Origin of the sequence: Halpernia sp. (assembly GCF_048269545.1) — a bacterium.
GTDB lineage: Bacteria > Bacteroidota > Bacteroidia > Flavobacteriales > Weeksellaceae > Halpernia.
Map to the genome: position 1 here is coordinate 57,672 of NZ_JBLXIJ010000006.1, position 56,540 is coordinate 114,211.

Genomic DNA, 56,540 nt, shown 5'->3' on the forward strand with positions numbered 1-56,540 from the left:
TATTCCAGATCGAAATGTGGAAGGTTATGGAATCTCAATTGATGGAATAAATTATGCGAAAGAAAATGGCTTTTCACTAATTATCGCTTTAGATTGTGGCATAAAATCTTTAGATAAAATAGAGTATGCAAATACTTTGGGCGTAGATTTTATTATTTGCGACCATCATTTACCGGGAGAAGTAATTCCAAAAGCAGTCGCTGTTTTAGATCCAAAAAGAAAAGATTGCAGATATCCATTTAAAGAACTTTCTGGTTGTGGTGTGGGTTTTAAACTTTGTCAAGGTTTAAATACTATTTATAAAATTCCAGAACATGAACTTTTTGAATTAACTGATTTGCTCGCAGTTTCCATCGCTGCAGATATTGTTTCTATGACAGGTGAAAATAGAGTGTTTGCAAAACAAGGATTAAAAATTTTAAGAAAAACTAGAAATATTGGTTTGCGACTTTTAATTCCCGAAGATAAACTTTCAACTTTTGAAATTTCGAATATTGTTTTTGAAATTGCGCCGAAAATAAACGCTGCAGGAAGAATCTCGCACGGAAAAGCAGCTGTAGAATTAATGGTTTCCGATAATCTAAAAAATGCACACGAAATTGTAAATAACATTTTAGATTTGAATAATTCACGTCGAGAATTAGACGGTTTCAGTACAGTTGAAGCTTTAGAGCAAATAACAGAATCAAAACAAATCAATAATTTTTCAACCATAGTTTACGGCTCAAATTGGAATAAAGGCGTCATTGGAATTGTGGCTTCAAGATTAATTGAGACTTATTATAAACCCACTTTAGTTTTCACCGATGGAAATAATGGTGAACTCGTCGCTTCTGCAAGATCTGTTGCGGATTTTGATATCCATTCTGCATTAGACAAATGTTCAGATTTATTTTTAAGATTTGGCGGTCATCATGCAGCAGCAGGACTTTCTATGGAAAAAGAAAAATTTGAAGCATTTAAAATTAAATTTGAGAAAACAATTTCAGAGCAAATACAAGAACATCAGAAATCTCCTACTTTAATGATAGATGCGGAAGTAAAAATAGAAGATTTAGATAAAGAATTTTTTAATTTCCATCGCAGATTAGCGCCTTTCGGTCCCGGAAATATGAAGCCGATTTTAGTCTTAAAAGATTTAAAAATTAATGGTTATTTAAAATTAATTGGTAAAGACAGTTCACATTTAAAGTTTCATATTTTAAATAAAGAAACAGGTAAAAATATAGAATGCTTAGGTTTTAAATTGGGAAAATTTGAGCAAGATTTTCGTACTAAAACTTTTGATCTCGCCTTTACTTTAGATGAAAATCATTGGCGGGGAAATGTGACGTATTTTTTAAATATTCGTGATGTGAAGTTTCATTAATGAAATCGTTGAGTTTTAAAGTTGTAAAGAAAAAAATTAATTAAAATTTGTGCATTCGTGGCTTTAATTAAGCAAAAATTTAATGAAAAAAATCGGTTTATTTTTCGGTTCCTTTAATCCAATTCATATCGGACATTTGATTTTGGCAAATTATATCTTGGAAAATACAGATATGGATGAACTTTGGTTTGTAGTTTCGCCACAAAATCCTTTTAAAGAAAAAAAATCTTTATTAAAAGATTATCACCGTTTAGATATGGTGCAAATTGCCCTGAAAAATTACCCAAAAATGCGTGCTTCAAATGTGGAATTTTCACTACCAACACCGGCTTACACAATAGATACTTTAACTTATTTAAAAGAAAAATATCCGAAAAACTCTTTCTCATTAATTATGGGAGAAGACAATCTAAAATCTTTACCGAAATGGAAAAATTTTGAAATTTTAATTAAAAATTATCAAATCCTAATTTATCCCAGAATTTCAGAAAATAAAACAGAAGAAATCACGTGGAATCAAGAAAATATTCATAAAATCTCCGCTCCAATTATTGAACTTTCTGCCACAGAAATACGTTCTATGATTAAAGAAGGGAAAAATGTAAGACCAATGTTGCCTCCTGAAGTTTTCGATTTTTTAGACGGAAGTAATTTTTATAAATAGATTTTGAGATTTGAGATTTGAGACAATAAAAACAAGCCTAAATTATGGATTTTATTGATAAATTTTTTGCAAAATATTCTGACGAAAAACTGGTTCGCTACTTCAAATTTGTGGCGGTTGCAGAAGCAATTACTTGTTTTTTTCTTTATGTTATTGCTATTCCATTAAAAAGATATTTTCCTGAAGAAAATTTCGCACTTATTTTCATCATTATTGTAGGAAATATTCACGGCTTATTTTTCACACTTTACCTCATTTTATGTTTACCCATAAGGAAAATTTTTAAATGGGATGATGAAGATTTTGTTTTCGCATTACTCGCTGCTTTTTTTCCGTTTGCAACGATTTGGATTGAGAAAAAATTCACGAAAATGGATCGGGAATAATTATGATTTCACCAAACTGTTAATCATGCCATTAAAAATAAAATAATGAAACGGTAAAACGCTGTACCAATATAATCTTCCAGATAAACCTAAAGGTCTGTAACTCGCAGTTTGATACAAAATACCATCTACAATTTTAAACTCAAGCCAAGCTTCTCCAGGTAATTTCATTTCCGCGAAAAGAAGTAATTTCTTTTCTTTTTTATTTGCATAAAGTACACGCCAAAAATCCAAACTGTCGCCTGCTTCCAGATAATTTAAATTTTTTCTTCCGCGTCGCAATCCAACTCCACCAAAAAGTTTATCTATAAAACCGCGCACAGACCAAAGAAAATCTCCATAATACCATCCATTTTTTCCACCTATAGAGAAAATCCGATCTAACGTTTTTTTCTCATCTATCACTTTTCGTTCTTTAATATCTCTGAAACAACCAAATTTTGGCACTTCCATATATTGCCACACATTCATTTCGTGGAAATTTTCTGTAAAAGAATCATACCAACTGGAAAGAACATCGTTTTGGCGAATTTTATCAAAAGCCAATTCTATTGCTTCTTTGTAACCCAAAAGTTTAATATCTAAAACTTCTGCTAAATCATTTTTTTTTGCAATAACGTCAATCTTCATACTTTTTACTAAATTTTTAGCTAAAGGATATGAAGTGGAAGTCACAAAATAAAGCCAATAAGAAGATAGTTTTGGAGTCATTACTGGAACTGTAATTATTCGTCTTTTTAACTTCCGCACTTCAGCAAATTTTAACATCATTTCTTTGTAAGTCAAAACTTCAGTTCCTGCAATATCAAAGGATTTATTAAAAGTATAAGGATTTAAAAGAGATTTTACTAAAAACTGAATCACATTTCTAATGGCAATGGGTTGACATTTTGTTTTTACCCAAATTGGCGTAATCATTATTGGTAATTTTTCTACCAAATCCCGAATGATTTCAAAAGATGCACTTCCAGATCCGACAATTATTCCCGCACGCAAAGCGGTTAAAGCATATTTTTCACTTGCTAAAGTTTCTTCTACTTTTTTCCTAGAATTAAGATGTTTTGAAAGATGATCATTATTAATAATTCCGGTAAGATAAATGACTTGTTTGGCGTTAGTTTTCTCAATATATTTTTTAAAATTAATGGCAGATTCCTTTTCCATTTTTTCAAAATCTCCCGTCGTAGTGGACATTGAGTGAATTAAATAATAAGCCGCATCAATATCTGAAGGAATATTTTCTAAACTTTCAGGTTTTAGGAAATCGGTGTAAATCACCTCAATTGTCCCTTTTCGTAAATCTAATTTATCATTGAATCTTTGCACATCTCGAACTGCACAAATAATATGATGTCCTTCATCTAAAAGCTGAATAAGTAATCTTTTCCCAATATATCCTGTAACACCAGTTAATAAAATTCGCATACTAATTTTTAATAAATGTACGGATTTCTTACTTTAAAAAATAATTGAAATAAAAATTAGTTATTAAAAATTTAAAACTCTTGAAACAAATACCGATTCGGATAATTTAATTTTGAAGATTTTCTCACGCCATTTACAACGATATGAATAATATTTAGTTGGTCATCAAAATAATTATATAAAAAACTGACTGCAGTTTCCACTTTTTTAGGATTTTCTACTGGCGCTGATTCTAAATAAATATCCACAGATTCTTGATCTTCTTCAAAACCCAAATAATTTAGTTTAATGAACTGATTATTGACTTTTAATTTTAAATATTCCTCACAATAATTTTTCAATAATTGATTGATTTCTTCTTTAAAATTTTTATCATTAAAATGAACTGCTTTTCCATATTTTTCATTCAAAGCATTTTCTAAATCATCCAGAAAAAATTTAGCAGAAACTTCAAAAGTTTTAATTTTTTGGTTGTATTTAAACTCAACTGAACCAACGTGATAAGGATGTTTTTCTTTAGCAAAAGCAGAAATTGTAAATAATAAAGTGAGTAATAAAAATATTTTTTTCATTTTAATAAGTCGATAATTTTTTGTGGATCTTATCGCATTTCAAAGAAAAGCAAAACTCGGATTATATTTTTATTTTCTTGCCTGAAATACATTTTAACGTGTTTTTTTCCAATTAATACGCTTCTTGTATTTTTGGAAGATTTATGAAACTGCAGATATTTTCCGTTTTCTAAATCATTAATAGTGCGCTTCACATCTATAAGAAAGTTAATTATTTCTTTATCTTTCCAATTAAACTCAAGAAAATCGATATTATCTTGAAGTGATTTTTTTTGCTATTTTCGAGAGTTTAACCTGCATATTTCACTATCAACAAATTGAAAAAATTCTTCTTTAGAAATGCAATCTTCATCTTTTAAATTATCCGCATAATTTTCCAAGGCTTCTTGAACATTTAGCGGAAGTTCATCAGAAATGTTTTCATCATAAGGTCTATTTACAATTTTCACCCCTTTTAAGTTTTCCATTAATTTTTTAATGAAAGGAAAATCTTCTTTATTTTCTATCTCAATGGTTAAATTCATCTCTTTTGATTTTATACAAAGTTAAAATAAAATTCGTATAATCGCTTTTCAAAAATTTTAATGGAATGCAGGATTTTTTATTTTATTTAAACCTCGGTTGGTCGCATATTATTTCATGGGATGCATTAGATCATCAATTATTTATTTTGGCTTTGGTCGCCGTTTATACTTTAAAAGATTTAAAAAAAGTATTGATTTTAGTAACAGCATTTACAATCGGACATTCTTTTACTTTGGTTTTAAGTATTTTAGATGTTGTGAGATTTCCGAGTAATTGGGTGGAATTTCTAATTCCTATAACAATCGTGTTAACTTCTATAGGAAATATTTTAATGTTCAAAAACACCCAAAAATTAATGAAACTTAATTATTTATTGGCTTTAATTTTTGGTCTCATTCACGGAATGGGTTTTGCAAATTCTGCAAGAATGATGATTGCGAGCGAACAAAACATCGCCGCTCCACTTTTTGGATTTAATATTGGTTTAGAATTTGGGCAAATTGCAGTTGTGATTCTAATCTTAGTTTTAGAATTTTTACTAATGAAATATTTCAAATTAGATAAAAAATATTGGTTAATTATTGCTTCTGCAATCGCTTTTTTAATTTCACTTTCAATGGCGATTGAGAGAATTCCTTTTGCACAATCATAAAAATTTCTTAAAATTCAATTATTTTATTTAATTTTGAACTCATTGATTATCATCTACAAAAACCTTTAAAAACATGAATTTAAAATCGCTTCTAATTTCTTTATTAATTCCGATAAGCTTTTTTGCTCAGGATATTAAAAACAATCCAACAAGTAATCACGGTAATAAATTTGAAGCTTTAGGTACGATTTTGCCTTCGCCAAATATTTACAGAACAGCGTCTGGCGCACCGGGACATGGATATTGGGCGAATCGTGCGGATTATGATATTTCCGCTTATTTAGATGAAGATAAAAGAAATTTAAAAGGTTCAGAAACCATAACTTATTATAATAATTCACCAGATGATTTGGATTATCTTTGGTTGCAATTAGATGAAAATGAGCAATCTTCTGTTAAAAACGCTGCGTATGATAGTAATTCTACGTTGCCAAAAATAACAACAACTGAACGATTAGAAATCTCCAATTTGCCAGAAAAAGATAATGGTTATGGTGTGAATCTAGAAAAAGTAACTCTTGCGGATGGAACTCCGCTTTCTTATACCGTAAACAAAACCATGATGCGAATTGATTTACCAAAGATATTGAAAAAAGGAGAGAAATTAGTTTTTAAAATAGATTGGAATTATAACATCCCAAACCGAATAGAAAAAGGCGGACGCGGTGGTTATGAATATTTTCCAGAAGATGGGAATGATCTTTATACAATGACACAATGGTACCCAAGAATGTGCGTTTACAGTGATTTTAAAGGATGGCAAAATAATCAGTTCACAGGTCGTGGTGAATTTGCACTGGAATTTGGGAATTTTAAAGTTTCAATGAATGTTCCTGCAGATCATATTGTAGCGGGAACTGGACAAGGAAAAAATTACAAAGATGTTCTTTCAAGCGCACAATTTGCAAGATGGGAAAAAGCGCAAAATGCTTCAGAACCTGTGGAAATTGTAACTTTAGCAGAAGCTAAAAATGCAGAAAAACATAAATCTAAAGAACGAAAAATTTGGAAATTTGAAGCAAACGATGTAAGAGATTTTGCTTGGACTTCTTCTAGAAAATTTATTTGGGACGGAATGAAAGTAATGATTCCCGAAAATAAAAATGAAGTAATGGCAATGAGTTTATATCCAAAAGAAGCTTACGGATTATACAGAAAATATTCTACGAAATTAGTCGCACATACAATTAAAACTTATTCAGAATTTACAATTCCATATCCATATCCAGTTGCACAATCAATTGAAGCAGCAAATGGAATGGAATATCCGATGATCTGTTTTAATTATGGACGTACCGAAAAAGATGGAACTTATTCTGAAGGAATTAAAAATGGAATGATCGGCGTAATTATTCATGAAGTGGGACATAATTTTTTCCCAATGATTGTGAATTCAGACGAAAGACAATGGACTTGGATGGACGAAGGTTTGAATACTTTTGTAGAATATTTAACTGAAGAAAAATGGGATAATAAATTTCCTTCAAAACGTGGTCCTGCTCATACAATTGTAGATTACATGAAATTGCCAAAAGATCAGTTGGAACCGATTATGACAAACTCAGAAAATATTGTTCAGTTTGGTCCAAATGCATATTCTAAACCCGCAACTGGTTTAAATATTTTAAGAGAAACCATTATGGGAAGAGATTTGTTTGATAAAGCTTTTAAAACTTATGCAAAAAGATGGGCTTTTAAACATCCAGAACCGGCAGATTTTTTTAGAACAATGAATGATGCAAGTGCAGAAAACCTAGATTGGTTTTGGCGCGGTTGGTTTTATGGAATAGATCCTGTTGATATTTCTATTGATAAAGTAACTGTTGCAACTCCTGATTTTAGTGAAGAACCGAAAGCTAGAAAAATGTCTTACTCTGTTGATAAAGCAATGACTCCAAGTTTTGATGACATTTCAAAAGTGAGAAACCGAAACGATAAAAACATAAAATTTGCAGCAGATCAAGATAAAGATGTACAAGATTTTTACTATCGTTATGACCGCGGAATGGAAAAAGTAGATACAGACAAAAAATATGATTTTGAAGTTGATTATTTTGCTAAAGCAGACGCAAAAGATCAAGCAAAATTAAAAAATATCTACGGCTATCAAATTGATTTTAGCAACAAAGGAGGTTTGGTAATGCCTATAATTTTAGAATTTACTTTTGAAGATGGTTCAAAATTAAACGATAAATCTTCTGCTCAAATTTGGCGTAAAAACGAAAATAAAGTTTCTAAAACTTATTATTTCGATAAAAAATTAAAATCAATACAGTTGGATCCAATGAAAGAAACTGCAGATATTGATACTTCAAATAATTATTGGGGAGAAATTCCTGCTCCAACTTCTAAATTTGAAGTGTTTAAACAAAAAATTGCAAATGCAAGTAGAGGCGCTTCTGGTGGAAAAGTTAACCCAATGCAAGCGGCGGGGAAAAAGTAATTTCTAAAAACTTTTTTAAATATTTAAAATGCTGAATTAATTTTCAGCATTTTTTTGTTTAAAATAAAAGAAATTAAAGGAAAATTTTTTGATCATGTAATAATTTTATGAGTTGAATTGTCTATTCATTAGAAACTAATTTAAGTCTAAGCTAAATTTTTTCCGTTGAAAATCAATGACTTAAATAGATACAATAAATAATTTTACTACTTTGTATTGCATAATACTAATTTATTTATATATCTTTGCAGTATCAATTAGTAAGAAAACAAAACAACTCAAAATAAAAGTCGCAAAAAACTGATAACCAAAATCACAAAAACTAATAACGGCGACTTTTATTTTTTTAAAACAATTACCTATGAAAATTTTAATTACTTCTCTCGCTGTTCTTGCAAGCTCAATTTTATTCGCACAAGAAAGCGCAAAAAAAGATTCAACTCAATCTAAAAAGATAGATGAAGTTGTCATGACAAAACGTGTATTTGAGAAAAAAGCAGACCGTATGATTTTTGATGTGGCACATTCTCCCATCGCAAAAGGAACGACTGCTTTTGATTTGTTAAAAGAAACACCTTTGGTTTCTTCAACTGATAATACCACTTTAAAAATTTTAGGAAAAAACAATGCGATTATTTACATCAACGGAAAAAAAACTAATATGGATGCAGAATCTGTAGTGGAAATGTTGAAAAATATGCCTTCCGAAAATTTATCAAAAATAGAAATTATTACTGTTCCTTCTTCGGAATTTCAAGTGGAAAGTAATGACGGAATTATTAATATTATTCTAAAGAAAAAACAAACCGATGGTTTGAACGGAACTTTGAAAATGAGTGATCAACAATCTTATTTCAATAATCCATATGCGGCTTTGAGTTTAAATTACCGAAAAGGAAAATTTGGAGCAAATGGAAATATTTATTCCAGTCTCTCAAAACAACAACAATTTTACACGCTTAGTAACGGAAATAATACCTATAAAAATGAAACTGTAGGTTCTATAACAGATCCGAATATAAATTTAGGAGGCTACATCAATTTAGATTATGAGCTTACTCCAATGCAAAGTATAGGACTTTCTTATAATACAAGATTTAATTGGAGCAATAATTCCCGCTCAAATTTGAATAATACTTCACAAGATTTCACGACAAAAACTATCAAAAAAACGAATACTTCAAACGTTGAAGATGCACATTCTAGAAGTCATTCTTTAAATTTAAATTACGAAATAAAGACCGACGAAGAAGGAAGCAAACTCACTATGAATGGATCTTATTTAAATTTTAAACGTTTACAACAAAACATAAACATTACAACCAATTTATATAATCAAAATATTAATGCTAAATTTTTGCAGAAAACACCCCAAAAAGTAGATAATTTAGGCTTTCAAGCAGATTATATTCAGAAATTAAATAAAGAAACAACGCTTTCTTTTGGTGGAAATTACAACCATACCAAAACTGATAATGACACTTATTTTGAAAATTTAATTCCACCTTCTGGGAAAGATGATAATCAATCTAATCATTTCATCTATTTAGAAAATATTTCTGCTCTTTACGCAACGTTCGAAAAAACATTTAGCGAGAAGTTTTCTGGGAAAATTGGTACAAGAGTAGAATTGACTCATAATGAAGGAAATGTTATTAATAAATCTGATCCTTATTATCATTTTAAAAATAATTACACTGATTTTTTACCTTACGCTTCTGCAAATTATAATTTTAATAAAGACAATACGCTTTCTTACACTTTTTCTAGTAGAATTAGAAGACCTTCTTTTTGGGAACTAAATCCTACAAGAATATATATGACTGAAACTAATTATATCCAAAATAATCCTTTCATGAAAGCTTCAACTTATTATACACAAGAGTTGAATTATATGTATAAAAGTTCCTACTTTTTAGTATTAAACCACAGTTATGTGAAAGATGTAAGTGAGCAAATTCCATTACAAAAAACCAATGGAAATGGGGATACAGAATTACGTTACATACGAACTAACTACGGAGATAAGCAAGAAATGAGCGCTTCAATTGGAATGCAAAAAACATTCTTTAAAGGAATTTGGTCTGCAAATAATAGTGTGAATTTAAATTATAATATCTTCAAAGGTTCTGTTTCAAAAGATCCAATTACAAATGAAGATTTTCCAACTTACGAAGTCAATAAAAACACCTTCTTTTATAGTTTAGAGCTCAATAACAACATTAGATTATCTGCGAAAAAAGATTGGTTTCTAGGAGTGAATTATTTTTTCCTTTCTCCTCAAGAAATAGAATTAGGTAAATTAAACACCATTCAAAGTTTAAATTTATCCGTTAAAAAAATCTATAAAGATTGGACGTTTCTCTTTGAAGTAAATGATATTTTTAACACCAATGAAGTTAAATTTAAAGAAGTTCAAAGTTCAGGTTATTTCAATAGTGTAGATCAAAACCGTTACAATCAAAGTTTGAGTTTAAAGGTAACTTACAATTTCGGAAATAAAAAAGTGCAAAAAGTAAGAAAAACAGAAAACGCAAATGATGCCATAAAAGATAGAACTTAAACTAAAATTAAATTTTCATTATTAATTTTTTCAAAAAACCACCGAAATTTTTCGGTGGTTTTGTTTCTTTTTAAATTTATACGAATTGAAAAAACAATTTAAATCTTTGCCACTTTACATTAAATTTTATTCTTAAATTTTCGGTAAAAAAACTTCAGCCAACATACATCTCGCGCTTCCGCCGCCGTTGGTTTCGATGGTTTCTAAATCTGCATAAATAATTTCACAATAGTTTTCAATAGCTTCAATTTGTTGTTTCGTCAAAGATTTAAAAGCTGTTTCAGACATTATTAAAAACTTTTCACCTTCAGAATTATGCAGTTGTAGCATATTTCCCGCAAACTGATGCATTTGGTTTTCAGAAATTTCAATTAATTCTTTTCCTGAATTTTTAATGACTTCAACTACTTTTTCTCGTTCAATTTTCACATCAATACAATCTAAGCAAATCACTACAAAATCTTCTGCGACACACATCATCACATTGGTGTGATAAATTGGCAATCTTTCTCCATTTGCAGTTTGAAAAGAATGAAAAACTACAGGTTCATAACCAATTTTTTTACACAAATCTCTAAATAAATTTTCATCTAATCTCAATGAAACTGAACCATAAGCTAATTTTTTATCGTGGTCAAAAATAATACTTCCAGTTCCTTCCAAAAATATATTTTCATTTTCAGATTTTGATAAATCTACAATATCACTAATCTCGAAACCCGCATTTTTAACAACTTCCAAAATTTCTGGTCTTCTTTCTAATCTTCTATTTTTAGCAAACATTGGATATAAAAAAGCTTTTCCATTTGTATCGAAACTCACCCAATTATTCGGGAAAATAGAATCTGGCGTGTAAGTATCGGAACTGTCTTTTACGGTAATTACATTTATTTTTTTCGCACGAAGTTTTGCTACAAATTGGTTGAATTCTTCCAAGGCTTTTTCTTGCGTATTTCCATTTTCTGCATTGGTTTGAAAATAATTGTTTTTTGCTGTTTCTGCGTTAAAGCCAAAATTTACGGGCTCAATCATTAAAACAGTATCTGTAGTTTGCATTGTATAAATTTGAATTGATGCAAATTTAAATAATTTTGAGTATTTTTAGTACATATTTTAAAGCAAGAAAAAACATTTAAAGCCTCAGAAAATATTTTTATGGAAAACAGAAGAAAATTTATTAAAAAAGCTGGAATTATTTCTGGTATTTTGGCTTTAAATCCATTAAAAGCAATAGAAATTTTAGCAAATAAATCTTCCAAAATAAGAAAACCTGTTGTTCTTTCTACTTGGAACTTTGGTTTACAATCGAATGAAATAGCTTGGAAAATTTTGTCAAAAAACGGAAAATCTTTAGATGCGGTTGAAGCAGGTGTTCAACTTTGTGAAGGCGATCCAAATGAAAGAAGTGTCGGTTTGGGCGGAAGACCAGATCGCGATGGACACGTTACTTTAGACGCTTGTATAATGGATGAAATGGGAAATATTGGTTCTGTTGCGTGTTTAGAACACATTGTTCATCCAATTTCTGTTGCAAGAGCTGTAATGGAAAAAACGCCTCACGTGATGCTTGTTGGAGAAGGTGCTTTGGAATTTGCCCTTTCTCAAGGTTTTAAAAAAGAAAATTTACTCACAGAAGATTCTAGAAAAGAATGGCAAGAATGGTTAAAAACTTCGGAATATAAACCAATTGTAAATGTTGAAAATCACGATACAATAGGAATGATTGCTTTAGATGAATTTGGAAATCTTTCCGGTGCGTGTACCACTTCTGGAATGGCTTTTAAAATGCACGGAAGAGTTGGAGATTCTCCAATTATTGGAGCGGAACTTTACGTGGATAATGAAATTGGGGCTGCAACTGCAACCGGACAAGGCGAAGAAGTCATCCGAACTTGCGGAACTCATTTGGTGGTAGAACTTATGCGACAAGGAAAAACACCGCAAGAAGCCTGTGAAGAAGCAGTAAAAAGAATTTACAAATTAATTATTTTAAGAAAGAAAAACCCAAAAGATTTACAAATTGGTTTCATTGCGCTGAATAAAAATGGAGAAACTGGCGCTTTTTGTTTACAAAAAGGATTTAATTACGCTATTCATGACGCGAAAGAAAATAAACTAATTGATTCTCCTTATTTAATTTAATTTAACTTTACGATATGTTAGAAATCGCTTGTTTTGAAATCACTTCCGCTGAAATTGCGCTTCAATCTTCCGCAGATAGAATAGAATTTTGTGATGAAATTACTTTGGGTGGAATTACGCCAGAAATTGAAGAGTTTAAATATTTAAAAGAAAAATTTCTTAAACCAATTTATGTGATGATTCGCCCAAAAGGAGGTGGTTTTTTCTATGATTCAGCAGAATTTAGTGCAATGATAAAAAGCATTGAGTTATTTAAATCTTGGAATGCAGATGGTTTTGTTTTCGGAATTTTAGATGAGAATAATGAAGTTGATGTAGAAAGAAATACTTTTTTAGTTGAACTTGCAAAACCAGTTCCCTGCACATTTCACCGCGCTTTTGACCGCACAAAAAATTTAGAAAAATCTTGCGAAAAATTAATTAAAATAGGTTTTGAAAATGTTTTGACTTCCGGTGGAGAAAAAACGGCGAAAGAAGGTGTTGAAAATTTAAAGAAATTAATTGAAAAATATTCTGATAAAATCAATATTCTTATAGGCGGAAATGTACGTTCAGAAAATATTGAATTTTTAAAAGAAAATACTAAGGGAAATTTCTTCCATTCTTCTGCAATTCCAAGTTATGAACAGTTTGCAAATGATGAAGAAATTAGAAAACTAAAACGGTTTTCTGTGTAGATTTTACCACAAATTCACAAAGTTTTAAATAAATTTTTAATCACAAAGGGACACAAAGTTTTATGCTTTTTTAGGGTGATTATTTTCCTTAATACTTAGTGAAAACTTTGTGACTTTGTGGTTTATCCTTTAGCACAAATCAATCAAAACAAAAGAAACATCATTTGGATTTTCATTTGAAATCTTCTTTAAATTTTTAAAACTTAGAACGCCAATAAAATAAGCGTCGGTTTTATTGCCATAAAATTCTTCTATTTCTTCAAAATACGGACGGAAAATTTCACTTTGTTCTACCGAATGTCGAAATAAAACTTTTAAATTAAAATCTTCCGTCAACCGAAAACCCTCATTGCGTTCGATTTTTTTATACTCGTATTTATAATCAAAACTCAAAGCAGAAATATCTGATAAAACCGCACTCGCCGTGGGAAATGAACCCGCACCTCGACCAGAAAAAAACTGTTTATCTGCAAAAGCAGTTTGAACTTTTACACCATTAAAGACATCATTTACCGTAGAAAAAGAATCATCTTTAGAAATAAATTTTGGAATAACCAAAGCAATAATTTCAGTATCATTTTTCTTATGTGAATAGACCAATAATTTTATTTGGAGATTTTTTTCTTTTGCATAAGCCAATTCCAGAGCAGATAAATTTTGGATTCCAACATTAAAAACCTCATCGGGTTTTGTGATAATCCCAAAAGAATGGGCTAATAAAATTTGCAATTTTGAACGTGCATCAAATCCGCCCGTGTCTAAAATCGGATTGCTTTCTGCGTAACCTAATTCCTGCGCTTCTTTTAAAGCAGCAGGAAATTCTACATTTTCATGGTGAATTTTACTTAAGATATAATTGGTAGAACCATTTACAATTCCCTCCAAAGATTCCAGAAAATCATTATTATAATATTCTTCCAAATTCCTGATAATCGGAATGCTGCCACAAACCGAGGCTTCGTAAAGAAATGAAACTTGGTGTTTTTTCTGCAAATCATATATTTCTTTAAAATGTTCCGCGAGCATTTTTTTATTTGCCGAAACCACAGATTTTCCTTTTTCCATTGCAATTTTTACAATTTCAAAAGCCGCTTCAGAATCATCAATTAATTCTACAACCGTGTTAATTTCTTCGTCATTCAGAATATCAAATTTGTCATAAGAAAAATGTTCTGCAGAAATATTCCGCTTTTTTTCTGGGTGTTTTACCACAATCTTTTTGATGGTTGCATCTAAATTTTTTGCTTGATGAAGTACTTCATACAAACCGCTTCCGACCACGCCATACCCGAATAATCCAATATTTAATTCTTTCTTTTTCATTTATTTTTTTTAATTTTTAAGAATTTAATTCTTCAAAATATTTTTTTAAGTTTTCTGTAATTTGTTTGGTTTCCAATAAAAATCCATCGTGACCGTAAAGAGATTTTAGGACTTTAAACTGACTGTTTTGAATATGTTTTGAAATAAATTGTTGCTCAGAAATCGGAAATAGAATATCACTTTCAATTCCGATTACTAAAGTTTTTGCAGTAATTTTAGATAAGGCGTTTTCAATTGAAATTCTATTTCTGCCTAAATTTTGCGTGTCCATAGATTTTGACAACATCCAATAACTTTCACTCGTAAATCTCTTTTTTAATTTTTCTCCTTGATAATTTTGATAAGTTGCCGCTCGAAAATTCTCTAATTTTTCTTCTGAATCTTCTTGCGTTTTTTCAAAAGTTTCATAATTTCGGTAAGAAAGCAGCGCAATTGCGCGCGCTGTTTCGATACCATTTTTGCCAGATTTTAGCGCCATTCTTTGTGCTTCATTAAACGCAATTCCCCACGCGGAATGTTTTGCATTTGTGGCAATTAAAAATAAATTTTTAACAAAATCCGGATTTATAACCGACCATTCCAAAGCTTGCATTCCGCCAAGAGAACCGCCAATTAAATAATCAATTTTAGAAATTTCTAAAAAATCCGCTAATCTTTGGTGCATTTCAACCATATCACGAATCGAAATTAACGGTAATTTTTCTTCGATTTCAAAGGAAGTTCCATAACAAGAACCCAAAATATTAGCACAAATAATGGTAAATTTATCAGAGTTAAATAAATCATTTTTTCCAAATAAACCTTTCCACCAATCTTCTACTTCGGAATTTGCCGTCAAAGCGTGACAAACCCAAACTATTTTTTTGGATGGTGCAAAATCGCCGTAAATAGTGTAAGCAATATTAATTTTAGACAATTCTGTTGCAGATTCTAACTTAAAATTTCCTACTTTAAAATTTCTCAAAACTATTGTTTAAACTTATTTAAATTGCAGAAAATCCACGGTTTATATCTTCCAAAATATCATCGATGTGTTCCGTTCCAAGACTTAATCGAACTTGTCCCGGTTTGATTCCGGCGTGCAATTGCTCTTCTTCAGAAAGTTGCTCATGCGTTGTAGAAGCTGGATTAATAATTAAAGTTTTAGAATCTCCCACATTCGCAACATGGCTAATTAATTCTAAATTATTAATAAATTTTACTGCAGATTCTTTTCCACCTTTCAACTCAAAACTTAAAACGCCACCGAAACCATTTTTAAAATATTTCACCGCATTTCCATAATCTGGAAATGAAGATAAACCTGGATATAAAACTTTTTCAACTTTCGGATGATTTTCTAAATATTGTGCGATTTTCAGCGCATTTTCAACGGTTCTTTCCACACGAAGTGATAGAGTTTCTAAGCCGTGAATTAAAAGGAATGAATTAAATGGAGAAATTGCAGAACCTAAATCCCGAAGTCCTTCTACTCTCGCTTTTATGATAAATGCGATATTTCCAAAATCGGAATTAATGCCAAAAACATCAGAGAAAATCAAACCGTGATAACTTTCTGAAGGTTCAGAAAATTGTGGAAATTTTCCGCTTCCCCAATCGAAATTTCCCCCATCTACAATAATTCCTCCGATGGAAGTTCCGTGTCCGCAAATCCATTTTGTGGCAGATTCTACCACGATATTTGCGCCGTGCTTTAAAGGTTGAAAAAGAAAACCGCCTGCTGCAAAAGTATTATCGACGATTAATGGAATGCCGTGTTTTTTAGCGACGGCTGCAATTGCCTCAAAATCGGGAACATTTAAACTTGGATTTCCGATGGTTTCAAGATAAATTGCTTTTGTTTTATCATTAATTTGGGCTTCGAAATCTTGTGGATTATCGTCTTTTGCGAAACGACATTCAATGCCTAATTTTTTAAAAGTCACTTTAAACTGATTAAAACTTCCGCCGTACAAATAAGGCGAACTCACGAAATTATCACCTGCTTCCAAAATATTTGTGAGTGCTAAAAATTGTGCTGCATGACCAGAACTTGTGGCCAAAGCTGCAACTCCACCGTGTAAAGCGGCGACTCTTTTTTCGAAAACATCTGTTGTGGGATTCATTAAACGTGTATAAATATTCCCGAATTCTTTTAAACCGAAAAGATTGGCGGCGTGTTCTGCATCGTTAAAAGTATAACATGCGGTTTGATAGAGCGGAACGGCTCTGGAATTGGTAGTGGAATCTACAGTTTGACCTGCGTGAAGTTGCAGGGTTTCAAATTTTAAATTGCTCATATTTTAAATAATTTATTTTAAATTTTTGCAACTTATCCTCTGAAAAGTTTTACCGAAAGAGCATAAAAAAACTCTTTCGATAAAATCAAAAGAGTTTAATATAAATATTGTAATATTTTTATTTCTATTTCTGACTTATCTTTCTCGCTTTTGCGAGTTGAATTTTGCACCTTATTTATTTCTAAACAGGTTGCCAAAGTTTCATCGGGTCAATTCCCTCCACTTTTCTGAATAAGTTGCGATGTTTTAAAGAACGTAATTTCTGGTGCAAAGATAGAAAGGTTTTTTTAATCTGCAAATTTTTGCGAAAAAAAACATTTATTTCTCTCGCAGATTGGGCAGATAATGCAGATTTCTTCTTTTGTAAATGCCTTTCTAAATTTTGTAAAAAAGTGATTTTATGCGATTCTAGCGCCCCGACTTGAGTGGAAATCCTTTTTTTTGCATTTGAAAAAAAAAGATTGTGAACGGAAGGCGGAAATAGGCGCCCAAATAATTAAAAAAAAATTATTCTCGAATTAAAGGTAAAGTGGAACAGCGCAAAAGTCCGCCCATTTTGGAAATTTCCCGATAAGGAATTTCTTCAACAGTAATTCCCCACTCGTTTCTTAAGTGGTTATTTAATCTTGCAAATGCTTTATCGGAGACGATGACTTCTGGAGAAATCGAGAAAATATTGGGATTCATTTCGAACATTTCTTCGGTTGTTACATTAAAACAGTTTTCTTCCCCGAAAATATCAATAATCAAGTGATAATCAGATTCATCAACAAAACCGTCTTTGTAAATGATGCATTTATCTTTTCCAACCGGATTAAAAGTGCAGTCTAAATGCAAAATTCCTTCTAATGGATTGGTGTCATTTTTCTTGAGTTCAAAATCTAAAATTCTTTTTTTAGGAAAATATTCTTTGAGAATTTCTATGGCGTATTGGTTGGTTCGTGCGGTTTTAAAGTTTCTATAATCTTCGCTGTAACAAGTCCCAATGAAAATGAAATCATTCCAAACAATGACGTCGCCACCTTCTATATGTGCAGTTTCTGGCAAATTTATAATATCTCGCCATTTTACTTTTTCAAAAATTTTTCGATAGGCTTCTTGTTCATCAGAACGATCTTGTATAACATTTGAAATTATCATTTTATCTTCTATCACAAATGCAACATCACGCGCAAAAACCTGGTTATAATCTTGAATAACTGCAGGACGTAGAACTTCAACATCATATTTTTTCAACACTTTTTCAAAAGCTTCCATTTCTAAAGTAATATCTTTTTCTGTAGGATAATTTCCATTTTGAAGTGTATTGTATGATTTTGCGTCATAACTTTCTTCTAAAGTTGGAGCAACTCCCATTGAACTGGGTTGACCAAGAACGACAGATTTTAATTTTCCTGTTTCGTTTTTAATGTTGAGTTTCATATGAAGTTTATATATTTTTTTTCTGCCCTATGTTATCGCAATTCTTTAAAAAAATTAAGGGTATCAAAAGTTGATTGATTGCGATTTCATATAATTGAGAATTACACAAATATAAGGAATTAGGTTTTAGTTTTTGGGATTTAGGATTTAGGTAAGAGATTTTTATTTAAAGTGATGGTTTTTTCACACAGTGACCTAAAGATTAATTACACAAAAAAAAATTACAAAAAAAATTCCCTGAAAAATTTCAGGGAATTAAAATCAATTAATTTAATAAAAATTTATCTTTTGCTCATTTCCACATAATCACGTGGAGTTGCGCCTTGATAAACTTGTCTTGGGCGACCGATTGGATCGTTGTGTAATCGCATTTCTTTCCATTGGGAAATCCAACCTGGAAGTCTTCCTAATGCAAACATTACTGTAAACATTTCAGTTGGAATTCCTAAAGCGCGGTAAATAATACCGGAATAGAAATCTACGTTTGGATAGAGTTTTCTTTCGATGAAATATTCATCTTCTAAAGCTACTTTTTCTAATTGTCTTGCAATATCTAACGCTTTATCTTCAATTCCTAAATCTTCAAAAATATCATCTGCTGCTTTTTTAATGATTTTTGCTCGTGGATCAAAGTTTTTATAAACTCTATGACCAAATCCCATCAATCGGAAATTATCATCTTTATTTTTTGCTTTTTCTACATATTTTGCTACGTCTCCTCCATCTTTTTCAATCATTTCAAGCATTTCTATTACTGCTTGATTTGCACCACCGTGAAGTGGTCCCCAAAGTGCGCCAATTCCTGCAGAAACTGAAGCGAATAAACCTGTATGTGCAGAACCAACCATTCTCACTGTAGAAGTAGAACAGTTTTGCTCGTGATCTGCGTGTAGAATTAATAATTTATTCAAAGCATTTACTACAGTTGGATTAATATGAAAATCCTGATTTGGTAATCTGAAAACCATTTTGTAGAAATTTTCTACATAGTTCAAATTATTATCACCGTGATTGATTGGTAATCCCATTTTCTTACGATAAGTCCAAGCGCAAAGATGTGCAAATTTTGCGATCAACATTTCTGCAGCGTGGTCTAAATCATCTTTAGAATTCACATCTACAGCTTTTGGATTAAAGGCTGTTAATGCAGAAGTTAATGAAGATAAAACTCCCATTGGATGAGCAGAACGAGGAAAAACATCTACTAAACGTTTCATTTCATCTGCCACATAATTGTATTTTTTTATACCGTTTTCAAATTTTAAAAATTGTTCTTGAGTGGGTAAATTACCGTAAAGCAATAAATATATAACTTCAGAAAACGTGGATTTTTCTGCAATTTGTTCGATTGGATAACCGCGGTAAAACAATTCACCTTTGTCACCATCTAAATAAGTGATTTCACTAATTGTAGCGCCTGTATTTTTGTAACCTAAATCTAAAGTTATTAAACCAGTATCACCTCTTAATTTGGAAATATCTATTCCTCTATCTCCCATTGTACTTTCTATGATTGGGAATTCAAAAGATTTCCCATCATAGTTAAGTGTAACTTTATTATCTGACATATAATTTAAATATTTTTATAAATTTAAGAAAAAAAGAAATAGTGACCAAAAATAGGGTATGAAATACATCAGGTTAATTGTATGTAAATCCACAGAGAATACTGTATTTCTTTTATACAAGACTTTACAAAAATAATTATTTTTAATTAATAAAATTGGAAGATTAGCCCCAGTATTTCAATTCAACAAAAATATTAATCTGAAAGTTCAATTTTATTATTTCTTAATTTTTGTTTATTTCTATAACTTGATACAAAATCTTTCTGAATTTCTAATAAATCTGAACTTGAAATTTTATCTAAACCAGGCATTTGTTTTAGAAAAATAGTTGGATCTGCATCAATTTGTTTCTTTTTTTTGATATATTCATCGTACGAAACATCTATAGTTCTTATCCCGAAATTGGTATAGAATTGAGAAATAAATGTTTTTTGCGGTATCACGATCTGTATTAATGTAAAGTGGAAGTCTTCTTTAGAATCATACGCTTCCACAATTAAACCCGGTAAGCCCGAGAATTTATAGGGCCCGTCTGAAAAAGGTATATCCTGTGCAAACCAACAAATCCATGTTCTTCCTGCAAACGTGGTTTCTGCTTTCTGTACTTTATAATTATCCAAGGTTTTAAAGTCTTGCGAAATTTCCCATTTCATTTTTCTTGGCTCAATCACTTGAAAATTATCCATTCCTAGAAGTTCATTAAAAACTATCTCTTTAGTAATATAATTTTTTTTGATTAAAAAATCTAATTTCGGTTCTATCTTTATCTGTGTAGTAATTCCCGAAATCTTGTTTGCCGTCGTTAAAGAATCATATTCAGCATAACTTGTTGAATAAAAAAATGAGGCGTTATCTTTTATGTCCAAATTAAAATTTTCTGTCTGGATATTTGTTTTATCAGTTGAATCAATTTTGAATTTCAGTTGATAAACGAATCTATGCTGCGAAAATAATAGCGTAGAGATGCTAAAGAAAAAAAATGTTAATATTGCTTTCATATTTTAACTAAATTTTTGTTTAAAATTAACCTGTGCAAAATGAAAAATAAAAATAGAAAGTATAAATAATAATAAACAGAAGCATTTCCATAAATTATTTCATTAAAATTTTGAAAAGGCAACAATTTTGCAATAATTGAAAATTTTGTGTTTTGTAAACTTAAAAATAAACTGTCCTCAAAAAAAGCATAAAAAACCAAACTTATAATCGTCCAAAAAGTTGGTAAACATAATATAAGAATAACACATATAAGATTGACAAGTAATAATTTACAAAATAAAAATGTAACTAAAATTAAGATATTCCAATTAACTTGCTTTTCTACAACTAGACTAACAATCAAATAGGACAGAACGCTTGCAAGGGTAAAAAATAATGTCAAAAGTAAAATTAAATACGTTAAAAATCTACTTTTATCTTCTTTGAAATGAATTGAAATAAATTTAAAATAATTAGATTTTACAAATGACAAGTATGTTATAGAAAAAAATAATATTCCCAAAATTACAATTGTAGCCATTCCAAAATAGTGATGGAACTTTTCCGTCAATGGCCTATTACTTGAATTTAAGTACAAAAAATAAAATAGGCACAGAAAGAAAAAACTAACTATCAATGAAAATATTAGAGTTCGTATTTTTAATAAATTCTTAATTAGATGCAGAACGCTCATGAATCTTAATTTTACAATTATCAATTTCTAGAAAAGTGCTACAAATATTGTCCCTAAATGCAAAAGTGTGAGAAACTAAAACGATTGGCTTTTCTATTTGTATTAAAAAATTTTGCAAGAAAGAAATACTGTCCAGATCTAAATTCTCTGTTGGCTCATCTAATACCAAAAGACTATATTTTTTTATGGATAATATTGAAATTAACAATACCTTTGTTTTATTGCCTTCTGAAAGTTGGTTGATCTTTTTATTGACTTCAACAAAATTTAATCCTTTACATATTTTTTCTACAGTTTCAAAGTCATAATTCCTCCTAAATATTTGCAAGTTCTCCATCAAGCTTAACTCATTGAGAACATTAAGTTCCTTGCTATAATACAGAACATTTTTCAATTTATCTTTTATTTGGATATTGTTGCCAATAATCTCACCCATTATAATCCTTAGTAGTGTTGTTTTACCCGTCCCATTTGCACCGCTTACTGAATATTTAACCTTATTGTTTATCTCCAAATTTACATCATCAAAAATTTTTCGGTTATTATAAAAGAATTTATCAATTTTTATATTCATTTCTGCATAAAATAAAGTAATGGTTTGCAACTTATTGCAAACCATTAGTTGATGTGTTTTTTAATTTGATCCTGGTCCTTACTCTTCTGATATTGCTAATTCGTGCGCTGCACACTCTGCATAGCAACCTACTACGCCAAAATTTGTTGGTTTATCTGAACACTGGTTTGATTTTGTACAGGCAAGATAAGTCTTTAAACTTCTAGCATTTCGCTTCATAATTTCCAATTTCGAATTTGAAATGTTATTCGAAACATATATGTAACTGATTCTATTTGATAAATTGAAGCCGATCTTAAAAATTAAATTATTACCATTTTCGCCCTTTTCAATTATGGTTTTTTCGGTCGTTCCAATTTCGTGTAAATTATACACTTCCACAAAATTCAAATCCGCACTGCTTTTTAGTGGAGGAATTCCCAGATTGTAATTAGCTGCACAAACTGGAGTTGCACAGAGAAATAGTACAACCAAAAATAATAGTTTTTTCATTTTTTGAAATTTTAAAAATTAATGTAATATTTCTTACAGACATTTTCTCTTACGCGTCAGATAGAATGTTTAGTAATTGGAATAAAATTAAAATTAAAATTATGCAACACTTTATTTTAAAAATAAAAAAAAGTTATCCACAGTGACTATTAAAAGTAATAGAATGTAATTTTGATGACACTCTATCAATTAGCGTTTTATTTTAAATGCATCAAGTCCTGGAAAAATTGCAGTGTCGCCCAACGCTTCTTCAATTCTTAAAAGTTGGTTGTATTTTGCCATACGATCTGAACGTGAAGCTGAACCCGTTTTTATTTGTCCACAATTCATCGCCACAGCTAAATCGGCAATTGTAGAATCTTCAGTTTCACCAGAACGGTGAGACATTACTGTTGTGTATTTGTTATTTTGCGCCATCTGAACAGCGGCCATCGTTTCCGATAAAGTTCCGATTTGGTTTACTTTAATTAAGATAGAATTGGCTGTTTCAGTTTTAATTCCTTTAGTTAAAATTTCAGTATTTGTCACAAATAAATCATCACCAACGATTTGAACAGTTTTTCCTAATTTTTCTGTTAAAAGTTTCCAGCCTTCCCAATCATTTTCATCCATTCCGTCTTCAATAGAAATAATGGGATATTTTGAGGCCAATTCCGCTAAATAATCTACCTGTTCTTCACGCGTTCTAACCGCGCCATTTTCACCTTCAAATTTTCTGTAATCGTATTTTCCATCAACATAAAATTCTGAAGAAGCGGCATCTAAAGCAAACATAATATCGTCTCCTGCTTTATAACCCGCATTTGTGATTGCTTGTGTTAAAGTATCGAGCGCATCTTCTGTACCATCAAACGTTGGTGCAAAACCACCTTCATCACCAACTGCAGTTGATAAACCTCTCTTCTTCAATATTGATTTTAATTCGTGAAAAATTTCTGTTCCTTTTTGTAGAGCGTGAGAAAAAGAATCTGCTTTTACAGGCATTATCATAAATTCCTGAAACGCAATCGGCGCATCTGAATGAGAACCGCCATTTATTACATTCATCATTGGAACAGGAAGTGTGTTTGCATTTACGCCGCCGATATATTTGTACAAAGGAATTTTTAAATCTAAAGCTGCCGCTTTTGCAACCGCCAAAGACACACCAAGAATTGCATTTGCACCAAGATTGGCTTTATTAGGTGTTCCATCTAATTCAATCATTAACATATCGATGTAATTTTGCTCGAAAACAGAAATACCAATAATTTCTGGTGCAATAACTTCTTTTACATTTTCTACTGCTTTCAGCACACCTTTTCCACCAAATTCCTTTCCATTATCTCGTAATTCTACAGCTTCATGTTCGCCAGTAGAAGCACCAGAAGGAACTGCAGCTCTTCCCATAGAACCATTTTCTGTATGAACATCTACTTCTATTGTAGGATTTCCTCGGGAATCTAAAATTTGTCGGGCTTCAATGTAAGAAATGTAACTCATGGTTTTATTTTGTTTTTTAAATATATTAATAATTAAACGACAGCAAATTTACGTAATATTTGGGGAAAATGAAAAAATTGATATTTTGTATTTTTTTGTATTTATGGTCCGCATTATTTTAACCTTATAAGTTTGTTTATTCAATTTTGAAAAGTTGTTTAAATTCAAAAGTTTTGTCATTAGCCAAAAAAAATTTTTCTAAATTTACATTCTAACAATTATATGAAATTATTTAGTGTTTTTCTTGAAATTCATTAATTTTACATAATAATAAGGACCAGATTGAGCAAATACATTAATAAATTTGCAAACCAATCTTTTTGACTTAAAGTAACATGATTTTAGCATTTAAAATATAAAAAAATATAAATGAGACAGATTTTTAATTTAAAAAAATGCTTGCTGTTTCTAAGTTTGTTTCTAGTATGTCTTCAGATTAGTGGACAATTGGGAGAAAAAGACCAAAACGGGATGACTTATGGTGAGCGCGATATGGCAAAAACTGCAGCCCAAACTGCAAAAGGAAATACACCTTATTCGCCGAGGGGAGTAGATAAAAACGCTGTGGAAAAGTATGTGAATGCCAATAAACAAAACCGCCCAGAAACTCCTGCCGAAAGATTGGCAAAATATAATGCAGAGAAAACACGCGATAATAATTATCTTAATGAAGTAAAAGCCGCAGAAAAAGACGCCGCTCCATTTCTAAATATATCAGCTGAAGATTTTATTGATAAAAATTCTGGCTTCTGTAAAGGAGACTGTGAAAACGGAAAAGGCAGTCTGACTTTGCCCCATGGTGAGGTATTTGTTGGTCTTTTTTTGAATGGAAAAGCCAATGGTAGAGGACAGATTAATAAGGATGCAAAAAATGCTGTAGTAAGTTTCTACAAAAACGGTCTTCGAGAAGGAAAAGCGGCAATATATAGTTCAGAAGGGGTTTTGCGTCTAAGTTATGTGAAAAACAAGGCTTTCGGTCCCGCAGAATTTCAGTTCAGTAACGGAGATAAAAGAAATTATAATTACAATAATGGTGTTGTAAATGGTGTTTCTTTTTACACCTTCGCCAATTCAAATGATTACGTAAAAGATCTTTATTTATTGGGTAAAAAACTAACAACTTTCCAAGCAAAAAAAGGTTCAAATATGTATCCTTCGGAAACGATGAAAAATGCAGCCTGGGTTTGGGATGAAACTTTACAGGCAAAAAAAACATTTTTTGAATCTACAGCTTTTTATAGTGGAGAGCATAACAATTTAGGAAGAAAACATGGGCAAGGTATTTATGCATGGGACAGTGGAAGATTTTACATAGGACAATGGAAAAGAGGAAATATGGACGGATTTGGCCAAATGGTATATCCCAATGGCGATTATTATGAAGGAGAGTTCAACAACGATAAAAAGAATGGAAAAGGAATAACTTATTATGTAAACGGTTTAAAATACGAAGGAGAATATAAAGATGATAAAATGGACGGCAAAGGAAAAATCATTTTTCCGAATGGAAAGTATTACACAGCTAAATTTGTGAAAGATAAAATGGAAGGTGAAGCTAACCTGATTCTTCCTGACGGATCACACGCCTTCATTTTTTATGAAAACGATAAACAAACTGGTGGTAAATATTTTAATGCAAATGGAAAAGAAATCAATAAAAGTGAATTCACAATAATTGAAGATAATTTTTAATATTACAAAGGTGTTTTTTTGCGCTTTCATAAATCAATTGCCAAACATTTACTTAAAGTCTTAAGCAAATCCTTTTTTTAATTTCTTTAAAGCGTAAACAAATCCAATAATCTTGCAATTCCATTTGACATAAGATTTTATTAAATTGAATTGAAATTTAAAATTAAAATTAAAGTTCTTAACTTTAACAATAAATAAAATATTATGAAAAACACCGTTGTAATAACCGCCATTTTGGGTTTAAGTTTAATGGCTTGCAAAAAAGAAAATACAGCCAATACTAAAAATGTAACTTCTAATATCAATTCATTAAAAATGGATGAAAGTAAGAGTTTCACTTATCTCGCAACTAATTCTGAACGTGCCAATTTAAGTTTCCAAAATGAAGGAAATGATCACAGAATAACTATAAAAGCAAACAATATGAAGTATGTTCTGGATAAAAAAGATGCAGATTCCGCATCTATGGTATTTGAAAGAAATGGTGTAGTTGCAAAATTGACGAAAGATTCTTTAATTATTACTCAAGATGACAAAGTAATTCCTTTGGTGAGAACAAATTAAAAAAAATTGAATTCTTGGTTTATTACTTCATCAGTTCTTGCCACATAAAAGAGGCTTCTGGCGGAATTATCAAAAGCAGAATTAAACATTAATATGTAATTAAATATTAAATAAATTAACAAAAAATCCGTCACATTAAATAATGAGACGGATTTTATATTTAAAAAAGCTTTTAGAAATTTATTCTGCTGTTTTTTCTTCTGTTGTATCTGCAGCTTCCACAGTTGGTTCTTCAACTACTGCATCAGTTACAGTTTCTTCAGCTTTAGCTTCTACTTTTGCATCTGCAATTGTTGCAATTGGTTGAGCTTTTTTAGCTTTAGAAGCACTTCTACTTCTTCTAGTAGTTTTCTTCTCCGCTTCGTTTGGATTATAGATATCGTTGAAATCTACCAATTCTATCATCGCCATATCTGCCGCATCACCTAATCTGAAACCAGTTTTAATGATTCTTGTGTAACCTCCTGGTCTTTCAGCAATTTTGGGAGCAATTGTTCTGAACAATTCAGTAACTGCTTCTTTGCTTTGAAGATAAGAGAAAACTGTACGTCTATTGTGAGTAGAATCTTCTTTAGATTTCGTTAGAATTGGTTCTACAAAAACTCTTAGCGCTTTTGCTTTCGCAACCGTTGTATTAATTCTTTTATGCTCAATAAGAGAACAAGCCATGTTAGAAAGCATCGCGCTTCTGTGAGATGTAGTTCTTCCTAAATGATTAAATTTTTTACCGTGTCTCATTATAATTTATTTATCTGCGTCTAATTTATATTTCGCCACATCAAAGCCAAAGTTTAGCCCTTTTGCGTGCACTAATTCTTCTAGTTCTGTCAGAGATTTTTTACCAAAATTTCTGAATTTCATCAAATCAGACTTACTGTAAGAAACAAGTTCTCCAAGAGTTTCTACTTCTGCCGCTTTCAAACAATTTAGTGCTCTTACGGAAAGATCCATATCTGCTAATTTTGATTTTAAAAGTTGACGTGTGTGAAGTGTTTCTTCGTCATACTGAATGGAGGCTTTCACTGCTTCTGTTTCCAAAGTAATTCTCTCATCGGAGAATAACATGAAATGATAAATTAATATTTTAGAAGCTTCAGTTAATGCATTTTGAGGAGAGATTGAACCGTCTGTCTCAATATCCAAAATCAGTTTTTCGTAGTCTGTTTTTTGCTCTACACGATAGTTTTCAACAGTGTATTGTACTTTTTTGATTGGCGTAAAGATAGAATCTATTGCAATTGTACCAAGAGGTGCATTTGCAGATTTGTTTTGTTCTGAAGGAACGTAACCTCTACCTTTTTCTATATTAAAAGTAATTTCAAAAGTAACTGCTTTAGTTAGATTACAAATAACCAATTCGGGGTTTAAAACTTCAAAACCGTTTATTGAACTACCTAAATCACCTGCTGTAATTACTTCTTTACCAGAAAGTTTTACAGAAACTTGTTCTGCAGAAGCGCCTTCAGATTTTGCTTTAAGTCTTAGTTGTTTAAGGTTTAAAACTATTTCTGTAACGTCTTCTATAACACCTTTAATTGTTGAAAATTCGTGCTCTACACCTTCTATTTTGATAGAAGAAATAGCATATCCTTCAAGAGAAGAAAGTAAAACTCTTCTCAATGCATTACCGATGGTAAGACCAAAACCAGATTCAAGGGGTCTGAATTCAAACTGTCCTTTAAAATCATCAGATTTTATTAGTATTACTTTGTCGGGTTTTATAAATGTTAAAATTGCCATATAATTGGGTTGAGCAAAAATTTGATTATTATTTAGAGTAAAGTTCGACGATCAACTGTTCTTTGATGTCTTCAGGAATCTGAATTCTTTCAGGCGCTGAAGTAAAAGTACCAGTTTTAGTTTCGTCATTGAACTGTAACCACTCATAATTAGATTTATAAGCTAAAGAATCTGCGATTACTTCAAGAGATTTAGATTTCTCTCTTACGGCAATCTGATCGCCTGCTTTTAAAATGTAAGAAGGAATGTTTACTAATTCACCATTCACAGTTATGTGACGGTGAGAAACAAGTTGTCTTGCTCCGGCTCTACTTTTAGCAAAACCTAGTCTGAAAACCACGTTATCTAGACGAGACTCACAAAGTTGAAGTAAAACTTCACCTGTAATTCCTTTACTACTATGTGCTTTTACGAATAAATTAGAAAATTGTCTTTCTAAAATACCATAAGTATATTTTGCTTTTTGCTTTTCCATTAACTGGATTGCGTACTCAGATTTTTTAGCTCCTCTTCTTCTGTTCGGGCCGTGTTGTCCGGGTGGTTGGTTTTTTCTTTTTTCGAAGCTTTTATCGTCTCCGTAAATTGCAGCGCCAAATTTACGTGCAATTTTAGTTTTTGGTCCTATATATCTTGCCATATTGTTTAAGATTTGAGATTTTGAGATTTGAGATCTGAAATTTTAAAACATTATAATTTTAATTTTCAAACTTTCAAATTTTCAAATTCTAATAATTATACTCTTCTTCTTTTTGGAGGTCTACATCCGTTGTGCGGCATTGGCGTAACGTCAATGATTTCGCTTACTTCAATTCCTGAATTGTGAATGGTTCTGATGGCAGATTCTCTACCTGCACCCGGACCTTTTACAAAAACCTTTACTCTACGAAGACCCAAATCGTGGGCAACTTGTGAGCAATTTTCTGCAGCCATTTGCGCTGCGAAGGGAGTATTCTTTTTAGAACCTCTAAATCCCATTTTACCAGCAGAAGCCCAAGAAATAACTTCTCCTGCTTTGTTGGTTAAAGAAATAATAATATTATTGAAGGTCGCTTGGATATGAGCCTCGCCGATTGCTTCAACTTTTACTTTTCTCTTTTTTGTTACTTTAGTCTGTTTTGCCATAATTCTTTACCGATTATTTACTTGCTTTCTTTTTGTTAGCAACAGTTTTTCGTTTTCCTTTTCGGGTTCTAGAATTATTTTTAGTTCTTTGTCCTCTTAAAGGTAATCCAAGTCTGTGACGTATTCCTCGTTGGCAACCAATGTCCATCAATCGCTTGATGTTCAATTGTGTTTCAGAACGCAATTCACCTTCCACTTTAATGTTTTCGGTAATGTAGTTTCTGATTAATGCCAATTCATCGTCATTCCATTCGTTGACTTTCTTGTCTTCGCTGATTCCAGCGTTTTTCAAGATTTGTGCAGCTGTGCTTCTTCCTACTCCGAAGATATAAGTAAGCCCAATTACTCCTCTTTTGTTTTTTGGTAAATCAATACCTGAAATTCTCGCCATAATTTAGCCTTGTCTTTGTTTAAATTTTGGGTTTTTCTTGTTGATCACGAAAAGCACACCTTTACGGCGAACGATTTTGCAATCAGCACTTCTTTTTTTGATAGATGCTCTAACTTTCATTTGTTTTTGTTTAATTTTCCAACGGTTAAATGCTCACTTTCGTTTACATTCCCTATCGTTTAAATATTTAAATGAAAAGTAAAATCCGATGATTTCACTTTATTTCTTATCATATTAATTTCAACTTCTTCTGAAATTAATATCTGAATGTAATTCTACCTTTAGATAAATCATAGGGAGACAGTTCTAACCGAACTTTATCTCCAGGTAAAAGTTTAATATAATGCATTCTCATTTTGCCAGAAATATGGGCTATTAAAATATGTCCATTTTCTAGTTCCACACGAAATTGTGCGTTTGAAAGTGCTTCGGTAATTAAACCGTCTTGTTCTATATGTTTCTGTTTAGCCATTTATATATTATTAGACGTTCTTGATAATTTTGATTGCATCAAGCCGTCATAATGGTGATTTAATAGATAAGTATTGATTTGTTGTACTGTATCTAAAACCACTCCTACCATAATCAAAAGTGAGGTCCCACCAAAGAAAAGAGCGAATCTATCCGTTGAAACAAGTGAACCATGTACTATTGCGGGAAGGATTGCAAAAATAGCTAAAAAAATTGAACCAGGCAAGGTAATTTTCGACAAAATATCATCAAGGTAATCTGAGGTTTCTTTCCCAGGTCTTACCTTTGGAACTAATCCACCATTTCTCTTTAAATCATCTGACATTTGATTAACAGGGATTGTAATTGCTGTATAAAAAAATGTAAATACAATAATTAATAAAGCAAATAAAACATTATATTGCCAAGAGAATACATCTTTAAATCCTGCTAAAAAAGCATTAGAAGAATCAACGCCTGTTAAAAGACCTGGAACAAACATTAAAGCTTGTGCAAAAATAATTGGCATTACACCTGCTGCATTTACCTTTAATGGAATCCATTGTCTTGCACCTTGCATTAAATTTTTATTGACACCGCCTCTTGCTTGTGCTCTACTCACATATTGAATTGGAATTTTTCTTACTGCTACTGATAATATTATTGCTAATAAAATCACAACTAGCCAGAATAAAACTTCTATTAAAATCATAATTGCACCAGAACCTCCTGTACCAGTTTTAGTAGTAAATTCTTGAATAAAAGCTGATGGTAAATCTGCTAAAATTCCTACCATAATTAAGATTGAAATACCGTTTCCAATACCTTTATCGGTAATTTTTTCTCCTAACCACATTGCAAATACGGAACCTGCAACGAGAATTACGATACTTGGCAGCCAAAACATAACTGAATTTGGATCTACAAAATAAGCAGAACCGAACTGATTGTAAGGTAAAAATACATTAGTAATACTTGTAAGATAAGAAGGTGCTTGTACAAGACAAACTCCAATTGTTAACCATCTTGTAATTTGGTTTAAAGTATTTCTGCCACTTTCGCCGTCTTTTTGTAATTTCTGTAGGTAAGGAATAGCCATTCCCATCAACTGCACAATAATAGAGGCAGAAATGTAGGGCATAATTCCTAATGCCATTACAGACGCTCTACTAAATGCACCACCGGTAAAAGAGGAAAGCAAACCTAAAAGACCAGCTCCTTGTTTGCTTCCACCTTGACTTTGATATTTTTCTAAAAGATCACCTACTTCTGCCATATTAATGGCAGGTAAAGAAATAAAAGATGCGAATCTATACACTAAAATCAATGATAAAGTAATAAGAATTTTATCTCTTAATTCTTTAAGACTCCAGATATTTTTAAGGGTTTGTATAAATTCTTTCATTTGATATTTGTCTGTTTTTTAGGACAAATGTAATCTTTCGATTTCATTGTAAATTTTATAGAGTAATTGCTTTTCCTCCAGCTTTAGCGATAGCTTCTTCGGCAGATTTTGTGAATTTGTGTGCAGAAATTGAAACACCAGTTTTCAATTCTCCTCTTCCCATAATCTTTAAGATTTCACTTTTTTTAGCTAACCCGTTTTGAACTAATACTTCTTGTGTAATTTCAGTGATATTTTTGGTATCGGCTAAAATTTGAAGTGTATCAATATTAATTGCTCTGTATTCTTTTCTATTGATGTTGGTAAAACCAAATTTTGGTAATCTTCTTTGAAGTGGCATTTGTCCACCTTCAAAACCAATTTTTCTAGAATATCCAGATCTGGATTTTTGACCTTTATGTCCTTTTGCAGAAGTACCACCTTTGCCACTTCCTTGTCCACGACCCAATCTTTTAGAGTTGTGCGTTGCACCACTTGCAGGTCTTATACTATTTAAATTCATTGTTCTTAGGTTTTAGATTTTAGATTTTAAATTTTAGATTTACATCTAAAAAATATCTAAAATTTATAATTTAAAATTATTTAACTACTTCTACAAGATGGTTAATTGCAGCAACCATTCCTAGAACAGCTGGAGAATCATCGTGTTCTACCACTTGATTAAGTTTTTTTAATCCTAATGCTTCAAGCGTTCTCTTTTGAGTTTTGGTTCTACCAATAGCGCTTCTTACTTGTTTTACTTTAATTTTTGCCATTGTTTTAATATTAACCGTTAAACACTTTATCTAATGAAATACCTCTCATTCTAGCAATTTCCTCTGGCTTTCTTACTTCTAATAATGCTTTGAAAGTTGCTTTCACTACATTATGTGGGTTAGAAGATCCTTTAGATTTTGAAAGTATATCTTTAATACCTGCACTTTCTACAACGATACGAACTACACCACCTGCTATTACACCGGTACCTGCAGAAGCTGGTCTTAAGAAAATATCTGCACCACCATATCTTGCTGAAGTTTGGTGAGGTATTGTATTATTAATTACAGGAACTTTTACTAAATTTTTCTTTGCATCGTCCACCGCTTTAGAAATTGCAGAAGCTACTTCTTTAGATTTTCCCAAACCAAAACCAATGATACCATCATTATTACCTACAACTACGATAGCTGAAAAACCGAATGCTCTACCTCCTTTTGTTACTTTCGTAACTCTATTTACGGAAACCAAACGATCTGCTAATTCTAAGCCTCCTGGTTTTACTCTTTCTATATTGTCAAATCCTAACATAATTCTTTAATTTTAAAATTTCAAACCACCTTCTCTTGCACCGTCTGCTAAAGCTTTTACTCTACCGTGATACACGAAACCATTTCTATCAAACACTATATTTTCTATACCTGCAGCTTTTGCTTTTTCAGCAATTTTTTTACCAACAGCGGCAGAAATTTCCGTTTTTGTTCCTTTAGAATCTACACCTTTCTCACGAGAAGAAGCTGATGCTAAAGTTTTACCATCAAAGTCATCTACTAACTGAGCGTAGATTTCTTTATTACTTTTATAAACAGACAATCTTGGTAATGCAGCAGATCCAGAAATCTTACCTCTTACTCTATTTTTTATTCTGTTTCTTTTTTGGGTTTTTGTTAATGCCATTTCTTTAAATTTTATGCAGATTTACCGGCTTTTCTTCTTACGTTTTCTCCTACGAATCTCACGCCTTTTCCTTTGTATGGTTCTGGTTTTCTGAAAGATCTAATCTTTGCAGCAACCATTCCTAAAAGTTGTTTATCATAAGAATTTAAAGTAATGATCGGGTTTTTCCCTTTTTCAGTCAAAGTATCTACACTTACTTCCGATGGAAGATTAAGAATAATACCGTGTGAGAAGCCTAAAGACAAATCTAATCTGTTTCCTTGATGAGATGCTCTATAACCTACACCTACTAATTCTAATTGTTTTGTGAAACCAGTTGAAGTTCCTACAATCATATTATGAATTAACGCTCTATAAAGACCGTGTAATGCTTTGTGTGATTTAGATTCAGAAGGACGGTTTATTGTAATGACGCCATCTTTTTGATCTAAAGTAATACCTTCCGTAAGAGTCTGTGTAAGTTCTCCTTTGGGACCTTTAACTGTTACTACGTTATCTTTAACGTTAACTGTAACACCGGCAGGAATTTCTATAATGGATTTACCAATTCTTGACATTTCTTCCTTTTTTACAATTAATAAACATAGCAAATTACTTCACCACCTACTTTTTCTTTACGAGCAGTTTTATCTGTCATTAACCCTTTTGAAGTTGAGATAATTGCTACTCCAAGTCCGTTCAATACTCTTGGAAGTTCTTCTGAACCTTTGTATTGTCTTAAACCTGGTCTAGAAGCTCTTTGTATAGATTTGATAGCCGGTTTATTAGTTTGCTTGTCATATTTAAGAGCGATTTTGATAGTCCCTTGAACTGCGTTATCCTCAAACTTATAGTTTAAGATATAACCTTGATCAAATAGGATTTTCGTAATCTCCTTTTTAATATTTGATGCAGGAATTTCCACCACTTTGTGGCCTGCGCTTTGTGCGTTCCTTACTCTTGTTAGGAAATCTGAAATTGGATCTGTTACCATTTCTTCATTTTAAATTATTGGTTTATGATGAGCAGTATTTAGTAGAATATTTCTCTAAACTTTCTCACCTCGATTTTTCTAAATTATTACCAACTGGCTTTTTTCACTCCAGGAATTAGACCTTTATTGGCCATTTCTCTAAATGTTACTCTAGATAAGCCGAAAGTCCTCATATATCCTCTTGGTCTTCCAGTTAATTTACATCTGTTATGTAATCTTACTGGTGAAGCATCTTTTGGTAATTTTTGAAGTCCTTCAAAATCACCTGCAGCTTTTAGAGCTTTTCTCTTTTCAGCGTATTTTGCTACTGTAGCTTCTCTTTTGCGCTCACGCGCTTTCATTGATTCTTTTGCCATTTCTTAGTTCTTTTTAAAAGGTAATCCGAAATGAGCAAGTAAAGATTTTGCTTCTTTATCGGTTTTAGCTGAAGTTACAAAAGTAATATCCATCCCTTGGATTTTCTTTACTTTATCTATTGCAATCTCTGGGAAAATGATTTGTTCTGTAATACCAAGATTATAATTTCCTCTACCATCAAAACCATCTGCTTTGATACCAGAAAAATCTCTAATACGAGGTAGTGCAGAAGATGTTAATCTATCTAAAAACTCATACATTTTATCTGCTCTGAGTGTTACTCTTGCACCAACTGGCATTCCTTTTCTTAATTTAAATGCTGCTTCATCTTTCTTAGAAATAGTTCCTACGGCTTTTTGACCCGTAATTTGCGTCATTTCTTCTACTGCATAATCAACAATTTTCTTGTCTGCAGTCGCTTCTCCTAAACCTTGAGAAAGACAAATTTTCACTAATTTAGGCACTTCCATAATAGATTTGTACCCAAATTCTTCCATCATTGCAGGAACGATTTTCTCTTTATAGTTTAGCTTTGGTCTTGCTATATATTCCATCTTCTTAATTATTATAACGTGTTACCAGATGATTTTGAAATTCTAACTTTCTTGTCACCCTCCATTTTGTAACCTACTTTAGTTCCTTTTTTAGTTTTTGGATCTATAAGCATTACATTAGAGATGTGTACTGAAGCTTCTTTCTCTACAATACCGCCTTGAGGATTTCCTGCAGATGGTTTTGTGTGTCTTTTCACGATATTTAAACCGGCAACAATTACTCTTGCGTCTTTGTTTTCTTTTCTGATCACTTCGATAACTTCACCTGTTTTACCTTTGATTTCTTTTCTTCCAGTAGTGATGATTACGTTATCTCCTCTTTTGATTTTTAACTTTGTCATTTTTTTTTAATTTAAAATTTATAAAACCTCAGGGGCTAATGAAATGATCTTCATATATTCTTTATCACGTAATTCTCTGGCCACTGGACCAAATACACGCGTTCCTCTCATTTCTCCTGTAGTATTAAGAAGTACACAAGCATTATCATCAAATTTAATGTAAGACCCGTCTTTTCTTCTAACCGCTTTTTTAGTTCGGATAACTACGGCTTTAGAAACCTGTCCTTTTTTTGCAGTTCCTGATGGTGAAGAATCTTTAATTGTTACTACAATTTTGTCACCTACGGAAGCATATCTTCTTCTGGTACCTCCCAGAACTCTGATTACTAATACTTCTTTTGCACCAGTATTATCTGCTACTTTTAATCTTGATTCTGTCTGTAACATTATTTAGCTTTTTCAATGATTCTTACTAATCTCCATCTTTTACTTTTACTCAAAGGTCTTGTTTCGATTATCTCTACTGTATCTCCTTCGTTGCACTCATTATTTTCATCATGAGCTGTATATTTTTTCGTTTTCAAAACGAACTTTCCATACATTGGATGCTTTACTCTAGTTGTTTCACTAACAACAATGGTCTTTTCCATTTTATTGCTGGAAACTACTCCGATTCTTTCTTTTCTTAAATTTCTATCCATGATAAAATGAAATTCTATTGTTGTTTGTTTGTTAACTCAGTTTCTAGTCTCGCGATTGTTCTTCTCAAATCTTTAATTTGAATAGGATTTTCAATAGGGCTGATTGAATGTGATAGTTTTAATTTATTAAAATCTACTTTTAATTCAGCTAATTTGTTTTGAATATCACCTGCGCTCAAATTTTTGATGTCAGCTTTTTTCATTTCTAATTAAGATTATTGAGGTTTAACAAAATCATTCGCTACTACAAATCTTGTAGTTACAGGAAGTTTCTGAGCAGCAAGACGCAATGCTTCTTTTGCTATATCATAAGGAACTCCTCCTACTTCGAACATTATTTTACCAGGTTTCACTACAGATACCCAATATTCCACAGCACCTTTACCTTTCCCCATACGAACTTCGGCTGGTTTTTTTGTAATTGGCTTGTCTGGAAATATTTTGATCCAAAGTTGACCTTCTCTTTTCATATATCTTGTCGCAGCAATACGTGCAGCTTCAATTTGTCTTGCAGTAATCCAAGCTCCTTCATTCGCTTTAATACCGAAAGTTCCATAAGCAAGTTGATTTCCTCTTTGGGCAATCCCCTTCATCTTCATCTTATGAACTTTTCGGAACTTGGTTCTTTTTGGTTGTAACATAATTTAAATTTTAGATTAATTTACTCACGAATTCAAATCTTAAATTTGATTTGGTGAATGCTTCTCATTTTAGATTTTAGATTTTAAAAAAGTAACGGTCATTTAAAATGTTTTTCTAAAATTTTGAATTATTTTCTATCTCTAGATGGTCTTCTATTATCTCTATCTCCACGATTTCCTCCTGTAGATGGTCCTTTTTTCTGTTGACCAACTAATGGTGTAAGATCTCTCTTACCATAAACCTCACCTTTCATAATCCATACTTTTACACCAAGTTTACCATAAGTAGTATTGGCTTCAGCAATGTGATAATCGATATCTGCTCTAAATGTAGACAAAGGAATTCTACCTTCTTTAAAGTTTTCAGATCTTGCCATTTCTGCTCCGTTTAATCTTCCAGAAATTTGCACTTTTATACCTTCTGCACCCATTCTCATAGTAGATGCAATTGACATTTTAACAGCTCTTCTGTAAGAAATTCTGTTTTCAATTTGTTTTGCAATACTATCAGCAACTAAAACTGCATCCAGTTCTGGTCTTTTAATTTCAAAAATATTAATTTGAATATCTTTCCCAGTTAATTTCTTTAATTCCTCTTTCAATTTATCTACTTCAGAGCCACCTTTCCCGATAATTAAACCAGGTCTTGCAGTGGTAATAGTAACTGTAACAAGTTTTAAAGTTCTTTCTATATAAATTTTAGAAATTCCACCTTTAGACAATCTTGCTTCAAGGTATCTTCTGATTTTATAATCTTCTGCAATTCTATCTCCATAATCGTTCCCACCATACCAGTTAGAATCCCATCCTTTGATGATTCCTAATCTATTACCAATTGGATTTGTTTTCTGTCCCATACCTTGATTATTGATTTACTGTTTTATTACCTAAAATTAAGGTAATGTGGTTAGATCTTTTTCTGATTCTGTGTCCTCTTCCTTGTGGTGCAGGGCGTAATCTTTTTAATTGTCTTGCGCTATCTACCATAATTTCTTTTACGATAAGATTTGCTGCTTCAATATCCTGACCTTCATTTTTCAATTGCCAATTAGCCATTGCAGAAAGTAAAACTTTTTCTAATTTCTCAGAAGCCGCTTTTTTGGAAAATTTAAGAATAGATAAAGCTTTATCTACTTCTACTCCTCTGATTATATCTGCAACTAAACGCATTTTTCTTGGAGAAGAAGGGCAATCATTATATAACGATTTTGCCACATCCTGATTTGCTATTTTACGTGCTAATGCACTTTCTCTTTTTCTTGATCCCATTATCTGCTTCCTTTATTTTTGTTACCACCGTGACCTCTAAAAGATCTTGTAGGTGAGAATTCTCCTAATTTGTGACCAACCATGTTTTCAGTTACATAAACTGGGATAAAAGATTTCCCATTGTGAACTGCAAAAGTTTGTCCTACAAAGTCTGGAGAAATCATAGACGCTCGAGACCAAGTTTTTATAACTGTCTTTTTATTAGACTCTATATTTGCTGCGACCTTATTTACTAATGTATAGTGAATGAATGGTCCTTTTTTAAGTGATCTAGACATAATTATTTTCTTTTAGATAAGATGTAACGGTTAGACGCTTTATTTTTGGTTCTCGTTTTGTAACCTTTTGCAGGCATTCCGTTTCTTGATCTTGGATGTCCACCAGAAGATTTACCTTCACCACCACCCATTGGGTGATCTACCGGATTCATTACTACTGGTCTTGTTCTTGGTCTTCTTCCTAACCATCTACTTCTACCAGCTTTACCCGAAACAGTAAGCATATGATCATGATTTGATATAGAACCAATCATAGCGATACATTCTACTAAAATCATTCTAGATTCACCAGAAGGCAATTTTACGATGGCATACTTTCCATCTCTGGAAGTAAGTTGTGCGGATGAACCTGCACTTCTCGCCATAATTGCACCTTGTCCTGGTTTTAATTCGATACAAGAAATTGTTGTTCCCAAAGGAATATTTTTCAATTTCATTGCGTTCCCCACTTCTGGTTCTGCACTTTCACTTGAAACCACTTTTTGATCTACTTTAATACCATGCGGAGCGATAATATATCTTTTCTCTCCATCTGTATATTCTAATAAAGCGATAAATGCAGTTCTGTTTGGATCATACTCTACAGATTTTACCGTTGCTTCAACATCAAATTTATTTCTCTTGAAGTCGATAATTCTGTATTTCTTTTTATGTCCACCGCCGGTGTAACGCATGGTCATTTTACCAGTGTTGTTACGACCACCTGATTTACTGATACCAACGGTAAGAGATTTCTCTGGTTTGTTGGTAGTAATTTCATCAAAGTTGTTTACAACTCTGAATCTCTGTCCCGGGGTGATAGGTTTTAATTTTCTAACAGACATTACTATTGTTATTTATTAATTAGTTGCAAAAATATCAATCACTTCGCCACTTGCGAGAGAAACAATTGCTTTTTTCAATTTGTTGGTTTTCCCAACCTGAAGTCCTTTTTTGGTTTGTTTCGCAGAAACTTTAGGCGCATAAATCATGGTTCTTACGTCTGCTACTTTTACACCGTACATTGCTTCTACCGCATTTCTTACTTGGATTTTATTCGCTTTTGGATTTACCAAAAAAGAATAAGCACCTCTTAAATCTTGCAAATAGTTCGCTTTTTCCGAAATAATTGGTTTAATGATAATAGACATGATTTATTTCTTTAAGTTTTCTTGAAATTTCTCTATAGCACCTTCTAAAAAGATTACTTCACCTGCATGAACGATATCGTAAGAACTAATCTCATTATAATTCATTACTTTCGTTTTAGGTAAATTTCTAGAAGATAAATACACGTTTTTATTAGCTTCAGGAAGAATAAATAATGCTTTTTTACCTGTCAATTCCAAAGCTGATAACAACTTGATGAAATCTTTGGTTTTTGGTGCATCAAAAGATAAATCTTCTAAAACTGTAATACTGTTTTCTCTCATTTTCTGAGAAAGAACTGATTTTTTCGCTAATCTTTTTAACGCTTTATTCAGTTTAAATCTATAATCTCTTGGTTTTGGTCCGAAAATTCGGCCACCACCTCTAAAAACTGGAGATTTTATATCACCGTATCTTGCAGATCCGGATCCTTTTTGTTTTTTCAACTTTTTAGTTGATCCAACTATTTCACTTCTCTCTTTAGACTTGTGAGTCCCTTGTCTTTGTGCAGCAAGATATTGCTTCACTTCTAAGTAAACCGCGTGTTGGTTTGGTTCAATACCGAAAACAGTATCATCAAACGTTACTTTTCTTCCGGTTTCTTTTCCTGATGTATTTAATACTACTAATTCCATTTTCTAATAATTACATAAGAATTTTTTGCTCCCGGAATCGCACCTTTTACTACTAAAAGATTCTGCTCTTCATCTACTTTTAACACTTGAAGATTTTGAACGGTAACCTGATTACCTCCCATTCTTCCTGCCATTCTCATTCCTTTAAATACTCTTGAAGGATCGGAACCTGCACCGATAGAACCTGGAGCTCTTAATCTGTTGTGCTGTCCGTGAGTGGCTTGCATTACACCTCCAAAGTTGTGTCTTTTCACAACACCTTGGAAACCTTTTCCTTTTGAAGTTCCTGTAACATCTACATATTCACCTGCGGCAAATAAATTTACTTTCACTTCATCTCCTACTTTTAAATCGTCAACGAATTCATTATAGAATTCTACCAACTTTGCTTTAGGAGTAGAACCAGCCTTTTTAAAATGGCCAATTAACGCTTTTCCAACGTTCTTTTCACTCTTGTCATCGAAACCAAGTTGAGCAGCTTTGTACCCATCTTTTTCTATGGTTCTGACCTGTAAAACCGAGCAAGGACCTGCTTGAATAACGGTACACGGCATATTTTTGCCGTTTTCGTCAAACAGAGAAGTCATCCCGATTTTTTTTCCAATAATACCTGACATTATTTATATATATCTATTTATATTCTGGTTTTCTCATTAAGTTTCCGTGATTTCTACGTTTGAAATAGGCACACTTTTTCCTTAAATTGAGTGTGCAAATGTATGAAGAAAATTTTAATTGACAATAAGAGAATTAAAAATATTTAGGAAATTATAAAAATAAAAACATCTCTTATAAGAAAAGATGTTTTTCATAATTAAAAAGTGCTAAAATTCTAAACTATAAAATTTATTTAACCCAAATCATCCCCTTTTCAATTGGATTATTATGCCCTTCCATCCATTCCAAGAAACTTGAATTGATTGTTTCAATAATTTCTTTATCAGAACTCTGTTTACCATTAAATGAAACCGAAACTTTCATGTTACTTTGCATGAGATTTTGCTTATATTGTGCAGCGGGTTCACGAATAATATTTTCTTTAAACGTAATTTCTTTTTGCAAATTCCCCATCGGAATTGCAGGAAAGGGTTTTATTGCGTCAGTTTTTTTTTCAATACTCGTAGCAAAAAACTGATAATCATTATCATTTGAACTTATTTCCAATATAAGACCGGGAAGTCCTGAAAATTTATATGGTCCATCTTGGATAGGAATTTCCATTGTGTACCAAGCGATCCATTCTCTTCCACCAAATGAAATTGAAGCATTTTCGCATTTATGACCTAAAATTTCTTTCTTTTGCTTTAAAAGTTCCCATTTTGTCGGAAATAAGTAATCGGAAGAATAGAATTTATACAATATCATTTCATACTTTTTGAAAATATCTTTTGAAGAATTTTTAAAAATATTGGCATTAAAATCACTGTAATTTAAATCCTGAAATTTAAAGAATGACTCTTTCGTTTCCGCGTTTATGTTTAAAAGGTATTTTTCAAATACTTTAGTGCTATCTTCAACTTTTGGTCGGAATTTCACATCGTAGCCTATTGTATAATTTTGCGAATAGATAAAATTTCCACTGAAAAAAATTAAAATAAGAAGGTAAGATATTCTGAAATTTATTTTTCCCATTCAAATTCTATTTCTAAACCATTTCTTTCTTGCTCGAAAACTTGGTTATTAGGAATTTTTTCCAATTCTTTCTTTAATTCTGGTGTGAGACCATATCTTAACTTCGGATATTTATGAAAAGATATAACTTCTCCTTTATAGGAATCAAAGGGATTTTTTATTTCGTCTGAACTTTCTTTAAAATTAAGTAATGACCATTTAAAACTGTTTGCATCATCGTAAACTTCATAAATAAGCCCAGGTGTATTTTTAAATTTCCACGGACCTACTGATATTTTTACTTTTTCATCATACCATGCAATGTAGTGACGTCCTCTAAAATCTGTTTCTGCTTTAAGCAATTTTATCTTATTTACTATTTTAAATTCTGAAGATAAAACCCATTTCATCTCATATACGTCGTTCAAAACATAATCTTTCTCTTTTGCATTCGGAATATTTTCTAAAATAAGGTTTTTTTCACCTGGCTTTGCATAAATATAATATAAAGGTGTTTTTTTAGAAATAAAATACGTTTCAGGCGCATCTCCATTTGGTTTGATACCAAATTGAACTTTGTAAAGCTTTATTTTAGTTTTTATTTCAAACTGTAAATTAGCGGGGAAAACAAAAGTTTTTCTTAAGTCTTTATTATAAACATCGAAATTATAATTTGCGTCAAAAGTTTGAGAATGATATCCAAGACTAATTAAACAAAATATCATATAAAAGTAATTCTTCATAGAAACATACATAACAAATTGGCTTTAAAAGAAGCCAATTTGTTGGAAATTAAATAATTTTTTATTCAGCTGCTAATTGAGCATCCATCAAAACAATTTGCGCATGTAATCTACAAGACCTTTCATCTGGTTGAAGACTAACGTCAGTTTTAATTACTGTTTGACTTCCATCTGCATTAACACGGTAAATTGTAGTAACACATAATAAACTTACTAAGTCGTTAGTATTAATATTAGGATTCTGATTTGAGGTCGAGGTTAGTGACGTTGTGTTTGCACTCATCATCCCCGCAACTCCAAAAGCCGCTAATAATAAAACTTTTTTCATAATACATTGTTTTTATTGGTTAATGTATTACGAAACTAAAACTAAAACTAAAACTAAAACTATGCAAGTTATTTTTTAAAATTTAGCGAAATATTCGCAATTTGTAATAAATCTAAACAATTTCAACAAAACTCGTATTTTTAAGTGGTAAGAATATATTTTTAATTGACAATGAGAGAATTAAAAATAATTGTAATTATTTTAATAATTATTTAACAAAAGAAAAACTCTACAAAATTTAATCCGCAGAGTTTTTCACAATGTATTTTAAAGTAAGAAAATCATTATTCAAATATGCCTATTTTTTCAACTTTAGAAGTAAATGCAAGAATTAATATAACTAAAATCCAAAAATAATTTTGAATTTTTAATTTTTTGAACTTCTCGTCTTCTTTGCTATTATATAATGAGATTATCAGATAAATATTATAAATTATACCGATACCAAACAAAATTAATAAAATGTAATTTTTCATAATTATAAATATTAATCAAACCAGCCCATACAATCTGCGAAATCCAAAACAGCAATTGCAGTTCCGATAGCTCCAAGATATTTTGAAGCGACTTTGCCTACGATTTTCATTACACCTTTTTTACCTAATTTTTTCAAACTACCACTTCCAAGTTGAATTAGTGAATTAATTCCTGTCGCTTCTAAAATACAATTTCCAACATTCGATTGGGCATAGACAGAATTGCCTGCTAAACTAATAAATTGTAACGCAAAATCTTCGTCATTAAAAATTCCCATTGTTTGACCTTCTTGAAGATAACTTTCTTCAGCAACAATTGTTTGTGCTATTAAATCTAATTTTGCAGGATCTAAACTTCCAAGTTCTTGAATTAATTCCGCCTCCGAAATCCCATAAGCTTTTATTAATTCTAAAGCATCTGGATAAATAAAAAGCACGAAATCCTTCTCATTAAATACAGGCGACTTCGCACTATTTGATAAGGAACCATTTGAAGAATTTCTAAATCTAACCCCTGCATTCTTCATTGAATTTTTAAATGCATTAATTTCTACCGTACGGTCTAAATATAAATCAGCTTCATAATAGCGATCTGATTGACACGATTGAAAAACTGAAGACGCAGTTACCGCAAAGAGAATAAAAGAAAATAATAAAATGAAACCCATCCTGATCTCACTTAATTGTTTTAAAATTGTAAATTTTTTCATAATACATTGTTTTTATTGGTTAATGTATTACGAATCTAAAACTAAAACTAAAACTACGCAAGTTATTTTGTAAACTTTAACAAAATAATCGCAATTTGAAATTAATCTAAATGATTTATTCAAATTTAGTTTCCCTTTAATTTTAATAAATTTGAAAATGAAAAAACTTTTTCTTTTTGTAATATTAATTTTTCTCACTTCCTGCGACAAAATAAATCCGCACAATCATACTTTTTATTATTGGCGAACCAATTTAAGTTTAAACCAAGCCGAAAGTGACGCTTTAAAAAAATCTGAAATCCCATTACTTTACACCCGATTTTTTGATATTGATAAAATTAACGGGAAATTTGAACCAGTCGGCGTTATTACAAAAGAGGCCAGTTTTACAACAGACAAAAAAATTGTACCCGTCATTTTTATAAAGAATGAAGTTTTGTATGATATTACGCCTGATGAAATTAATTTTTTAGCAAAGAGCATCAATAATTTAATTAATAGAAAAAGCAAAGAATTACAATCAAAAATTACGGATGAAATACAAATAGATTGTGATTGGACTGCGGGAACAAACGAACAGTATTTTGATTTTCTTGAAGTTTTTAAAGATATTTCACATAAAAATATTACTTGCACATTGAGATTGCATCAAGTGAGAGATTATCCATTAATAGGAGTTCCTCCCGTAGAAAAAGTATATTTAATGTGTTACGCAACCTCATCTCCTTTGGAAAATTCTACAAAAAATTCAATTTTAGATGTTCCTACTTTAAAAAATTATTTGCAAGATTTAAACACTTATCCTTTAAAAATGGACATTGCATTACCTATTTATTCTTGGGGAATTATTACCAATCATTTGGGTAAACATAAATTAATCAATGCATTAAGCTTGTCGGATTTAAAAAATAATATTAATTTTAAACAAATATCAGGAAATAATTTTGAGGTTTTGAATGATGGTTTTTACTTCGGTATTTATCTAAGCAAAGGTTTTAATGTAAAAATTGAAAGCATTAAACAAGAAGATTTGAACCAGACTTTAGATTTTATTAATGATAAACTCACTTTTTATAATATTGTTTATTATCAACTCGACAGTCGTTTTATTAAAAACTATAAACTATGAAAAAATTAATTTTACTTGTCATAATCCTCTTCTGTAGGAATACAAAAGCTTGTTCATGGTATGATCCAGATTTGGAGTACTTTAATCTTTTTACACAAAATTTAATTCCCAATAAAGCTTACGAACCATTTTTGCTCACTTATTCTAATGCGTTTTATGGCGCTGGAAATTCTCAACTTCTCGATGAAAATATTCAGGAATGGCAAACTTTTTTTAAAAATGAATTGACTTATGACGAAACCAATGCTTTAGTTACAAAGATTGACATTAAACATTTAAATAATTTAAAAGCTGGGAAATTAACTCATGATTTATTTAAAAAATTAGGCGTTGGTTTCTACACCAAAAACAAAGAAGCAATCGATTATTTAATAGAAGCAAAATATTTGCAACCTTATATGCGCATTAGTTATGTGGAAGATGCAGATTCATTTTACCCAGCGGAACCGACAGATCCAAAGAATGCAACAAAACTGAATTATTTAAAAACCAACGTTGCATTAAAAAGTTTATACAACGCTGCAAAAATTCCTGAAATTAAACTTCGTTATGCTTATCAAATCGTACGTTTTAATCATTACACAAGACATTTTGACGAAGCAGTGAAAGCTTTTAAAACTTATGTGGAACCTTACAAAAAAGACACGCCAATTTATTGGTACGCTTTAGACCAAAAAGCGGGCGCAGAAAGAGGTTTGCTTTTGATGAATGAGGCAAATTGGGATTTCTTCCAAGTTTTTATCCATTCTAAAAATAAAAAACAGAGTGCTTTTACCTCAATGAAAATAAGCAATGACAATGATTTTCAATCTTTATTACAACGTGCGGAAACAACAGAAGAAAAAAATATGGCGTATTTTCTTTTGGCTTATTCCAATTACAGTGATCCTGTTCCATTAATGGGAAAAATGCTGGATAATAATGCAGATTCGGATATTTTAAAAATTTTAGCATCAAGATCCATTAATGAATTAGAGCGTTCTTATTTGCCAATTCGTATTGATTGTGACGATGATAAATGCAAAATGAAAGACAAACGTTTGCCAATTTACTTTGAAACTTATGGCATTGGAATGGAAGATAAGAGTAAAAATTTCATCGCAGAATTATCTGCTTTCATTAAAAAAGCGCGTGCAAAATCGGATGATGCATTTTGGCAAATGACAGATGCATATTTAAAATTTTTAAACAGAGATTATTCTGAAAGTCAAGAAATTTTGAGTAATATCAAAACAAATGATGTGCAATATTTAGCAGAAATTAAAAAAATGAAAATGCTGAACGACATTGTTTCTCAACCAAAAATTGACGCTACATTTGAAAATAAAATGATGCAGAATTATGCGGACTTTTTTAATATTCCAAAAATGAAAAATACAGAAACATATATGGATGAACCAGATACGGAATCTTTCATCCGAGATATTTTAGCAAATCGTTATTTTCTGCAAGGGGAAGATGCAAAATCTTTTCTGATGAATAATCAGTTATCAGATTTACAATATAATCCGAATTCTAAATTGGTGAAAGAAGTTGAAGATTTTTACAAAAAACCAAATAAAAATGATTTCGAAAAATACATCGCTAAAAATCTGGACAATGTCGGAAATACAGAAGCTTTCTTTAATGTGATTTACGGAGATTTTGCAATGCGACAAGCTGACTTTGAAAAAGCTAAAAATTATTATGAGAAATCTAAAAATTTCAGTGGAATTCCACGTATTGTTTATGATTGGTCGGAAGATACGAGAACCGAAGCGCCTATAAAATTTAAAAAAGATGAGTATGACGGATTTCACAATATTTCAAGCTTGGTTTTTGGGCATAATGTTTGGGAAAGTTTTGGAAGTCCAGAAAAGGTTTCTATGAAAGCCGCAAATACAAAAGATTTTCCTTTTATTAAAAACAAAATGAATAAATTAGAATTGTCTCAAATTGCAGTTCAGCTTAATTCTATCGCAAATGAAAATTCTGAAAAGGGCGCAAAAGCAAACCAACTTATCGGGAATTTATTATACAACACGTCTGTTCTCGGTTATTACAGAGAGACTTTTACAATGGATATTAATAATGAAAATGGACAAAAATTTCAGTTTTGGACTCCCGATAATAGCTTTCATTTTTATTATAAAAACTTCACAGACAGCAGTTTTATAGAACCTGATAATTTTGATTTAATTATTAATTTTTACAAAAAGGCACTTTCTCTAAATAAAAATAAAGAGGAACAAGCCAGAATTTTATTTCAAATGGCAAGTGCGGAACAAGGTAAATATTACCAGTTTGAAAATTCAAATGAACCAATAAATTATGACGATCCGGAATGGTCTAAAAAAGAAGAATCTCTCCAAGCTAAGTTGAATAAGATAAAAAACGCACAATTTAGAACCTATTTTGCTACTTTAAAAAAAGATTATGCAGAAACAAAAACAGTGAAAGATTTAAGAAGCAGTTGTCTTTACTTTAAATATTATATGACGAAATAGAAAATGACAAAAAATATTATAATTCTCAGTTTATCAATAATTGCAATTTTAGGTTGTAGTAATTCTATAAATAATGTAAATGATATTGACCCAAAACTTATTGGTTCTTGGAATGCGAAAATTACAAAAACACAAAATCCTATTTCTAAAACCTGGAAAATAAAAAGAAATTCTGATGGTACTTTTAGTTCTGATGAAATTTTAAAAATTGCAAACCGCAGTCAAAATATAAAACGTTCAGGAAAATGGTGGACACAAAATGGAATTTATTACCTGCAAGACGAGAGAAACAAAGACACTTTAACTTATAAATATTCAATATTAAATGCAGGAAAAGTAAAATTTAATTCTACAAAAGACAGTTTAGAATTTGTAGAAACCAAAGAATAAATTCTAAAAAAAAGATGTTTCATTTTGTTGAAACATCTTTTTTTATTTTAAACTTAAGTAGAAGATTATTCCTTTATAAATTTAGATTCTGTAGTTTTTCCGTTATCATCAATTGTAATAACATAAATTCCTTTTGTTAAAGAACTAACTCTTACTTGGTTATTATTTAAAACTCCAGAAGAAACCAATTTCCCTGATAAATCATAAATTTTATAAGCAGATTTTGAAGAAATATTTTTCACAAAAAGAATCTCTTTTGTTGGATTTGGATAAATTTGAAGTTTTAATTTTTCCGCTTCTGAAGTTGCTAAAGGCGCAGTTAAAGTCACTTTATTTACGGCATAGAAAACATTTCCGATAGCAGAAACTCTTACATAAGGAGTAGAAGCACCAAGTGAAGCAGGAAAAATAACGCTTGCAGAACCATTATTTGCAGTGGAATTACTTAGAACACTCCAAGTTGCTCCATTATCATTCGTATAATCTATCATAACATTTGCTACATTGTAAGGCGAAGCTGTAGTTCCAGAAACCACCCAACTAATTGCAACAGGAGAACCTGCAGGACCAGAAGCAGTATTAACTGTGAAAGCAGAAGCAGAACCGACCACAATTTTTTGCTCTTCGTAAGCTGTTTGTGCTTGACCGCCAATTTTATTATCACGAACTGTTACACGGAAATTAGTAGTTCTAGATTTTGTGGAAGCTGCTTCGAAGTCAGCTGTGTTTTTAACGCTTCCGCCTAAAACTGTAGATAATTTAGGAAAATATCTTGTGGGACTAGTTGTTGGTGACCAAGAACGGAAACTTGCACCTGAAGATGTCGTTCCAATATTTGATTTTGTAACACCATTTGCTAATTTACTTGGATCCACTTCTTCCCAACAGTAAGTTAAAGGATCAGAGTCTGGATCTGTTGCAATGGCAGTCAAAACAAAAGGAGTGCTTTTAGGGATAGTAAAAGTTACAGGCATTGCTTGAATAACAGGAGGATTATTTGTAATATTAGTTTCTTCATCTACAGAAGTTGTAGCAAGAACTGCTTGAACTTGATCAATACTTACACTGTGGAAATAAGGATCCGAATGTTCTTGTAAATCTGTACTTGCTCCCGTTATTCCTGCATAACCCATAATTGTAGAACCTGAACCTGGTTCAACTTCTTTATTTAGAAATTGTTCATAAAAACTATAAGTATGACTATCTCCTAATTGATGTCCCATTTCATGAGCAACATAATCTATATCAAATGTATCTCCTGATGGATTAGAATTAGCAGGGGATGTAATACCACTTCCTTTATAATTATCTGGAGCAATATATGCATAACCACAACCACCATCTGAAGCACTATAAGAGGTAAAAGAAACATCATCGCTTCCTATACAACCGATACAACCTGCATTTCCTCCACCTCCTGTTGCACCAAAAAGGTGGCCTATATCAAAATCTACATCATTTACTCCGTAACTTCCACTATGTAAAACATTCATTAATTCATAATTCCAGTTACACATTTTAGAAGAAGGACTGTAAGGATCTGAGTTTGCATTTGTGAAAATAATATTTTGTGCATTTATCATGTTTAAGTGCAAACTAAATTCTTGTTCAAAAACACCATTCACTCTTGTCATGGTCGCATTCATTTGAGTAAGAGCACCAGTTTTACCACCAAAATATGCGGTGTATTCTCCTGTTACAGAAAGCGCTAATCTTAAAGTACGATATTTTTTATCGCTAGATTTTCCTAAAGTAGATTTTTTATCTACCAATTTTTGAATTCTAGCGATTGAAAGTGAATCTTCTTTCGTATTGCAAACAAATGCAGATCCATTTTTTGAACTTTTAGAATGAAGTGCATATATCGATTTATCAAATGAAGCTGGCTCAATAAATTCATATTTGCCGCCACTAATAATCATCGACTGAAAATCATTTGGCGCCACACTAAATCTTATATATTTTGTGGGATCATCAATTCCAGTTCCAACATAAGAGCCCAATTTATATTGTTCTTCTAACGCTTCATCCATTACTGGGAAACTATATACAGCAAATCTCTCTATTTTTCCTTCTGCTGTTGGAATTTCTATGGTAACAGATTTTGCATTTTTCCCCATTTTATTAGTAGAAATAAGTTGGGTACGAATTTTATTGATATCTAATTTGTAATATGCATAATTTTTATTTTGCTTTGAAAATGTTGAAATACCTTCTGTTTTCGTCCATTGTGCATTGACACAAAAAGAAAATAAAACGGAAAATATAATTGTAAAAGTTGTAAAGAATTTCTTCATGATATATATTTTGACCGACGAAAATAAATAATTTTTATGAATTAAAGGCTATAAAATTGAAAAACAAACCTAATATATAATTACGAGATCTTCTAAGTTTTAGTTTATTGAAAAAATTTTAATTTAAAATATATTTAAAAAAAATTTTAATTTTCAAAATAATTAAGTTTTTTATCTCGCTCAATAATATTATTATTGTCTCGGATATATTTTTGGTAACGTTTAGTTTGTTCTGTGATTTGGTCTTTAGAAGTAATTCTAACACCCATCAATTGTATTTTTTCTTCTGGTTTATAAACAAAATTTTCTCTTATTTCGTGATACGGATCTTTGTAAAAATCTAATTTTATTCTATCTAAGGATTCTCGATTAATTAATATAGGTTTTTTATCCATTGTAGTTTCTAAAAAATCTATAGTGTTGTAAGTAGATTTTAATTGGTAGCTTTTTATTAATTTAAATAAAAATTGATTTTCAGAATCAGAAATTTCAAATATTAAACCAGGAAGTCCGCGGAATTTGTACGGTCCTTCGTTAATGGGGATTTCCTGATTAAACCAAGCGATCCATTTTCTACCTCCAAAATCTGTAGTTGCCTTTTGCAGATTATATTGTCCCACTTTTTTAGTTTCTGAGGAAAGTTTCCAGTTTATTTTATCGGTTGTGGAATATTTAAAGTAATCGTTTAAAAATTCAAAATTGAGATTTTCGTTAGAATTTTTTTTTCTAATAATTGCAGGCGTATCATTCCAGAGAAAATTTTTATAATCGTGAAGTTTATTTAAAGAATCATTTTCGGCATAAGCGTAATCATAAAATTTCACATCTTGTGGATTGATGTCTAAAACCATATTTGCTTTTTCATATTTTGCGGAAGCGGAATCTGTTTTAAATTGATATTGGTAAATAAAACGGTGGGTTTGTGAGGAAACTGAAATGCTTATTAAAAAAATAAAGAAGAAAACGTTTTTCATTAATAAATTTTTGATAAAAATAAACATTTTCTTGGAAACACAAATCTTGACAGGTTTTAAAACCTTGAAGGTTTGGAAAAATAAAAATCCCTAATCTTTCGAAAAGGGATTTTATATAAGTTTTGATTGTTTGCCGAAGCAAATTCATCTTAATTTAATTTTTATTCCAACTCAATTGGATTGTACGGAGAGGCTTGTAACCTTCCGGTAATTTCGCTACCATCTGGATTATAAGCTTTCCCAGAATAAAAACCCGGATTATCATTATAAGATTGAATAATTTTTCTAAACTGCTCTCTTGAAACTTTCAAAATATTATCTTCAGTTCGGGTATAAATATTTTCCTTTTTTTTATCAATTCCAATCAAAGTAAAATCATATTCATTTTTAGAATCTGAAATTTCCATGATAAGACCTGGAAGACCACCAAAAACATAAGGTCCATTTATTATCGGCAATTTTTTGGCATACCAAGCTGTATATGTTCTACCTTTAAAAACGGCTTCCGCTTCTCCACAATCATAACCTAAAATATTTTTTTTCCTTCTTTTAGTTTCCAATTAAAAACTGGGTTTTGAATTTCGTATTGATAAGTTTTTCTCGCCCAATCTTGGATAAATATATTTTTATCCTTGAAATCTTTTACAACTATTGTTTCCCATTGTGTTTTCAATTTTAAAAGTACATCAAATTCATCTGCATTTATTGTGGATTGGTGACTTTGCTTCTCAATTACTGAATCTCTCTGCAACTGAATAACATCTATAAATTTGGAATAATTTTCACCAATCTGAAGTATTCCAATGGCTACCGTTTTGTTATCTGGAACTTTTGGATTTTTAACAAAACTTATTTTGTAGTAAAAATTTTGGTTTGCCACGCCTAATGATTCTGATTTGAAAGTCTCTGATTTAAATTTAAAATTGGGTGGATAAGAAATGGTTTGTCCAATCACATTAGAAAGAACAAAAAATGTTAAGGTTAATATAAGAATTTTTATGGTAAAATTTTTCATGTATAGAATGTATAAAACTACTAATTAAGGAGGAGTTAATGCAGCGTTGCATTTAATCGCACTCCATTTAACCGCATCGGCTTCAAGTTCTTTACTAGTTGAATAATCATTTGAATTTAAATAAAAAACAATCCCACATTCTGAGGTAATCTTCACTAAATTTATATCTGGTGGCGAAACAACTAAATTTAAAAGCGAATTCATTTTTTCATTTTTAAAATTAAGTTCGTGTGATTGTTTAGTACTTTTAGCACTCATCATTCCAGCAATTCCTAGAGTAGCAATAAGTAATAATTTTTTCATAACATATATTTTTAATTGTTAATATGTTACGAAACTAAAACTAAAACTAAAACTAAAACTATGCAAGTTATTTTTGAAAATTTAACTAGAAGAATGTAATTTAGAATTATTTAAAATAAAAAAATCCCTAATCTTAAAGAAAAGGGATTTTATAATATAAGTTTTAATTATTTGCCGAAGCAAAAATCATCATACTTTAATTTCTACATCAACTCCAGAAGGCAATTCTAATTTCATTAATGCATCTACAGTTTTTGAAGAAGATGAATAAATATCCATCAATCTTTTATGAGCAGATAATTGAAATTGTTCTCTTGCTTTTTTGTTTACGTGCGGAGATTTCAATACTGTGAAGATTCTCTTGTTTGTTGGTAAAGGAATTGGTCCATTTACAACTGCACCTGTAGCTTTTACAGTTCTCACGATTTTCTCAGCAGATTTATCTACTAAATTGTAATCGTAAGATTTTAATTTTATTCTTATTCTTTGTGACATTTTAATTTATTTAGAGATTAACCTTTTGCTTTTGCGATTACTGCTTCTGCAACATTTGTAGGAGCTGCTTCATATTTTTCAAATTCCATAGAAGACGTTGCTCTACCAGAGGAAAGTGTTCTAAGTGAAGTTACATAACCAAACATTTCTGCTAAAGGCACGAAAGCTTTAATGATTTTCGCATTATTTCTGTCGTCCATTCCGTTGATGGTTCCTCTTCTTCTATTAAGATCTCCAACAATGTCTCCCATATATTCTTCAGGAGTAACAACTTCAAGTTTCATAATCGGCTCCATAATTACAGGTTTCGCTGCGCGTCCTGCTTCACGGAAGCCCATTTTTGCAGCTAATTCAAAAGATAATGCATCAGAATCCACTGGGTGGAAAGAACCATCTTTTAAAACTACTTTAAATCCTTCTACTTCAAATCCTGCTAAAGGACCGTTTTTCAAAGATTCTTTAAATCCTTTCTCAACAGCTGGTACAAATTCTTTCGGAACATTTCCACCTTTAATCTCATTTACAAATTCTAAACCAGGTTTGTTGTCTTCTGCAGGTCCCAGTGTAAAAACGATATCGGCAAATTTACCACGACCACCAGATTGTTTTTTGTAAACTTCTCTGTGTTGTGTTGTTTGCGTAAGATTTTCTTTATATTCTACTTGTGGTTCACCTTGGTTTACCTCAACTTTGAATTCTCTACGCATTCTATCTACCAAAATATCAAGGTGAAGTTCACCCATTCCGGAGATAATAGTCTGCCCAGAAGCTTCATCAGTTTTCACTTGGAAAGTTGGATCTTCTTCAGCTAATTTTGCTAAAGCATTCCCCATTTTATCTTGATCTGCCTTAGTTTTAGGTTCCACTGCGATACCAATTACTGGATCTGGAAAAACCATAGATTCTAAAACAATTGGATGTTTCTCATCACATAAAGTATCACCAGTTTTGATGGATTTAAATCCAACAGCTGCACCAATATCACCTGCTTCGATAAATTCTACAGGATTCTGTTTATTTGCGTGCATCTGATAAATACGTGAGATTCTTTCTTTGCTGTTAGATCTTGTATTCAAAACATAAGAACCTGCGTCTAATCTACCAGAATAAGCTCTAAAAAACGCTAATCTTCCCACAAAAGGATCAGTTGCGATTTTAAAGGCTAATGCAGAAAAAGGTTCTTGTACACTTGGTTTTCTAGTAACTTCTTGTTCATTATCTGGATTTGTTCCAACAATATCATCTTTATCCATTGGTGATGGAAGATATTTACAAACCGCATCTAGCATAAATTGAACGCCTTTGTTTTTGAAAGAAGAACCACATGTCATTGGAATAATAGACAAATCAATTGTTGCTTTTCTTAAAGCTTCATTAATTTCATCTTCCGAAATAGAATCTGGATCTTCGAAGAATTTCTCCATCAAAGTATCATCATAATCAGCAACGGCTTCTACAAGTTTTTCTCTGTATTCCAAAACATCAGCTTTCATATCTTCAGGAATTGGCACTACGTCAAATGTTGCACCCTGAGTTTCATCATGCCAGATAATTGCACGATTTTTAATTAAATCTACAACTCCTTTGAAAGTTTCTTCAGCTCCTATTGGTAATACGATTGGAACTGCATTAGAACCTAACATTTCTTTAACTTGGTTAACGACTTTTAAAAAGTCTGCACCTTGACGGTCCATTTTATTTACAAAACCTAGTCTCGCAACTTTATAGTTATCTGCTAATCTCCAGTTAGTTTCAGATTGTGGTTCAACACCATCAACTGCAGAAAATAAAAATACCAAACCATCAAGTACACGTAAAGATCTATTTACCTCAACAGTAAAATCCACGTGTCCCGGAGTATCGATAATATTGAAATGGTAACTTTTAGAATCCGAAGCAGGAGCACCATCAATTCTTGGATAAACCCACTCACAAGTAGTAGCTGCAGAAGTAATTGTGATACCACGTTCTGCTTCTTGCTCCATCCAGTCCATTGTAGAAGCACCATCATGTACTTCGCCAATTTTGTGGTTTACACCAGTATAAAATAATATTCTTTCCGTAGTAGTAGTTTTACCAGCATCAATATGCGCAGCAATACCAATATTACGAGTTAATTTAAGATCTCTTGCCATTTAATTAAAATCTAAAGTGTGAAAATGCTTTGTTGGCTTCTGCCATTTTGTGAGTGTCTGTTTTTTTCTTTACAGCAGCACCCTCTTCTTTTGCAGCAGCAATAATCTCTGCAGCCAGTTTATTAGCCATAGATTTATCATTTCTTGCAGTAGAATATTTTATTAACCATTTCATAGCCATAGAAATCTTTCTATCAGCGCGAATTGGCATTGGAATTTGAAAGTTAGCACCACCTACTCTTTTAGATCTAACCTCTACGTGAGGCATCACATTGGTAAGAGCGTCTTTCCAAATTTCCAAAGAAGTCTTCTCGTTTTCTCCTTTTTTAGCTTCTACGATGTCTAAAGCATCATAAAATATTTTAAATGCAATTGATTTTTTACCATCAAACATTAAATTGTTCACAAATCTTGTTACCAACTGATCATTAAATTTTGGATCTGGCAACAACGGTCTTTTTTTTGCTTTTGTCTTTCTCATTGTTTCTTTACCTATTTAATGATTATTTTTTCTTGCCTTTTGCCGGAGCTGCAGCTGCTGCACCTGGTTTAGGTCTTTTTGCTCCATACTTGGATCTTCTCTGTGTTCTTCCACTAACTCCTGCAGTGTCTAAAGCACCTCTCACGATGTGATATCTTACTCCCGGTAGGTCTTTCACCCTTCCGCCGCGTACCAATACTATCGAGTGCTCTTGGAGATTATGTCCTTCGCCCGGGATGTAGGCGTTAACTTCTTTCCCATTAGAAAGTCTTACTCTTGCTACTTTACGTAACGCTGAGTTAGGTTTCTTAGGAGTTGTGGTGTATACTCTCGTACAAACACCGCGTCTTTGCGGACAAGAATCCAAAGCAGCCGATTTACTCTTCTTGGTGAGTGCGACTCTTCCTTTTCTTACTAATTGTTGAATAGTAGGCATTTAATTGCTTTTTGTTTTTTATAATTCAGGGTGCAAAAATAAGAAATATATTTGATTGTGCAAATGGATTATTGATTTTTTATTTAATTGAATGTTATATTCTAAAAATTGGGTTATTAGAATAATTTGAATAGTTTTTAATAATTTAATAGAGTTTCATAAGATGTAGAACAGAAACCGATTTAATAAAATAAAATAATTCTAACCTCCCATTATTTAACTATACATTTTTTTAAATACATTTGCGCCAAATATTTAATAATTATTAATTGAAAAAACTTTTCCTTTTTATATTGATCTCAAATTTTGCCTTCTCGCAATATAGTATTTCTATTGCAGAAAGAAGTGCATTGCTTTCTATATACCAAACTACAAACGGCGAAAACTGGAGCCAAACTTGGGATTTAACTAAAGATCCACAATATTGGTATGGCATCAAAATTAAAAATCACAACGTTACAGAAATC

68 protein-coding genes and 1 riboswitch (2 of these 69 cut by a window edge) are annotated in these 56,540 nt (G+C 31.3%); of the genes, 14 read left to right on the top strand and 54 right to left on the bottom strand.

Annotated features, from left to right (window positions below; genetic code table 11):
- The 3 genes from recJ to ACN0WB_RS08565 form a co-directional block, all read left to right on the top strand.
- Positions 1-1,369, top strand: partial view of a single-stranded-DNA-specific exonuclease RecJ gene (gene recJ, locus ACN0WB_RS08555; RefSeq protein ID WP_417430806.1) — the 3' portion only. It extends 341 nt beyond the left edge of the window; 1,369 of the gene's 1,710 nt are visible here — the last part of the coding sequence; its start codon lies beyond the left edge, outside the window; its stop codon occupies positions 1,367-1,369.
- Between the two features lie 82 nt (positions 1,370-1,451).
- On the top strand, positions 1,452-2,033 hold the full coding sequence (nadD, locus tag ACN0WB_RS08560; protein ID WP_417430809.1) for a nicotinate (nicotinamide) nucleotide adenylyltransferase: 582 nt from the start codon (positions 1,452-1,454) through the stop codon (positions 2,031-2,033).
- 44 nt (positions 2,034-2,077) lie between these two features.
- Positions 2,078-2,419 carry a DUF3817 domain-containing protein gene (locus tag ACN0WB_RS08565; RefSeq protein WP_417430811.1) on the top strand — a complete coding sequence of 114 codons (342 nt, stop codon included), beginning with the start codon at positions 2,078-2,080 and terminating at the stop codon, positions 2,417-2,419.
- On the opposite strand, the gene ACN0WB_RS08570 is transcribed toward ACN0WB_RS08565, so the two are convergent.
- The 3 genes from ACN0WB_RS08570 to ACN0WB_RS08580 form a co-directional block, all read right to left on the bottom strand.
- Positions 2,420-3,844 carry an SDR family oxidoreductase gene (locus ACN0WB_RS08570; protein ID WP_417430813.1) on the bottom strand — a complete coding sequence of 475 codons (1,425 nt, stop codon included), beginning with the start codon at positions 3,842-3,844 and terminating at the stop codon, positions 2,420-2,422.
- A 71-nt stretch (positions 3,845-3,915) separates the two neighbouring features.
- Positions 3,916-4,416: a DUF6702 family protein gene (locus tag ACN0WB_RS08575; RefSeq protein WP_417430815.1), complete on the bottom strand. Its 501-nt coding sequence runs from the start codon at positions 4,414-4,416 to the stop codon at positions 3,916-3,918.
- Positions 4,417-4,691: 275 nt separating this feature from the next.
- Entirely contained in the window at positions 4,692-4,940 is a 249-nt protein-coding gene (locus ACN0WB_RS08580) for a hypothetical protein (RefSeq protein WP_417430817.1), read from the bottom strand.
- 65 nt (positions 4,941-5,005) lie between these two features.
- Here ACN0WB_RS08580 and ACN0WB_RS08585 point away from each other — a divergent pair, with 65 nt between their 5' ends.
- From ACN0WB_RS08585 to ACN0WB_RS08595, 3 genes are all read left to right on the top strand, one after another.
- On the top strand, positions 5,006-5,593 hold the full coding sequence (locus tag ACN0WB_RS08585; RefSeq protein WP_417430819.1) for a HupE/UreJ family protein: 588 nt from the start codon (positions 5,006-5,008) through the stop codon (positions 5,591-5,593).
- 73 nt (positions 5,594-5,666) lie between these two features.
- The gene (locus ACN0WB_RS08590) at positions 5,667-8,036 is read left to right on the top strand and encodes a M1 family metallopeptidase (RefSeq protein WP_417430821.1); all 2,370 of its coding nucleotides are present in this window, start codon (positions 5,667-5,669) and stop codon (positions 8,034-8,036) included.
- A gap of 361 nt (positions 8,037-8,397) precedes the next feature.
- Positions 8,398-10,599, top strand: coding sequence for an outer membrane beta-barrel family protein (locus tag ACN0WB_RS08595; protein WP_417430823.1), 2,202 nt, complete (start codon positions 8,398-8,400; stop codon positions 10,597-10,599).
- Positions 10,600-10,731: 132 nt separating this feature from the next.
- On the opposite strand, the gene ctlX is transcribed toward ACN0WB_RS08595, so the two are convergent.
- On the bottom strand, positions 10,732-11,655 hold the full coding sequence (ctlX, locus tag ACN0WB_RS08600) for a citrulline utilization hydrolase CtlX (protein ID WP_417430825.1): 924 nt from the start codon (positions 11,653-11,655) through the stop codon (positions 10,732-10,734).
- A gap of 99 nt (positions 11,656-11,754) precedes the next feature.
- Between ctlX and ACN0WB_RS08605 the strand changes: the two genes are divergently transcribed.
- Together ACN0WB_RS08605 and ACN0WB_RS08610 are read left to right on the top strand one after the other, a co-directional pair.
- Positions 11,755-12,741, top strand: coding sequence for a N(4)-(beta-N-acetylglucosaminyl)-L-asparaginase (locus ACN0WB_RS08605; RefSeq protein ID WP_417430827.1), 987 nt, complete (start codon positions 11,755-11,757; stop codon positions 12,739-12,741).
- Between the two features lie 14 nt (positions 12,742-12,755).
- Entirely contained in the window at positions 12,756-13,418 is a 663-nt protein-coding gene (locus ACN0WB_RS08610) for a copper homeostasis protein CutC (protein ID WP_417430829.1), read from the top strand.
- 129 nt (positions 13,419-13,547) lie between these two features.
- Here the strand turns inward: ACN0WB_RS08610 and ACN0WB_RS08615 are convergent, their stop codons facing one another.
- The 9 genes from ACN0WB_RS08615 to eno form a co-directional block, all read right to left on the bottom strand.
- On the bottom strand, positions 13,548-14,741 hold the full coding sequence (locus tag ACN0WB_RS08615) for a homoserine dehydrogenase (protein ID WP_417430831.1): 1,194 nt from the start codon (positions 14,739-14,741) through the stop codon (positions 13,548-13,550).
- A gap of 16 nt (positions 14,742-14,757) precedes the next feature.
- On the bottom strand, positions 14,758-15,705 hold the full coding sequence (locus ACN0WB_RS08620; protein ID WP_417430833.1) for a homoserine O-acetyltransferase family protein: 948 nt from the start codon (positions 15,703-15,705) through the stop codon (positions 14,758-14,760).
- A 19-nt stretch (positions 15,706-15,724) separates the two neighbouring features.
- Entirely contained in the window at positions 15,725-17,020 is a 1,296-nt protein-coding gene (locus tag ACN0WB_RS08625; protein WP_417430835.1) for an O-acetylhomoserine aminocarboxypropyltransferase/cysteine synthase family protein, read from the bottom strand.
- Positions 17,021-17,152: 132 nt separating this feature from the next.
- Positions 17,153-17,258, bottom strand: a riboswitch (SAM riboswitch).
- A 269-nt stretch (positions 17,259-17,527) separates the two neighbouring features.
- Positions 17,528-18,442, bottom strand: coding sequence for a dimethylarginine dimethylaminohydrolase family protein (locus ACN0WB_RS08630; RefSeq protein WP_417430837.1), 915 nt, complete (start codon positions 18,440-18,442; stop codon positions 17,528-17,530).
- 281 nt (positions 18,443-18,723) lie between these two features.
- A complete protein-coding gene (locus ACN0WB_RS08635) occupies positions 18,724-20,010 on the bottom strand; it encodes a citrate synthase (protein WP_417430839.1) in 1,287 nt (428 codons plus the stop codon).
- A 194-nt stretch (positions 20,011-20,204) separates the two neighbouring features.
- Positions 20,205-21,008, bottom strand: coding sequence for a GLPGLI family protein (locus ACN0WB_RS08640; RefSeq protein ID WP_417430841.1), 804 nt, complete (start codon positions 21,006-21,008; stop codon positions 20,205-20,207).
- A 651-nt stretch (positions 21,009-21,659) separates the two neighbouring features.
- On the bottom strand, positions 21,660-22,286 hold the full coding sequence (locus tag ACN0WB_RS08645) for an ATP-binding cassette domain-containing protein (protein ID WP_417430843.1): 627 nt from the start codon (positions 22,284-22,286) through the stop codon (positions 21,660-21,662).
- Positions 22,287-22,334: 48 nt separating this feature from the next.
- Positions 22,335-22,748, bottom strand: coding sequence for a hypothetical protein (locus tag ACN0WB_RS08650; protein WP_417430845.1), 414 nt, complete (start codon positions 22,746-22,748; stop codon positions 22,335-22,337).
- A 189-nt stretch (positions 22,749-22,937) separates the two neighbouring features.
- Entirely contained in the window at positions 22,938-24,230 is a 1,293-nt protein-coding gene (gene eno / locus ACN0WB_RS08655) for a phosphopyruvate hydratase (protein WP_417430847.1), read from the bottom strand.
- A gap of 369 nt (positions 24,231-24,599) precedes the next feature.
- Here eno and ACN0WB_RS08660 point away from each other — a divergent pair, with 369 nt between their 5' ends.
- A complete protein-coding gene (locus ACN0WB_RS08660; RefSeq protein ID WP_417430849.1) occupies positions 24,600-25,922 on the top strand; it encodes an MORN repeat-containing protein in 1,323 nt (440 codons plus the stop codon).
- A 204-nt stretch (positions 25,923-26,126) separates the two neighbouring features.
- Complete coding sequence (locus ACN0WB_RS08665; protein ID WP_417430851.1) at positions 26,127-26,486, top strand: hypothetical protein; 360 nt, start codon at positions 26,127-26,129, stop codon at positions 26,484-26,486.
- A gap of 180 nt (positions 26,487-26,666) precedes the next feature.
- On the opposite strand, the gene rplQ is transcribed toward ACN0WB_RS08665, so the two are convergent.
- The 32 genes from rplQ to ACN0WB_RS08825 all read right to left on the bottom strand — a co-directional run bounded on the left by rplQ (position 26,667) and on the right by ACN0WB_RS08825 (position 43,932).
- Positions 26,667-27,224: a 50S ribosomal protein L17 gene (gene rplQ, locus ACN0WB_RS08670; protein WP_417430853.1), complete on the bottom strand. Its 558-nt coding sequence runs from the start codon at positions 27,222-27,224 to the stop codon at positions 26,667-26,669.
- A gap of 6 nt (positions 27,225-27,230) precedes the next feature.
- Positions 27,231-28,226, bottom strand: coding sequence for a DNA-directed RNA polymerase subunit alpha (locus tag ACN0WB_RS08675; protein WP_417430855.1), 996 nt, complete (start codon positions 28,224-28,226; stop codon positions 27,231-27,233).
- A 28-nt stretch (positions 28,227-28,254) separates the two neighbouring features.
- Entirely contained in the window at positions 28,255-28,863 is a 609-nt protein-coding gene (gene rpsD / locus ACN0WB_RS08680) for a 30S ribosomal protein S4 (protein WP_417430857.1), read from the bottom strand.
- A 95-nt stretch (positions 28,864-28,958) separates the two neighbouring features.
- Positions 28,959-29,348, bottom strand: a complete 390-nt coding sequence (gene rpsK, locus ACN0WB_RS08685) for a 30S ribosomal protein S11 (RefSeq protein ID WP_103912931.1) — start codon at positions 29,346-29,348, stop codon at positions 28,959-28,961.
- Between the two features lie 13 nt (positions 29,349-29,361).
- The gene (gene rpsM, locus ACN0WB_RS08690; protein WP_417430859.1) at positions 29,362-29,739 is read right to left on the bottom strand and encodes a 30S ribosomal protein S13; all 378 of its coding nucleotides are present in this window, start codon (positions 29,737-29,739) and stop codon (positions 29,362-29,364) included.
- 3 nt (positions 29,740-29,742) lie between these two features.
- Positions 29,743-29,859 carry a 50S ribosomal protein L36 gene (gene rpmJ / locus ACN0WB_RS08695; protein WP_007839480.1) on the bottom strand — a complete coding sequence of 39 codons (117 nt, stop codon included), beginning with the start codon at positions 29,857-29,859 and terminating at the stop codon, positions 29,743-29,745.
- Positions 29,860-29,995: 136 nt separating this feature from the next.
- On the bottom strand, positions 29,996-30,211 hold the full coding sequence (gene infA / locus ACN0WB_RS08700) for a translation initiation factor IF-1 (RefSeq protein ID WP_090079658.1): 216 nt from the start codon (positions 30,209-30,211) through the stop codon (positions 29,996-29,998).
- Positions 30,212-31,594 (bottom strand): preprotein translocase subunit SecY, encoded by a 1,383-nt coding sequence (gene secY, locus ACN0WB_RS08705; protein WP_417430862.1) that lies wholly within the window; start codon positions 31,592-31,594, stop codon positions 30,212-30,214.
- A gap of 55 nt (positions 31,595-31,649) precedes the next feature.
- Complete coding sequence (gene rplO / locus ACN0WB_RS08710) at positions 31,650-32,096, bottom strand: 50S ribosomal protein L15 (protein WP_417430864.1); 447 nt, start codon at positions 32,094-32,096, stop codon at positions 31,650-31,652.
- Between the two features lie 76 nt (positions 32,097-32,172).
- On the bottom strand, positions 32,173-32,349 hold the full coding sequence (gene rpmD, locus ACN0WB_RS08715) for a 50S ribosomal protein L30 (protein ID WP_417430866.1): 177 nt from the start codon (positions 32,347-32,349) through the stop codon (positions 32,173-32,175).
- Between the two features lie 10 nt (positions 32,350-32,359).
- On the bottom strand, positions 32,360-32,881 hold the full coding sequence (rpsE, locus tag ACN0WB_RS08720) for a 30S ribosomal protein S5 (protein WP_417430868.1): 522 nt from the start codon (positions 32,879-32,881) through the stop codon (positions 32,360-32,362).
- A gap of 12 nt (positions 32,882-32,893) precedes the next feature.
- Positions 32,894-33,247: a 50S ribosomal protein L18 gene (gene rplR / locus ACN0WB_RS08725; protein WP_417430870.1), complete on the bottom strand. Its 354-nt coding sequence runs from the start codon at positions 33,245-33,247 to the stop codon at positions 32,894-32,896.
- 11 nt (positions 33,248-33,258) lie between these two features.
- Positions 33,259-33,804 carry a 50S ribosomal protein L6 gene (gene rplF, locus ACN0WB_RS08730; protein ID WP_417430872.1) on the bottom strand — a complete coding sequence of 182 codons (546 nt, stop codon included), beginning with the start codon at positions 33,802-33,804 and terminating at the stop codon, positions 33,259-33,261.
- Positions 33,805-33,821: 17 nt separating this feature from the next.
- Positions 33,822-34,220, bottom strand: a complete 399-nt coding sequence (gene rpsH, locus ACN0WB_RS08735; protein ID WP_417430874.1) for a 30S ribosomal protein S8 — start codon at positions 34,218-34,220, stop codon at positions 33,822-33,824.
- 86 nt (positions 34,221-34,306) lie between these two features.
- A complete protein-coding gene (gene rpsN / locus ACN0WB_RS08740; RefSeq protein WP_090079666.1) occupies positions 34,307-34,576 on the bottom strand; it encodes a 30S ribosomal protein S14 in 270 nt (89 codons plus the stop codon).
- A 3-nt stretch (positions 34,577-34,579) separates the two neighbouring features.
- Positions 34,580-35,131 carry a 50S ribosomal protein L5 gene (gene rplE, locus ACN0WB_RS08745; protein WP_417430876.1) on the bottom strand — a complete coding sequence of 184 codons (552 nt, stop codon included), beginning with the start codon at positions 35,129-35,131 and terminating at the stop codon, positions 34,580-34,582.
- Between the two features lie 11 nt (positions 35,132-35,142).
- Positions 35,143-35,472 carry a 50S ribosomal protein L24 gene (gene rplX, locus ACN0WB_RS08750; RefSeq protein WP_417430878.1) on the bottom strand — a complete coding sequence of 110 codons (330 nt, stop codon included), beginning with the start codon at positions 35,470-35,472 and terminating at the stop codon, positions 35,143-35,145.
- 18 nt (positions 35,473-35,490) lie between these two features.
- Positions 35,491-35,859, bottom strand: coding sequence for a 50S ribosomal protein L14 (gene rplN, locus ACN0WB_RS08755; protein WP_090079669.1), 369 nt, complete (start codon positions 35,857-35,859; stop codon positions 35,491-35,493).
- Positions 35,859-36,116, bottom strand: coding sequence for a 30S ribosomal protein S17 (gene rpsQ / locus ACN0WB_RS08760; RefSeq protein ID WP_417430963.1), 258 nt, complete (start codon positions 36,114-36,116; stop codon positions 35,859-35,861). Before rpsQ ends, rplN begins: the two co-directional genes overlap by 1 nt.
- Positions 36,117-36,127: 11 nt before the next feature.
- A complete protein-coding gene (gene rpmC / locus ACN0WB_RS08765; RefSeq protein ID WP_417430881.1) occupies positions 36,128-36,316 on the bottom strand; it encodes a 50S ribosomal protein L29 in 189 nt (62 codons plus the stop codon).
- A 12-nt stretch (positions 36,317-36,328) separates the two neighbouring features.
- Entirely contained in the window at positions 36,329-36,754 is a 426-nt protein-coding gene (gene rplP / locus ACN0WB_RS08770) for a 50S ribosomal protein L16 (RefSeq protein WP_417430883.1), read from the bottom strand.
- A gap of 128 nt (positions 36,755-36,882) precedes the next feature.
- A complete protein-coding gene (gene rpsC / locus ACN0WB_RS08775; protein WP_417430885.1) occupies positions 36,883-37,611 on the bottom strand; it encodes a 30S ribosomal protein S3 in 729 nt (242 codons plus the stop codon).
- A 7-nt stretch (positions 37,612-37,618) separates the two neighbouring features.
- On the bottom strand, positions 37,619-38,023 hold the full coding sequence (rplV, locus tag ACN0WB_RS08780; protein ID WP_417430887.1) for a 50S ribosomal protein L22: 405 nt from the start codon (positions 38,021-38,023) through the stop codon (positions 37,619-37,621).
- Positions 38,023-38,301, bottom strand: coding sequence for a 30S ribosomal protein S19 (gene rpsS, locus ACN0WB_RS08785; RefSeq protein ID WP_417430889.1), 279 nt, complete (start codon positions 38,299-38,301; stop codon positions 38,023-38,025). The genes rplV and rpsS overlap by 1 nt, the downstream gene beginning before the upstream one ends.
- Before the next feature lie 2 nt (positions 38,302-38,303).
- Positions 38,304-39,125 carry a 50S ribosomal protein L2 gene (gene rplB / locus ACN0WB_RS08790; protein ID WP_417430891.1) on the bottom strand — a complete coding sequence of 274 codons (822 nt, stop codon included), beginning with the start codon at positions 39,123-39,125 and terminating at the stop codon, positions 38,304-38,306.
- A gap of 15 nt (positions 39,126-39,140) precedes the next feature.
- Positions 39,141-39,431 (bottom strand): 50S ribosomal protein L23, encoded by a 291-nt coding sequence (gene rplW / locus ACN0WB_RS08795; protein WP_417430893.1) that lies wholly within the window; start codon positions 39,429-39,431, stop codon positions 39,141-39,143.
- A 3-nt stretch (positions 39,432-39,434) separates the two neighbouring features.
- Entirely contained in the window at positions 39,435-40,064 is a 630-nt protein-coding gene (rplD, locus tag ACN0WB_RS08800) for a 50S ribosomal protein L4 (protein WP_417430895.1), read from the bottom strand.
- Positions 40,055-40,681, bottom strand: coding sequence for a 50S ribosomal protein L3 (gene rplC, locus ACN0WB_RS08805; protein WP_417430896.1), 627 nt, complete (start codon positions 40,679-40,681; stop codon positions 40,055-40,057). Before rplC ends, rplD begins: the two co-directional genes overlap by 10 nt.
- A gap of 229 nt (positions 40,682-40,910) precedes the next feature.
- Positions 40,911-41,696 carry a GLPGLI family protein gene (locus ACN0WB_RS08810; protein ID WP_417430898.1) on the bottom strand — a complete coding sequence of 262 codons (786 nt, stop codon included), beginning with the start codon at positions 41,694-41,696 and terminating at the stop codon, positions 40,911-40,913.
- Positions 41,684-42,400 (bottom strand): GLPGLI family protein, encoded by a 717-nt coding sequence (locus tag ACN0WB_RS08815; protein ID WP_417430900.1) that lies wholly within the window; start codon positions 42,398-42,400, stop codon positions 41,684-41,686. Before ACN0WB_RS08815 ends, ACN0WB_RS08810 begins: the two co-directional genes overlap by 13 nt.
- Positions 42,401-42,479: 79 nt before the next feature.
- Positions 42,480-42,746, bottom strand: a complete 267-nt coding sequence (locus ACN0WB_RS08820) for a hypothetical protein (RefSeq protein WP_417430902.1) — start codon at positions 42,744-42,746, stop codon at positions 42,480-42,482.
- Between the two features lie 487 nt (positions 42,747-43,233).
- Positions 43,234-43,932 (bottom strand): hypothetical protein, encoded by a 699-nt coding sequence (locus ACN0WB_RS08825; protein WP_417430904.1) that lies wholly within the window; start codon positions 43,930-43,932, stop codon positions 43,234-43,236.
- 157 nt (positions 43,933-44,089) lie between these two features.
- Here ACN0WB_RS08825 and ACN0WB_RS08830 point away from each other — a divergent pair, with 157 nt between their 5' ends.
- The 3 genes from ACN0WB_RS08830 to ACN0WB_RS08840 are packed head-to-tail and all read left to right on the top strand — an operon-like array spanning position 44,090 to position 47,937.
- The gene (locus ACN0WB_RS08830) at positions 44,090-45,061 is read left to right on the top strand and encodes a hypothetical protein (protein WP_417430906.1); all 972 of its coding nucleotides are present in this window, start codon (positions 44,090-44,092) and stop codon (positions 45,059-45,061) included.
- Complete coding sequence (locus ACN0WB_RS08835; protein ID WP_417430908.1) at positions 45,058-47,547, top strand: hypothetical protein; 2,490 nt, start codon at positions 45,058-45,060, stop codon at positions 47,545-47,547. Before ACN0WB_RS08830 ends, ACN0WB_RS08835 begins: the two co-directional genes overlap by 4 nt.
- A 3-nt stretch (positions 47,548-47,550) precedes the next feature.
- On the top strand, positions 47,551-47,937 hold the full coding sequence (locus ACN0WB_RS08840; RefSeq protein WP_417430910.1) for a hypothetical protein: 387 nt from the start codon (positions 47,551-47,553) through the stop codon (positions 47,935-47,937).
- Positions 47,938-48,002: 65 nt separating this feature from the next.
- On the opposite strand, the gene ACN0WB_RS08845 is transcribed toward ACN0WB_RS08840, so the two are convergent.
- The 9 genes from ACN0WB_RS08845 to rpsL all read right to left on the bottom strand — a co-directional run bounded on the left by ACN0WB_RS08845 (position 48,003) and on the right by rpsL (position 56,073).
- Entirely contained in the window at positions 48,003-50,234 is a 2,232-nt protein-coding gene (locus ACN0WB_RS08845; RefSeq protein ID WP_417430912.1) for a reprolysin-like metallopeptidase, read from the bottom strand.
- Between the two features lie 146 nt (positions 50,235-50,380).
- Positions 50,381-51,208: a GLPGLI family protein gene (locus ACN0WB_RS08850; RefSeq protein ID WP_417430914.1), complete on the bottom strand. Its 828-nt coding sequence runs from the start codon at positions 51,206-51,208 to the stop codon at positions 50,381-50,383.
- A gap of 161 nt (positions 51,209-51,369) precedes the next feature.
- On the bottom strand, positions 51,370-51,768 hold the full coding sequence (locus ACN0WB_RS08855) for a GLPGLI family protein (RefSeq protein ID WP_417430916.1): 399 nt from the start codon (positions 51,766-51,768) through the stop codon (positions 51,370-51,372).
- Positions 51,735-52,223, bottom strand: coding sequence for a hypothetical protein (locus ACN0WB_RS08860; protein ID WP_417430918.1), 489 nt, complete (start codon positions 52,221-52,223; stop codon positions 51,735-51,737). Before ACN0WB_RS08860 ends, ACN0WB_RS08855 begins: the two co-directional genes overlap by 34 nt.
- A 24-nt stretch (positions 52,224-52,247) precedes the next feature.
- Entirely contained in the window at positions 52,248-52,526 is a 279-nt protein-coding gene (locus tag ACN0WB_RS08865) for a hypothetical protein (protein WP_417430920.1), read from the bottom strand.
- A gap of 189 nt (positions 52,527-52,715) precedes the next feature.
- Complete coding sequence (rpsJ, locus tag ACN0WB_RS08870; protein WP_090079689.1) at positions 52,716-53,021, bottom strand: 30S ribosomal protein S10; 306 nt, start codon at positions 53,019-53,021, stop codon at positions 52,716-52,718.
- A 17-nt stretch (positions 53,022-53,038) separates the two neighbouring features.
- The gene (gene fusA, locus ACN0WB_RS08875; RefSeq protein ID WP_417430922.1) at positions 53,039-55,156 is read right to left on the bottom strand and encodes an elongation factor G; all 2,118 of its coding nucleotides are present in this window, start codon (positions 55,154-55,156) and stop codon (positions 53,039-53,041) included.
- Between the two features lie 4 nt (positions 55,157-55,160).
- Positions 55,161-55,637, bottom strand: coding sequence for a 30S ribosomal protein S7 (gene rpsG / locus ACN0WB_RS08880; protein WP_417430924.1), 477 nt, complete (start codon positions 55,635-55,637; stop codon positions 55,161-55,163).
- A gap of 22 nt (positions 55,638-55,659) precedes the next feature.
- Positions 55,660-56,073: a 30S ribosomal protein S12 gene (gene rpsL / locus ACN0WB_RS08885; RefSeq protein WP_417430926.1), complete on the bottom strand. Its 414-nt coding sequence runs from the start codon at positions 56,071-56,073 to the stop codon at positions 55,660-55,662.
- 269 nt (positions 56,074-56,342) lie between these two features.
- Between rpsL and ACN0WB_RS08890 the strand changes: the two genes are divergently transcribed.
- A protein-coding gene (locus tag ACN0WB_RS08890; RefSeq protein WP_417430928.1) for a T9SS type A sorting domain-containing protein crosses the window boundary here: on the top strand, positions 56,343-56,540 show its start. 1,440 nt of this gene lie beyond the right edge of the window; the window shows 198 of its 1,638 coding nt (coding positions 1-198); it begins with the start codon at positions 56,343-56,345; the stop codon falls past the right edge of the window.

Bases quoted from the DNA above. Each gene is read 5' to 3' on its own strand.
- nadD (WP_417430809.1), top strand. From the start codon at position 1,452: ATGAAAAAAATCGGTTTATTTTTCGGTTCCTTTAATCCAATTCATATC.
- ACN0WB_RS08565 (WP_417430811.1), top strand. From the start codon at position 2,078: ATGGATTTTATTGATAAATTTTTTGCAAAATATTCTGACGAAAAACTG.
- ACN0WB_RS08570 (WP_417430813.1), bottom strand. From the start codon at position 3,844: ATGCGAATTTTATTAACTGGTGTTACAGGATATATTGGGAAAAGATTA.
- ACN0WB_RS08575 (WP_417430815.1), bottom strand. From the start codon at position 4,416: ATGAAAAAAATATTTTTATTACTCACTTTATTATTTACAATTTCTGCT.
- ACN0WB_RS08580 (WP_417430817.1), bottom strand. From the start codon at position 4,940: ATGAATTTAACCATTGAGATAGAAAATAAAGAAGATTTTCCTTTCATT.
- ACN0WB_RS08585 (WP_417430819.1), top strand. From the start codon at position 5,006: ATGCAGGATTTTTTATTTTATTTAAACCTCGGTTGGTCGCATATTATT.
- ACN0WB_RS08590 (WP_417430821.1), top strand. From the start codon at position 5,667: ATGAATTTAAAATCGCTTCTAATTTCTTTATTAATTCCGATAAGCTTT.
- ACN0WB_RS08595 (WP_417430823.1), top strand. From the start codon at position 8,398: ATGAAAATTTTAATTACTTCTCTCGCTGTTCTTGCAAGCTCAATTTTA.
- ctlX (WP_417430825.1), bottom strand. From the start codon at position 11,655: ATGCAAACTACAGATACTGTTTTAATGATTGAGCCCGTAAATTTTGGC.
- ACN0WB_RS08605 (WP_417430827.1), top strand. From the start codon at position 11,755: ATGGAAAACAGAAGAAAATTTATTAAAAAAGCTGGAATTATTTCTGGT.
- ACN0WB_RS08610 (WP_417430829.1), top strand. From the start codon at position 12,756: ATGTTAGAAATCGCTTGTTTTGAAATCACTTCCGCTGAAATTGCGCTT.
- ACN0WB_RS08615 (WP_417430831.1), bottom strand. From the start codon at position 14,741: ATGAAAAAGAAAGAATTAAATATTGGATTATTCGGGTATGGCGTGGTC.
- ACN0WB_RS08625 (WP_417430835.1), bottom strand. From the start codon at position 17,020: ATGAGCAATTTAAAATTTGAAACCCTGCAACTTCACGCAGGTCAAACT.
- ACN0WB_RS08630 (WP_417430837.1), bottom strand. From the start codon at position 18,442: ATGAAACTCAACATTAAAAACGAAACAGGAAAATTAAAATCTGTCGTT.
- ACN0WB_RS08635 (WP_417430839.1), bottom strand. From the start codon at position 20,010: ATGTCAGATAATAAAGTTACACTTAACTATGATGGGAAATCTTTTGAA.
- ACN0WB_RS08640 (WP_417430841.1), bottom strand. From the start codon at position 21,008: ATGAAAGCAATATTAACATTTTTTTTCTTTAGCATCTCTACGCTATTA.
- ACN0WB_RS08650 (WP_417430845.1), bottom strand. From the start codon at position 22,748: ATGAAAAAACTATTATTTTTGGTTGTACTATTTCTCTGTGCAACTCCA.
- eno (WP_417430847.1), bottom strand. From the start codon at position 24,230: ATGAGTTACATTTCTTACATTGAAGCCCGACAAATTTTAGATTCCCGA.
- ACN0WB_RS08660 (WP_417430849.1), top strand. From the start codon at position 24,600: ATGAGACAGATTTTTAATTTAAAAAAATGCTTGCTGTTTCTAAGTTTG.
- ACN0WB_RS08665 (WP_417430851.1), top strand. From the start codon at position 26,127: ATGAAAAACACCGTTGTAATAACCGCCATTTTGGGTTTAAGTTTAATG.
- rplQ (WP_417430853.1), bottom strand. From the start codon at position 27,224: ATGAGACACGGTAAAAAATTTAATCATTTAGGAAGAACTACATCTCAC.
- ACN0WB_RS08675 (WP_417430855.1), bottom strand. From the start codon at position 28,226: ATGGCAATTTTAACATTTATAAAACCCGACAAAGTAATACTAATAAAA.
- rpsD (WP_417430857.1), bottom strand. From the start codon at position 28,863: ATGGCAAGATATATAGGACCAAAAACTAAAATTGCACGTAAATTTGGC.
- rpsK (WP_103912931.1), bottom strand. From the start codon at position 29,348: ATGGCAAAACAGACTAAAGTAACAAAAAAGAGAAAAGTAAAAGTTGAA.
- rpsM (WP_417430859.1), bottom strand. From the start codon at position 29,739: ATGGCGAGAATTTCAGGTATTGATTTACCAAAAAACAAAAGAGGAGTA.
- rpmJ (WP_007839480.1), bottom strand. From the start codon at position 29,859: ATGAAAGTTAGAGCATCTATCAAAAAAAGAAGTGCTGATTGCAAAATC.
- infA (WP_090079658.1), bottom strand. From the start codon at position 30,211: ATGGCTAAACAGAAACATATAGAACAAGACGGTTTAATTACCGAAGCA.
- secY (WP_417430862.1), bottom strand. From the start codon at position 31,594: ATGAAAGAATTTATACAAACCCTTAAAAATATCTGGAGTCTTAAAGAA.
- rplO (WP_417430864.1), bottom strand. From the start codon at position 32,096: ATGAATTTAAATAGTATAAGACCTGCAAGTGGTGCAACGCACAACTCT.
- rpmD (WP_417430866.1), bottom strand. From the start codon at position 32,349: ATGGCAAAAATTAAAGTAAAACAAGTAAGAAGCGCTATTGGTAGAACC.
- rpsE (WP_417430868.1), bottom strand. From the start codon at position 32,881: ATGTTAGGATTTGACAATATAGAAAGAGTAAAACCAGGAGGCTTAGAA.
- rplR (WP_417430870.1), bottom strand. From the start codon at position 33,247: ATGGCATTAACAAAAACCCAAAAAAGAAACAGAATAAAAAATAGAGTA.
- rplF (WP_417430872.1), bottom strand. From the start codon at position 33,804: ATGTCAAGAATTGGTAAATCCATTATAGAAATTCCTGCCGGTGTTACA.
- rpsH (WP_417430874.1), bottom strand. From the start codon at position 34,220: ATGGTAACAGATCCAATTTCAGATTTCCTAACAAGAGTAAGGAACGCA.
- rpsN (WP_090079666.1), bottom strand. From the start codon at position 34,576: ATGGCAAAAGAATCAATGAAAGCGCGTGAGCGCAAAAGAGAAGCTACA.
- rplE (WP_417430876.1), bottom strand. From the start codon at position 35,131: ATGGAATATATAGCAAGACCAAAGCTAAACTATAAAGAGAAAATCGTT.
- rplX (WP_417430878.1), bottom strand. From the start codon at position 35,472: ATGACAAAGTTAAAAATCAAAAGAGGAGATAACGTAATCATCACTACT.
- rplN (WP_090079669.1), bottom strand. From the start codon at position 35,859: ATGTTACAGACAGAATCAAGATTAAAAGTAGCAGATAATACTGGTGCA.
- rpmC (WP_417430881.1), bottom strand. From the start codon at position 36,316: ATGAAAAAAGCTGACATCAAAAATTTGAGCGCAGGTGATATTCAAAAC.
- rplP (WP_417430883.1), bottom strand. From the start codon at position 36,754: ATGTTACAACCAAAAAGAACCAAGTTCCGAAAAGTTCATAAGATGAAG.
- rpsC (WP_417430885.1), bottom strand. From the start codon at position 37,611: ATGGGACAGAAAACAAATCCAATTGGTAATAGATTAGGAATCATCAAA.
- rplV (WP_417430887.1), bottom strand. From the start codon at position 38,023: ATGGGATCAAGAAAAAGAGAAAGTGCATTAGCACGTAAAATAGCAAAT.
- rpsS (WP_417430889.1), bottom strand. From the start codon at position 38,301: ATGTCTAGATCACTTAAAAAAGGACCATTCATTCACTATACATTAGTA.
- rplB (WP_417430891.1), bottom strand. From the start codon at position 39,125: ATGTCTGTTAGAAAATTAAAACCTATCACCCCGGGACAGAGATTCAGA.
- rplW (WP_417430893.1), bottom strand. From the start codon at position 39,431: ATGTCTATTATCATTAAACCAATTATTTCGGAAAAAGCGAACTATTTG.
- rplD (WP_417430895.1), bottom strand. From the start codon at position 40,064: ATGGAATTAGTAGTATTAAATACATCAGGAAAAGAAACCGGAAGAAAA.
- rplC (WP_417430896.1), bottom strand. From the start codon at position 40,681: ATGTCAGGTATTATTGGAAAAAAAATCGGGATGACTTCTCTGTTTGAC.
- ACN0WB_RS08810 (WP_417430898.1), bottom strand. From the start codon at position 41,696: ATGGGAAAAATAAATTTCAGAATATCTTACCTTCTTATTTTAATTTTT.
- ACN0WB_RS08815 (WP_417430900.1), bottom strand. From the start codon at position 42,400: ATGATATTTTGTTTAATTAGTCTTGGATATCATTCTCAAACTTTTGAC.
- ACN0WB_RS08820 (WP_417430902.1), bottom strand. From the start codon at position 42,746: ATGAAAAAAGTTTTATTATTAGCGGCTTTTGGAGTTGCGGGGATGATG.
- ACN0WB_RS08825 (WP_417430904.1), bottom strand. From the start codon at position 43,932: ATGAAAAAATTTACAATTTTAAAACAATTAAGTGAGATCAGGATGGGT.
- ACN0WB_RS08830 (WP_417430906.1), top strand. From the start codon at position 44,090: ATGAAAAAACTTTTTCTTTTTGTAATATTAATTTTTCTCACTTCCTGC.
- ACN0WB_RS08835 (WP_417430908.1), top strand. From the start codon at position 45,058: ATGAAAAAATTAATTTTACTTGTCATAATCCTCTTCTGTAGGAATACA.
- ACN0WB_RS08840 (WP_417430910.1), top strand. From the start codon at position 47,551: ATGACAAAAAATATTATAATTCTCAGTTTATCAATAATTGCAATTTTA.
- ACN0WB_RS08845 (WP_417430912.1), bottom strand. From the start codon at position 50,234: ATGAAGAAATTCTTTACAACTTTTACAATTATATTTTCCGTTTTATTT.
- ACN0WB_RS08850 (WP_417430914.1), bottom strand. From the start codon at position 51,208: ATGAAAAACGTTTTCTTCTTTATTTTTTTAATAAGCATTTCAGTTTCC.
- ACN0WB_RS08860 (WP_417430918.1), bottom strand. From the start codon at position 52,223: ATGAAAAATTTTACCATAAAAATTCTTATATTAACCTTAACATTTTTT.
- ACN0WB_RS08865 (WP_417430920.1), bottom strand. From the start codon at position 52,526: ATGAAAAAATTATTACTTATTGCTACTCTAGGAATTGCTGGAATGATG.
- rpsJ (WP_090079689.1), bottom strand. From the start codon at position 53,021: ATGTCACAAAGAATAAGAATAAAATTAAAATCTTACGATTACAATTTA.
- fusA (WP_417430922.1), bottom strand. From the start codon at position 55,156: ATGGCAAGAGATCTTAAATTAACTCGTAATATTGGTATTGCTGCGCAT.
- rpsG (WP_417430924.1), bottom strand. From the start codon at position 55,637: ATGAGAAAGACAAAAGCAAAAAAAAGACCGTTGTTGCCAGATCCAAAA.
- rpsL (WP_417430926.1), bottom strand. From the start codon at position 56,073: ATGCCTACTATTCAACAATTAGTAAGAAAAGGAAGAGTCGCACTCACC.